This is a genomic window from Collimonas rhizosphaerae, assembly GCF_038896935.1.
In the GTDB taxonomy this organism is placed as follows: Bacteria; Pseudomonadota; Gammaproteobacteria; order Burkholderiales; family Burkholderiaceae_D; genus Collimonas; species Collimonas rhizosphaerae.
Window position 1 is genome coordinate 341,653 of record NZ_JBANDC010000001.1, and the last position, 57,671, is coordinate 399,323.

Annotated in this window: 44 protein-coding genes and 1 tRNA gene (2 of these 45 only partly in view); 28 read left to right on the forward strand and 17 right to left on the reverse strand. The window is 60.4% G+C overall.

From position 1 onward, the window contains the following. The 3 genes in view from gnd to V8G57_RS01605 are tightly spaced (at most 46 nt apart) and all read left to right on the forward strand, a layout consistent with a single transcriptional unit that may run on beyond the window. Positions 1-794, forward strand: partial view of a phosphogluconate dehydrogenase (NAD(+)-dependent, decarboxylating) gene (gene gnd, locus V8G57_RS01595; protein ID WP_342827908.1) — the 3' portion only. Its footprint begins 241 nt before the window's first position; 794 of the gene's 1,035 nt are visible here — the last part of the coding sequence; its start codon lies off the left edge, out of view; it ends in the stop codon at positions 792-794. Positions 795-840: 46 nt separating this feature from the next. Next, positions 841-2,508 (forward strand): phosphoglucomutase (alpha-D-glucose-1,6-bisphosphate-dependent), encoded by a 1,668-nt coding sequence (pgm, locus tag V8G57_RS01600; RefSeq protein ID WP_342827909.1) that lies wholly within the window; start codon positions 841-843, stop codon positions 2,506-2,508. Further along, positions 2,505-3,815, forward strand: coding sequence for a glucoamylase family protein (locus V8G57_RS01605; RefSeq protein WP_342827910.1), 1,311 nt, complete (start codon positions 2,505-2,507; stop codon positions 3,813-3,815). The genes pgm and V8G57_RS01605 overlap by 4 nt, the downstream gene beginning before the upstream one ends. On the opposite strand, the gene tkt is transcribed toward V8G57_RS01605, so the two are convergent. Further along, positions 3,801-5,876, reverse strand: coding sequence for a transketolase (tkt, locus tag V8G57_RS01610; RefSeq protein ID WP_342827912.1), 2,076 nt, complete (start codon positions 5,874-5,876; stop codon positions 3,801-3,803). The genes V8G57_RS01605 and tkt overlap by 15 nt on opposite strands. Before the next feature lie 495 nt (positions 5,877-6,371). Between tkt and V8G57_RS01615 the strand changes: the two genes are divergently transcribed. Next, on the forward strand, positions 6,372-7,982 hold the full coding sequence (locus tag V8G57_RS01615) for a gamma-glutamyltransferase family protein (protein ID WP_342827913.1): 1,611 nt from the start codon (positions 6,372-6,374) through the stop codon (positions 7,980-7,982). 9 nt (positions 7,983-7,991) lie between these two features. On the opposite strand, the gene V8G57_RS01620 is transcribed toward V8G57_RS01615, so the two are convergent. Together V8G57_RS01620 and V8G57_RS01625 are read right to left on the reverse strand one after the other, a co-directional pair. Then, the gene (locus V8G57_RS01620) at positions 7,992-9,488 is read right to left on the reverse strand and encodes a chitin-binding protein (protein WP_342827914.1); all 1,497 of its coding nucleotides are present in this window, start codon (positions 9,486-9,488) and stop codon (positions 7,992-7,994) included. 333 nt (positions 9,489-9,821) lie between these two features. After that, the gene (locus tag V8G57_RS01625; protein ID WP_342827915.1) at positions 9,822-9,974 is read right to left on the reverse strand and encodes a hypothetical protein; all 153 of its coding nucleotides are present in this window, start codon (positions 9,972-9,974) and stop codon (positions 9,822-9,824) included. Here V8G57_RS01625 and V8G57_RS01630 point away from each other — a divergent pair. Continuing rightward, the gene (locus V8G57_RS01630; protein WP_342827916.1) at positions 9,965-11,212 is read left to right on the forward strand and encodes a PQQ-dependent sugar dehydrogenase; all 1,248 of its coding nucleotides are present in this window, start codon (positions 9,965-9,967) and stop codon (positions 11,210-11,212) included. The genes V8G57_RS01625 and V8G57_RS01630 overlap by 10 nt on opposite strands. A 419-nt stretch (positions 11,213-11,631) precedes the next feature. Then, a complete protein-coding gene (locus V8G57_RS01635) occupies positions 11,632-15,450 on the forward strand; it encodes a M48 family metallopeptidase (protein WP_342827918.1) in 3,819 nt (1,272 codons plus the stop codon). A gap of 81 nt (positions 15,451-15,531) precedes the next feature. On the opposite strand, the gene V8G57_RS01640 is transcribed toward V8G57_RS01635, so the two are convergent. Together V8G57_RS01640 and V8G57_RS01645 are read right to left on the reverse strand one after the other, a co-directional pair. After that, the gene (locus V8G57_RS01640) at positions 15,532-16,365 is read right to left on the reverse strand and encodes a pirin family protein (RefSeq protein ID WP_342827920.1); all 834 of its coding nucleotides are present in this window, start codon (positions 16,363-16,365) and stop codon (positions 15,532-15,534) included. Positions 16,366-16,433: 68 nt separating this feature from the next. Next, on the reverse strand, positions 16,434-17,009 hold the full coding sequence (locus V8G57_RS01645) for an NAD(P)H-dependent oxidoreductase (RefSeq protein ID WP_144736143.1): 576 nt from the start codon (positions 17,007-17,009) through the stop codon (positions 16,434-16,436). Positions 17,010-17,196: 187 nt separating this feature from the next. Here V8G57_RS01645 and V8G57_RS01650 point away from each other — a divergent pair, with 187 nt between their 5' ends. Continuing rightward, a complete protein-coding gene (locus V8G57_RS01650; protein ID WP_342827922.1) occupies positions 17,197-17,583 on the forward strand; it encodes a winged helix-turn-helix transcriptional regulator in 387 nt (128 codons plus the stop codon). 142 nt (positions 17,584-17,725) lie between these two features. Here V8G57_RS01650 and V8G57_RS01655 read toward each other — a convergent pair whose 3' ends face one another. After that, positions 17,726-18,649, reverse strand: a complete 924-nt coding sequence (locus V8G57_RS01655; RefSeq protein ID WP_342827923.1) for an alpha/beta fold hydrolase — start codon at positions 18,647-18,649, stop codon at positions 17,726-17,728. Positions 18,650-18,834: 185 nt separating this feature from the next. Here V8G57_RS01655 and V8G57_RS01660 point away from each other — a divergent pair, with 185 nt between their 5' ends. The 3 genes from V8G57_RS01660 (at position 18,835) to V8G57_RS01670 (ending at position 23,314) form a co-directional block, all read left to right on the forward strand. Beyond that, on the forward strand, positions 18,835-19,278 hold the full coding sequence (locus V8G57_RS01660; RefSeq protein WP_144736146.1) for a winged helix-turn-helix transcriptional regulator: 444 nt from the start codon (positions 18,835-18,837) through the stop codon (positions 19,276-19,278). 762 nt (positions 19,279-20,040) lie between these two features. Beyond that, positions 20,041-21,630 carry a hypothetical protein gene (locus V8G57_RS01665; protein ID WP_342827924.1) on the forward strand — a complete coding sequence of 530 codons (1,590 nt, stop codon included), beginning with the start codon at positions 20,041-20,043 and terminating at the stop codon, positions 21,628-21,630. Between the two features lie 106 nt (positions 21,631-21,736). Continuing rightward, entirely contained in the window at positions 21,737-23,314 is a 1,578-nt protein-coding gene (locus tag V8G57_RS01670; RefSeq protein ID WP_342827925.1) for a sigma-54-dependent transcriptional regulator, read from the forward strand. Positions 23,315-23,377: 63 nt separating this feature from the next. Here V8G57_RS01670 and V8G57_RS01675 read toward each other — a convergent pair whose 3' ends face one another. The 3 genes from V8G57_RS01675 to V8G57_RS01685 form a co-directional block, all read right to left on the reverse strand. Then, entirely contained in the window at positions 23,378-23,851 is a 474-nt protein-coding gene (locus tag V8G57_RS01675; protein ID WP_342827926.1) for a hypothetical protein, read from the reverse strand. A gap of 119 nt (positions 23,852-23,970) precedes the next feature. Continuing rightward, positions 23,971-26,184, reverse strand: a complete 2,214-nt coding sequence (locus V8G57_RS01680; RefSeq protein WP_342827927.1) for a protein kinase domain-containing protein — start codon at positions 26,182-26,184, stop codon at positions 23,971-23,973. 710 nt (positions 26,185-26,894) lie between these two features. Further along, positions 26,895-26,971 (reverse strand) — tRNA-Pro (locus tag V8G57_RS01685). A gap of 170 nt (positions 26,972-27,141) precedes the next feature. Here V8G57_RS01685 and V8G57_RS01690 point away from each other — a divergent pair. Then, on the forward strand, positions 27,142-28,263 hold the full coding sequence (locus tag V8G57_RS01690) for a M14 family metallopeptidase (RefSeq protein WP_342827928.1): 1,122 nt from the start codon (positions 27,142-27,144) through the stop codon (positions 28,261-28,263). 77 nt (positions 28,264-28,340) lie between these two features. Here V8G57_RS01690 and V8G57_RS01695 read toward each other — a convergent pair whose 3' ends face one another. Beyond that, positions 28,341-29,213, reverse strand: a complete 873-nt coding sequence (locus V8G57_RS01695) for a pirin family protein (RefSeq protein ID WP_342827929.1) — start codon at positions 29,211-29,213, stop codon at positions 28,341-28,343. A 135-nt stretch (positions 29,214-29,348) separates the two neighbouring features. Here V8G57_RS01695 and V8G57_RS01700 point away from each other — a divergent pair, with 135 nt between their 5' ends. Then, positions 29,349-30,254, forward strand: a complete 906-nt coding sequence (locus V8G57_RS01700; protein ID WP_342827930.1) for a LysR family transcriptional regulator — start codon at positions 29,349-29,351, stop codon at positions 30,252-30,254. Between the two features lie 35 nt (positions 30,255-30,289). Here V8G57_RS01700 and V8G57_RS01705 read toward each other — a convergent pair whose 3' ends face one another. From V8G57_RS01705 to V8G57_RS01725, 5 genes are all read right to left on the reverse strand, one after another. Continuing rightward, positions 30,290-31,546, reverse strand: a complete 1,257-nt coding sequence (locus V8G57_RS01705; protein ID WP_144736150.1) for a DUF2863 family protein — start codon at positions 31,544-31,546, stop codon at positions 30,290-30,292. Between the two features lie 351 nt (positions 31,547-31,897). Further along, positions 31,898-34,621 carry an aconitate hydratase AcnA gene (acnA, locus tag V8G57_RS01710; protein WP_092392118.1) on the reverse strand — a complete coding sequence of 908 codons (2,724 nt, stop codon included), beginning with the start codon at positions 34,619-34,621 and terminating at the stop codon, positions 31,898-31,900. Between the two features lie 25 nt (positions 34,622-34,646). Continuing rightward, the gene (locus V8G57_RS01715) at positions 34,647-35,132 is read right to left on the reverse strand and encodes a hypothetical protein (protein WP_092392696.1); all 486 of its coding nucleotides are present in this window, start codon (positions 35,130-35,132) and stop codon (positions 34,647-34,649) included. A gap of 49 nt (positions 35,133-35,181) precedes the next feature. Beyond that, on the reverse strand, positions 35,182-36,153 hold the full coding sequence (locus V8G57_RS01720) for an HpcH/HpaI aldolase/citrate lyase family protein (protein WP_342827933.1): 972 nt from the start codon (positions 36,151-36,153) through the stop codon (positions 35,182-35,184). A gap of 113 nt (positions 36,154-36,266) precedes the next feature. Then, positions 36,267-37,256, reverse strand: coding sequence for a malate dehydrogenase (locus V8G57_RS01725; RefSeq protein WP_144736154.1), 990 nt, complete (start codon positions 37,254-37,256; stop codon positions 36,267-36,269). Between the two features lie 334 nt (positions 37,257-37,590). On the opposite strand from V8G57_RS01725, the gene V8G57_RS01730 reads away from it, so the two are divergent. The 13 genes from V8G57_RS01730 (at position 37,591) to V8G57_RS01790 (ending at position 52,481) form a co-directional block, all read left to right on the forward strand. Then, positions 37,591-38,385, forward strand: coding sequence for a GntR family transcriptional regulator (locus V8G57_RS01730; protein WP_175500836.1), 795 nt, complete (start codon positions 37,591-37,593; stop codon positions 38,383-38,385). Positions 38,386-38,575: 190 nt separating this feature from the next. Beyond that, positions 38,576-38,986 carry a succinate dehydrogenase, cytochrome b556 subunit gene (sdhC, locus tag V8G57_RS01735; RefSeq protein WP_342827936.1) on the forward strand — a complete coding sequence of 137 codons (411 nt, stop codon included), beginning with the start codon at positions 38,576-38,578 and terminating at the stop codon, positions 38,984-38,986. Next, positions 38,986-39,351: a succinate dehydrogenase, hydrophobic membrane anchor protein gene (gene sdhD / locus V8G57_RS01740; protein ID WP_092392125.1), complete on the forward strand. Its 366-nt coding sequence runs from the start codon at positions 38,986-38,988 to the stop codon at positions 39,349-39,351. The genes sdhC and sdhD overlap by 1 nt, the downstream gene beginning before the upstream one ends. Positions 39,352-39,353: 2 nt before the next feature. Then, the gene (gene sdhA / locus V8G57_RS01745; protein WP_061542296.1) at positions 39,354-41,132 is read left to right on the forward strand and encodes a succinate dehydrogenase flavoprotein subunit; all 1,779 of its coding nucleotides are present in this window, start codon (positions 39,354-39,356) and stop codon (positions 41,130-41,132) included. Positions 41,133-41,207: 75 nt separating this feature from the next. Continuing rightward, entirely contained in the window at positions 41,208-41,921 is a 714-nt protein-coding gene (locus V8G57_RS01750; RefSeq protein WP_092392127.1) for a succinate dehydrogenase iron-sulfur subunit, read from the forward strand. A gap of 117 nt (positions 41,922-42,038) precedes the next feature. Further along, complete coding sequence (locus tag V8G57_RS01755; RefSeq protein WP_061539807.1) at positions 42,039-42,308, forward strand: FAD assembly factor SdhE; 270 nt, start codon at positions 42,039-42,041, stop codon at positions 42,306-42,308. Between the two features lie 106 nt (positions 42,309-42,414). Beyond that, a complete protein-coding gene (gene gltA / locus V8G57_RS01760) occupies positions 42,415-43,719 on the forward strand; it encodes a citrate synthase (RefSeq protein ID WP_092392129.1) in 1,305 nt (434 codons plus the stop codon). Between the two features lie 347 nt (positions 43,720-44,066). After that, positions 44,067-46,922: a 2-oxoglutarate dehydrogenase E1 component gene (locus V8G57_RS01765; protein WP_092392131.1), complete on the forward strand. Its 2,856-nt coding sequence runs from the start codon at positions 44,067-44,069 to the stop codon at positions 46,920-46,922. Positions 46,923-47,032: 110 nt separating this feature from the next. After that, on the forward strand, positions 47,033-48,292 hold the full coding sequence (odhB, locus tag V8G57_RS01770; protein ID WP_014005739.1) for a 2-oxoglutarate dehydrogenase complex dihydrolipoyllysine-residue succinyltransferase: 1,260 nt from the start codon (positions 47,033-47,035) through the stop codon (positions 48,290-48,292). Between the two features lie 195 nt (positions 48,293-48,487). After that, positions 48,488-49,915, forward strand: a complete 1,428-nt coding sequence (gene lpdA / locus V8G57_RS01775) for a dihydrolipoyl dehydrogenase (protein WP_342827940.1) — start codon at positions 48,488-48,490, stop codon at positions 49,913-49,915. 11 nt (positions 49,916-49,926) lie between these two features. Beyond that, the gene (locus tag V8G57_RS01780) at positions 49,927-50,343 is read left to right on the forward strand and encodes a hypothetical protein (protein WP_092392133.1); all 417 of its coding nucleotides are present in this window, start codon (positions 49,927-49,929) and stop codon (positions 50,341-50,343) included. 147 nt (positions 50,344-50,490) lie between these two features. After that, the gene (gene zapE / locus V8G57_RS01785; protein WP_342827942.1) at positions 50,491-51,588 is read left to right on the forward strand and encodes a cell division protein ZapE; all 1,098 of its coding nucleotides are present in this window, start codon (positions 50,491-50,493) and stop codon (positions 51,586-51,588) included. 65 nt (positions 51,589-51,653) lie between these two features. Further along, positions 51,654-52,481, forward strand: coding sequence for a hypothetical protein (locus V8G57_RS01790; RefSeq protein WP_342827943.1), 828 nt, complete (start codon positions 51,654-51,656; stop codon positions 52,479-52,481). A gap of 19 nt (positions 52,482-52,500) precedes the next feature. Here the strand turns inward: V8G57_RS01790 and V8G57_RS01795 are convergent, their stop codons facing one another. Beyond that, positions 52,501-53,307 carry a PP2C family protein-serine/threonine phosphatase gene (locus V8G57_RS01795; protein WP_092392140.1) on the reverse strand — a complete coding sequence of 269 codons (807 nt, stop codon included), beginning with the start codon at positions 53,305-53,307 and terminating at the stop codon, positions 52,501-52,503. A 162-nt stretch (positions 53,308-53,469) separates the two neighbouring features. Here V8G57_RS01795 and V8G57_RS01800 point away from each other — a divergent pair, with 162 nt between their 5' ends. The 3 genes from V8G57_RS01800 (at position 53,470) to V8G57_RS01810 (ending at position 57,465) form a co-directional block, all read left to right on the forward strand. Beyond that, positions 53,470-53,676 (forward strand): YdcH family protein, encoded by a 207-nt coding sequence (locus V8G57_RS01800; protein WP_170850937.1) that lies wholly within the window; start codon positions 53,470-53,472, stop codon positions 53,674-53,676. Between the two features lie 57 nt (positions 53,677-53,733). Beyond that, positions 53,734-55,800: a DNA repair helicase YoaA gene (gene yoaA / locus V8G57_RS01805; protein WP_342827944.1), complete on the forward strand. Its 2,067-nt coding sequence runs from the start codon at positions 53,734-53,736 to the stop codon at positions 55,798-55,800. Positions 55,801-56,010: 210 nt separating this feature from the next. Beyond that, positions 56,011-57,465: a Ppx/GppA phosphatase family protein gene (locus V8G57_RS01810; protein ID WP_342827945.1), complete on the forward strand. Its 1,455-nt coding sequence runs from the start codon at positions 56,011-56,013 to the stop codon at positions 57,463-57,465. 94 nt (positions 57,466-57,559) lie between these two features. On the opposite strand, the gene V8G57_RS01815 is transcribed toward V8G57_RS01810, so the two are convergent. After that, positions 57,560-57,671, reverse strand: the 3' end of a protein-coding gene (locus tag V8G57_RS01815; protein WP_342827946.1) for an ABC transporter substrate-binding protein. It continues 1,001 nt past the right edge of the window; the window shows 112 of its 1,113 coding nt (coding positions 1,002-1,113); its start codon lies off the right edge, out of view; its stop codon occupies positions 57,560-57,562.

Here is a 57,671-nt window from a genome sequence, read left to right on the forward strand (position 1 = left end):
CTTTGCTGGAGGCCGGCGATATCGTGATCGATGGCGGCAATTCTTATTACCATGACGATATCCGGCGCGGCGCCGAACTCAAGGCGCGCGGCATCCATTACGTCGATGTCGGCACCAGCGGCGGCGTGGCTGGCTACGATCGCGGTTATTGCCTGATGATAGGCGGCGACAAGGAAGCGGTGCAGCACCTGTCGCCGATCTTCGCCACGCTGGCGCCCGGCGCCGGCGCCGCCAGCCCGACACCCGGCCGCAAGCAATCCGGCAGCAGCGCCGAGCAAGGCTACCTGCATTGCGGTCCGCAAGGGGCCGGGCACTTCGTCAAGATGGTGCACAACGGTATCGAATACGGCATCATGGGCGCTTACGCCGAGGGCTTGAACATCCTGCGCAACGCCAATGTCGGCAAGCGCAATCACGAAGCGGATGCGGAAACCACGCCGCTGCGCAATCCGGAGCACTACCAGTACGAACTGGACCTGCCCGAGATCACCGAACTGTGGCGGCGCGGCAGCGTGATCGGCTCATGGCTGCTCGACCTTACCGCCGGCGCGCTGCAGCAGGATCCTGGACTGGATAACTACGCCGGCCGCGTCTCCGATTCCGGCGAAGGACGCTGGACGATCAATGCCGCTGTCGATGAAGCGGTGCCTGTGCCGATCCTGAGCGCCGCGCTGTTCACGCGTTTCAGTTCGCGCGGCGAAGGCGATTTCGCCGACAAGGTATTGTCGGCGATGCGCCAGGGATTCGGCGGGCACCTGGAAAAACCTGCCCAGCAACAGCAGCGGGAGGATTGATGGCGGCAATGCACAAGATTACTTACTATTGCCCAGGAAATTCAAGATGAAAATAAGTCCCCTGGCCGGCAAGCCGGCCCCGTTATCGCTGCTGGTGGATGTACCGAAACTGGTCACCGCCTACTACACGAATGTTCCCGATCCGACGGTGCCCGAGCAGCGCGTAGCGTTCGGCACCTCGGGCCATCGCGGTTCTTCGTTCGACAACAGCTTCAACGAAGCCCATGTGCTGGCCATCACCCAGGCCATTTGCGCCTACCGCAGCAAGCAAGGCATCACCGGCCCGCTGTTCCTCGGCATCGATACCCATGCATTGTCGGTCCCGGCCGGCGCCAGCGCGCTGGAGGTGCTGGCCGCCAACGGTGTTGAGGTGATGTTGGCGGAGAACGACGAATACACGCCGACGCCGGCGGTGTCGCACGCCATCCTGCGCTATAACAAGGGCCGCAGCAGCGGCTTTGCCGACGGCGTCGTGGTCACGCCCTCGCACAACCCGCCGCAAGACGGCGGCTTCAAGTACAACCCGCCCAACGGCGGCGCGGCCGATACCGACGTCACCGGCTGGATCGAGGCGGCCGCCAATGAATTCCTGAAAAGCGGCGGCGTCAAAAGAATGCCGGTGGCAAAAGCGCTGCAGTTGCCCACCACCCATCGCTACGACTACCTCAATACCTATGTCAACGAGCTCGACCAGGTGATCGACATGGCTGCGATCCGCAGCGCCGGCATCCATCTCGGCGCCGATCCGCTGGGCGGGGCCGGGGTCCATTACTGGCAACGGATCGGCGAGCGCTACAAGCTGAACCTGAGCGTGGTCAGCGACGAAGTCGATCCGACTTTCCGTTTCATGACCGTGGACTGGGACGGCCGCATCCGCATGGATCCGTCGTCGTCTTACGCGATGCAGCGGCTGCTGGGAATGAAGGATCGTTACGACATTGCCTGCGCTTGCGATACCGACCATGACCGCCACGGCATCGTCACCAAAAGCGCCGGCCTGCTGCCGGCCAACCACTATCTTGCGGTCGCCATCGACTACCTGTTCCAGCATCGTCCGCTATGGTCCACGGCGCCGCGGGTCGGCAAGACCATCGTCAGCAGCCAGCTCATAGACCGCGTCTGCGCCAGGCTGGGCCGCGAGCTGTATGAAGTGCCGGCCGGCTTCAAATGGTTCGCCGCCGGCTTGAATGACGGCTCGCTCGGCTTCGGCGGCGAAGAGAGTGCGGGCGCCTCTTTCCTGCGCCTGGATGGTTCGGCCTGGACCACGGACAAGGACGGCCTGGCGCCGGCCCTGCTGGCGGCGGAGATCACGGCGCGCATCGGCAGGGATCCGGGCGAGATCTACCGCAAGCTGGCCGCCGAGCTGGGCGATCCGGTCAGCACCCGGGTCGAAGCCAAGGCCACGCCGGCGCAGAAAAAGATGCTGTCGGCCTTGTCGCCGCAACAAGTGCAGTGCGATGAACTGGCCGGCGAGAAAATCCAGCACATCCTCAGCAAGGCGCCGGGCAACCAGGCTTCGATAGGCGGACTGAAGGTGGTCACCGAAGGCGGCTGGTTCGCCGCGCGGCCGTCCGGCACGGAAGATATCTACAAGATCTACGCCGAGAGTTTCCACGGCGAAGACCACCTGCAGCGCATCGTGCAAGAGGCGCAGGCGATCGTCGATGCGACCCTGGCAGGCAGCCCGCAAGCATCGCCGACGGCAGTGACATGATACGCAAAACGCTGACAGAGACGGCCGAACTGGACCTGCTGCAGCGCGAATCATTCAGTTATTTCATGCATGAAACCAACCCTGAAAACGGGTTGGTGGTCGACAAGACAGCGCCCGGCTGGCCCGCCAGCATTGCCGCCGTCGGCCTGGCGCTGGCGGCTTATCCGGTAGCGGTGGAGCGCGGTTTCATCGGCCGGGCGGCAGCGCGCAAGCGGGTGCTGCAGACCTTGCGCTTCTTTTGGGACAGCCCGCAAGGGCCGGAACCGGATGCGACCGGCTACAAGGGTTTTTATTATCACTTCCTGCATATGCAAACCGGCCGCCGGGCCTGGCAATGCGAACTGTCCACCATCGACACCACTTTTTTCCTGGCCGGGGCGCTGGCTGCGGGCGGCTATTTTGACGACGCGGCGAATGCCGATGAAGGCGAGATCCGGCGCCTGGCCGATGCACTGTATTTGCGCGTCGACTGGCAATGGGCGCTAGCCGGCGGCGGCGCGGTGTCGATGGGCTGGAAGCCGGAATCGGGTTTCTTGCCGAATCGCTGGGACGGTTATGACGAAGCGCTGCTGCTGTATATCCTCGGGCTTGGTTCGCCGTCGCATCCGCTGCCCGCCGACAGCTATTGCGACTGGGCTTCCGCTTACCGGTGGCAGCATAGCTACGGCATCGATTATTTCTACGCCGGCTCATTGTTCACCCACCAGCTGTCGCATATCTGGGTCGACTTCCGCGGCATCCAGGACGGCGCCATGCAGGCAAAAGGCATCGATTATTTCGAGAACAGCCGCCGCGCTACCCTGGTGCAGCAGCAATATGCGATCGCCAATCCGGGCGGATTTGCCGGTTATGGCGAATTTTGCTGGGGCATCACCGCCAGCGACGGCCCCGGACCAGCGATACTCGAGGTCAACGGCGCCAAGCGCGAGTTCTATGACTATGTGGCGCGCGGCGTGCCGCACGGTCCGGACGACGGCACGATTGCCCCGTGGGTGGTGGTGGCTTCGCTGCCGTTTGCGCCGGAAATCGTGTTGCCGACCATCGATTATTTCGTGCACCAGGTCGGCCTGAAAACCGGCAATCCATACGGCTTCAAGGCCACCTTCAATCCCAGCTATCCGTGTAATTGCGCCAATCCCTACGGCTGGATATCGCCCTGGCATTTCGGCATCGACCAAGGGCCGATCATCCTGATGATAGAGAACTACCGCAGCGACATGCTGTGGCGCCTGATGCGCAATAACCCCTATATCGTGAACGGTTTGCGGCGCGCCGGATTCAGCGGCGGCTGGTTAGCTGCGCAGTAAGGCCAGCGCCCGCTGGCAGACGCTGGCTACGGTAAAGCCGTATTCGTGCATCACCAGTTCACCCGCCGCCGAGGCGCCGAAGCGGTCCACGGCGAGCACGTCGCCGCGCGCGCCGACATAACGATGCCAGCCCTGCGCCACGCCGGCTTCCACCGCCAGCCTGGCGCCGACCGCGGGCGGCAGCACCGTGTCGCGGTATGCCTGGGGCTGTTCATCGAACAGCTCCCAGCTCGGCATCGAAACGATCCGCACCTGGATGTCCTGCGCCGCCATATGCTGGGCCGCTGCCACGATCAGCGCTACTTCCGAGCCGCTGGCGATCAGGATCAGGTCGGGCTTGCCGCCGGCAGCGTCGGCCAGGATGTAGGCGCCGCGCTGCAGTTCTTCCGCCCCGGCAAATCGTGTGCGATCCAGGGTAGGGAGATTCTGCCGTGTCAGCACCAGCGCCACCGGCCGTTGATGCGACTGCACCGCTACCCGCCAGGCCGCTGCCGTTTCGTTGGCGTCGGCAGGACGCAGCACCACCAGGTTGGGCAGCGCGCGCAAGCCGGCCAGCTGTTCCACCGGCTGGTGGGTGGCGCCGTCTTCGCCCAGGGCGATGCTGTCATGGGTAAAGACATACACCACCTGCAGGCCCATCAGGGCGGCAAGGCGGATCGAAGGCCGCATGTAGTCGGAAAACACCAGGAAGGTGGCGCCGAACGGCAGTGTGCCGCCATGCGCCGCCATGCCGTTGATGATCGCGCCCATGGCATGTTCGCGCACGCCGAAGTGCAGGTTGCGGCCGCTGTAACTCCAGCCGCCGCCGTCGGAGCCCTGGCGGTCGCCGGCAATGATGTCGCCGGGCTCGAAATCTCCCAGTCCTTTCAAGGCGGTGTAAGTCGACGGATCAAGGTCTGCCGAGCCGCCGATCAGCGCTGGCAGATGCGCGGCGATGGCATTCATGACCTTGCCTGACGCGGCCCGCGTCGCCATGCCTTTGGCGTCTGCCGGAAACGTTGGGATGCCGGCGTCCCAGCCTGGCGGCAGGCCAGCCTGGCCGCCCTGCATGAGCTGCTGCAGTTCCAGCGCAAGCTGCGGGAACTGTTGCCGGTAGGCGGACAATTTCTGGTCCCAGGCTGCTTCGGTTTCCTGCCCTGAGCGGCCGCCTTCAAGAAAGTGCGCGGCGGCCGCTTCGGGAATATAGAAAGAAGGCTGTTCAGGCCAGCCCAGCTTCTGTTTGGTCAGGCGCAGTTCTTCCACGCCGAGCGGCGAGCCGTGGGCTTCGAAGCTGTCTTGCTTGTTGGGCGAACCGTAGCCGAGATGGGTGCGCACCAGTATCAGCGAGGGCCTGCCGGTTTCGCCGCGGGCGGCGTCCAGCGCCCGCGCTATGGCCGCCAGGTTATTGCCGTCCTCCACCGTTTGCGTATGCCAGCCATAGGCATCGAAGCGCTGTGCGCGATCTTCGCTGAAGGTAATGTCGGTGCCGGCGGACAGCGTCACCCGGTTGTCGTCGTACAGGTAAATCAGTTTGCCCAGCTGCAGGTGGCCGGCCAGCGAAGCGGCTTCCGAGGCAATCCCTTCCATCAGGTCGCCGTCGCTCACGATGCCGTAGGTGAAATGATTGACGATGTCGAGGTCGCCGCGGTTATAGCGTGCGGCCAGGTTGGCTTCCGCCATCGCCATGCCGACGCCGTTGGCAAAACCCTGTCCCAGCGGGCCGGTGGTAACCTCGACGCCCGGCGTCAGGCCGCGCTCAGGATGGCCTGGCGTACGGCTTCCCCATTGGCGGAACTGCTTGACTTGCTCCAGCGGCAGGTCGTAGCCGCTGAGATGCAGCAAGCTGTACAGCAAGGCCGAGCCATGGCCTGCCGACAGGATGAAACGGTCGCGGTCGAACCAGTGCGGGTGGGCGGGGTGGTGCTTGAGGAACTGCGTCCACAAGACATAGGCCATCGGCGCTGCGCCCAGCGGCAATCCTGGATGGCCGCTGTTGGCTTGCTGTACGGCGTCTACCGACAGGAAGCGCAAGGTGTTGATGCATAAATCGTCGAGTGCGGAAGCGGGAAGCGTTGAGCTCATTCGGCAACTCCTTCAGGGGGAATGTTGCAAGGGAATGGTGCAAAGGAATACTGCGCGCGCATAAAGAAAGGTAACACCCTTTGCGGCGTTCTTCACCGGTTTAATGTAACTGACAATAGCAGAGGAATTGGGCAGGGTGGTGCTGGTATGTTTCCCGACCGCCAGCCCCGGTAGTCCGATATTTACACCCACGTCCTCCAGTGAAACTGTTTGTCAGGCAGTTCCCTCTTCAAAGCGCGCAGCATACTTATCGCTAAGCTTAAACCGCCAGGCTTCGGAGGCCGGGCAGGGAAGATGGAACTACTGTAACCAGGAGTTGGGCATTTATCTGTTCGCTGACTAACATAGGAAAATTATATTTCTTGCCAAGAGCACGGGCCAGGTTGCGTTATCGTTTTCCTGTGTTACCGGTGTACAGCCAGCGGCCCAAGCCAGTGGCATGGTATGTTCACGATCTGTGCCCGGACTGCCGTTTTTATCGACAAGAGAGAATCCATGTTCGCCTTCGATCCCAATCATTATCCTTACGCTTCCCGCCGCAGCGCGGTCTACGCCAGGCGCGGCATGGTCGCCACCTCGCAGCCGCTGGCGGCGCAGGCCGGGCTGGCGGTGCTGCAGGCCGGCGGCAACGCGATCGATGCGGCAGTCGCTGCCGCCGCAGCGCTGACCGTGGTCGAGCCGACCGCCAACGGCATCGGCGGCGACGCCTTTGCGCTGATCTGGCACCAGGGCCAGCTGCACGGCCTGAACGCTAGCGGCGCGGCGCCGCAGGCGGCTACGCTAGCCAAGCTGCACGCCGCCGGCCACCGGAGCATGCCGAAATACGGCGGCTTGCCGGTCACCGTGCCCGGCGCGCCGGGCGCATGGGCCAGCATGGCCGAGCGTTTCGGCAAGCTGTCGCTGCAGCATTCCATGGCGGGCGCCATCGCGCTGGCGCAAGACGGTTATCCGGTATCGCCGATGGTGGCGTTCGCCTGGCAACAGGCTTACAAATTATTCCGGGAAGAGCTGAAGGATGGCCATTTCCAATCCTGGTTCGATACCTTCAGCATCGATGGCCGCGCGCCGCATGCCGGCGAAACATGGCGTGCGCCGGACCATGCCGGTACGCTGCGCGCGATTGCCGCCGACAACGGCGCCAGTTTCTATCGCGGCGCCCTGGCGGAACGGACCGCCGCCTGCGTGCAAGCCGCCGGCGGCTACCTCGACAGCGCCGACCTGGCGGCGTACCGGCCGCAATGGGTGACGCCGATCAGCAGCAGCTACCGCGGCTACCAGGTCTGGGAAATCCCGCCCAACGGCCACGGCCTGGTGGCTTTGCTGGCCTTGAATATCCTGAAAGGTTTTGATTTCAGCGAACGCGATACCTTGCTGACCTATCACCGCCAGATCGAAGCCATCAAGCTGGCCTATGCCGACGGCCTGGCGCACATCGCCGACAGCGGCTACATGCGGGTGGCGGTCGAGGATTTGCTGTCGGATGCTTATGCCGACGAGCGGCGCAAGCTGATAGGGGCGCGCGCGGTGCTGCCGCAGGCGGGCCAGCCGGCGCGCGGCGGCACGGTGTACCTGAGCACCGCCGACGATGAAGGCAACATGGTGTCCTTCATCCAGAGCAATTACATGGGTTTCGGTTCCGGGCTGGTGGTGCCGGGGACCGGCATCGCCCTGCATAACCGCGGCAACAATTTCACGCTCGACGCCGCCCATCCGAATTGCCTGGCGCCGGGCAAGCGGCCTTACCACACCATCATTCCCGGATTCCTGAGCAAAGACGGCCGGGCGGTCGGCCCGTTCGGCGTGATGGGCGCGTTCATGCAGCCGCAGGGACATGTGCAGATGGTCATGAATACGGTGGATTTCGCGCTAAATCCACAATCCTCGCTGGACGCTCCGCGCTGGGAATGGGAGAGCGGCAACAACGTCAGCATCGAGCATACCAATCCCGAACACCTGTTCCGCGGCTTGCGCGGCCTCGGGCACGAAGCATCGTGGTCGGCCAACCAGCTCGGTTTCGGCCGCGGCCAGATCATCTGGCGCGACCGCCACGGCGTCCTGTGCGGCGGCACCGAGCCGCGCACCGATGGTTGCGTGGCGGCCTGGTGAACCTCGGGGTTACAGCTGGACGTTGGTGGTGGCGTTGAACTTGGTGTTCAGGCTGGTTTCCAGGTTGCCGATGGCCCCTTCCAGGACGGTGAAGATTTGCGCGCGGTTGGCGGCGTTGCTCAAGTCCAGCGTCGCGCCGGCAGCGACTCCGGCCGTGGCCAGCGCGCTGTTGAACGCAGCCTGCGCCTGCGCCGCCGAAATATAGGCCGACTGGCCGGCGCTGTTCACATACGCCAGGGTCTGGAACACATTGGAGAACACGGTTCCCAGCGCCGGGATGGCGAAGGCGACGTGGTTGGCCGGCGTCGCGAAGGCGGTGGCGCTGGTGGTCGGGATCGGGTTGTCATACAGCTGGTCCAGGTAATAGCGCACCTGATACGGATACTGCTTGTAGGTGTCGGTCACGCCCCATACCGAACTGTAGGCGTTGACGCTGGCCACCGTCGCCGCCGTGGCGGTTGCCGCCAGCTTGCTGTAGCTGGTCATCAGCGTGCCGTAGAAACCTTGGTTGTAGGCGACGTTCAGCAGCACGTCCAGGAAATTGTCCGGCAGCTTGGTGAAATTGGCCAGCGCATTGTCGTAATCCGGCTGCCATGGCGTGGTCCAGCCGCCGGTGCCTTTGCCGGTAACGATCAGGGCGACAAAATCGTTGTAGTGGAAATACGCGGTCAGCATCGGCCCGTAGTACTTGTTGTTGAACGACGGCGGCGTCGGCTTGCTGTACTGCTGGGCCGCGTTGGCCATGGTGTAACCGATGTTTTTCTGGAGCGCGACGTAGTTGATCAGCGAATGGCCGGCGGGCGCGTAGGAACCGGACACCATGTCGGCAGCGTAATTGTTGATCTGGTACGGACCGCCTTGGCCGGTGCCCATCACGGCTTGCTGGTCGGGGGACGGATCGATCAGGTTGCCGCTGCTGACGTACAGGCCGGTCGCTATGTTTTCCTGCAGCAGCTGGCCCAGGATCGAGCCGTACAGGTAGTCTTTCTGGAACTGCATGCCGGGATAATATTGCTTCAGCAGATGGCCATACATGACGCCGGCGATGATGTTCGACATGATCAGGTCATTGTAGTTGCCGCCGTCCAGCAGCAGCTGGTCCTGCGCCGAGCCGGCGCCCAGCAGCAGGTGGAAATTGATGGTTCCGGTGGTGGCGCCTGGAGGAGGCGGCGTGACAGGCGGCGGCGTCACCGGCGGCACCGAGTCGCCGCAGGCGCCGGCCGAAGTCCAGGGTTTTCCGCTGCCGGCCGGGCCGCTGTCGGTGGACGGGTTATTCCCCTGTGTCCACCAGTTGGCGGTGTAATTGACGTTGCTGTAGCTGGCGCTGTTGCCGCCGGTGTAGATGGCGCTGGCGACCCACGCGACGGCGCAGGCCGGGGCGCTGGCCTTGGCTGAAACCTGTTGCAGGCTTGCGCTGGCAACGCCGGGCGAACCGCCGTCGCTGCAGGCGGCCAGCATGGCGCCGGCCAGGCTCAGCAGCAAGGTGTTGGATAGCGTTGTTCTCATGTCTCTCTCCTCGATCAATGGATGATGCAAGAGGAGCGAGCCAAAGTTCAGCGTCCGCGCACTCCCTAAGCTGTGGCTGAGGATGCGGCTGCGAAAAATGAGCGTCAAGTGGTTTAAAAATTCTCGTTGCGGCACCATACCACTTCAAGATCTGTGCGATTCCAGCCGGGCAAGCGCTTTGGTTTCACATCGCTGGCAAAATCTCCTTGCATCCATATATTTCCACGAGGAAACAATATTCGGGAAAAATGGGCCGGAGCTAAACGGCGGCATTCGCGGCCTGTCCGGCCCGGGCGCAGTACAGACGGGGACATACCACTTGCGCTGACGGCATCATGTGGTCTTAGCCGGCATGACGGTTCTTTCATCTTTTTTGCCGGCCCGGCCGTGGGCAGGCAAAGCAATGATCGACGCCGGAATGTGGCAATATCGCGGATATTTATCCGTGACGTGATCAATTACTGAAAGCCACAGCCATGCGACCATTACCTTTCCTGCGCAAGGTGTCTTGCGCGGTGTTCATGCTTGTGTGCGGGACCGTTAGCGGGACCGCAAGCGGGAGCACTTCCGCACAAAGCACTTACCAGGCCTCGGGCGACTGCGCCGGTCTCCCGCGCCTCGACCTCAAGGTCGCCAAGGGCATGTGCATGGGGCTGGTTGCCGAACACCTTGGTTTCGTGCGCGGCGTGGCTGCCATCGGCCAGGATATCTATGTGCTGGACATGGGCGGCTGGGCCAGCAACCGCGGCCGCCTGCTGCGCCTGAACCTGAAGCAGGGCGGCAAGCCGGAAGTGTTGCTGAGCAAGCTCAACATGCCCAACGCGATCATCGCGACGCCGGACAAACGGCTGCTGGTCAGCATGCTCGGCCGCATCGTGCGCATCGATCCCGCGGCCAAGGATATTGCCGCCAGCATGCAAGATGTCGTGACCAACCTGCCTGGCACCGGCCGCCATCCGCTGACAGCGATGGTGCTGGGCGCCGACGGTTCGCTGTACATCAATGTCGGCTCGGCTACCGACAATTGCGAGATCAAGCCAGACCAGCCCGGCAAGGCGGCTTTCCCTTGTCCCGAGATAGGCGAGACGCCGCCGCGCGCCAGCGTGCTGCACGCCAGGCTGCCGGCGACCGGGGCGGCGCTCGACGCCCGCACCATACCGGTCCATGCGCGCGGCTTGCGCAACAGCATGGCGCTGGCGCTCAGCCCGGACGGCACGCTGATCGCCGCCACCAATTCGCGCGACAACATCACCGTCGCCGATGCCAGCTTGCCTGACGCCGAACTGCCGCACGACACCTTGAGCTGGCTGGCCGCAGGCGCCGATTACGGTTGGCCGTATTGCTTCGACCAGCTCAGGGCCAGCCCCGAATATCCGAAGTTCGACTGCAGCAAGAAGACCGCCCCCAGCCGCCTGTTGCCGCCGCATGCGGCGCCGCTCGGCATGCTGGTCTACAGCGGCAAGACCATGCCGGCGCTGGCCGGCCGCCTGGTCATCGGCTATCACGGCTATCGCGCCGCCGGCCACAGGCTGGTCAGCCTGGCTCTGGATTCATCATATAAGTCGGTGGGTGAGCCGAAGGAGCTGGTGTCGGGCTGGAATTTCCTGGCCGGTAAACATCCGATGGGCGCGCCGGTGGGACTGGCGACGCTGGATGACGGCAGCGTGGTGATTACGGAAGACAGGAACGGCACGCTGGTGCGGCTGGCTGCCGATACACGCTAGTTTGCGCAGGCGGCGTGAATTTGATCCGGCTGAGGCCGCCGGCTTTATCGCGCCGGGTTTACCGCGCTGGGTTACCGATATGTGAGGAGATTCTAGCCATCCCATGCTATCTGCATGGTGACAAAGCTATTGACGAATCTACTCACATATCGATACAGCCGCATGTGAGCCTGGAACAGAGCTTAACGGAACAATATGACAGGCGTTTGACATGGCGATCCGGTCCCCCTGATTTGCCGGAGCCGCGACCTTGGAATCGCCCTGAAAATGATGTTGCCACAGTGCAAAGTCATGATAATATTTCAACGAGCGAGCCGGCCGTTTTTTAATCACTTGTTCGGTCTTCGTGAATCTTATCGACAGGGTGGACTGACAGGCGCCGCTATCAGAGCGCTACGTCCGCAAAACAAGGGGAGCGGATGGAAAACATATATCCGGCAGGTCCGGCGAGCGTACCGGGCGATCTTGCCAAACCAACCAAGGCATACAAGAATCGGGCATGGCTAGCGGTCGGCTGCCTTGCGTTGTTCATTGCGCTGTATTTTTTCCTCGCCGGCTGGTTCGGGCTTACCGCCTACCGGCTTATCGGAAATGCGGTGACGAATGGCAGGAATGCGTTCTGGAGTTTCGTCGCCGGGGCATGCGCTGCGTTCCTCGCCATCTTCATGCTCAAGGCGCTTTTCTTTACCAGGCAGATCGTCAAGACTGACGATCCCGAAGTCACGCCTGAGCAGCAGCCTCGCCTGTTCGAATTCCTCTACCGGCTTGCCGACGAAGCAGGCGCGCCGCGCCCGCACCGGGTGTTCTTGTCGGCGCGCGTGAATGCCGCCGTCTTCTACGATCTGTCTATCCTTAACCTGATTTTTCCCTCGAAGAAAAACCTCGAAATCGGGCTGGCGCTGGTGAATGTGCTGTCGCTGGGCGAACTCAAGGCGGTATGCGCCCACGAATTCGGCCACTTTGCCCAGCGCTCGATGGCGGTGGGGCGATGGGTATACACGGCGCAGCAGATCGCCGCGCACATCGTTGCCAGGCGCGACGCCCTCGACAGTTTCCTGGCAGGTTTGTCGCGCGTCGATTTCCGCATTGCGTGGATCGGCTGGGTGCTGGGAGTGATCGTGTGGTCGATCCGCTCGGTGATCGACGTCGGATTTCGCGGCGTGGTCCTGGCGCAGCGCGCGCTCGCGCGTGAAATGGAAATGCAAGCCGACCTGGTGGCCGTTTCACTGACCGGCAGCGACACCCTGATACATGCCCTGCATCGCCTGGGAGCGGCCGACGACGCCTGGGACCGGGCCGTCCGGTTCGCGCATTCCGAGGCGGCCGGCAAGCGCGTCGTCAAGGATGTGTTTGCGATCCAGTCGAACATCATCGAACAGTTCGCCCGAGTGCTGGACGATCCGTTTTATGGAAAATATCCACCGCTGCCGGCCGATAACGCGCCGGCGCATCGTGTGTTCAAGGCCGACTTCGCGCTGCCTCCAAGCATGTGGGCGACCCATCCGCTGAACTACGAGCGGGAAGAAAACGCCAAGCGCAATTACGTGCCTGCCGCGTCCGACGACCGCAGCGCGTGGACCATCTTCGAGGATGCGCAATCCTTGCGCGAACAAGCCTCGGCGCGTATGGCAGGTGCGCAAGAGGATGAGCCCGCGCCGATCGAGGCATCCCTGGCCAGGTTGGGCGAGCAGTATTCCCGCGAATATTTCAACCGCGCTTACCGTGGCGTCTATCTTGGACGTTCGGTCACGCGCGAAGCCAGGCACGCGAGCGACCTGTTCGATTTGCAGCGTGAGGCAGATGCGAGCGAGCTGCAATCGCTCTATCCTGAATCGCTGGGGCAAGACCTGGAGCAGTTGCGCAACCTTGAAAAGGAAGTGCTGCTGCTGGAATCTTTGCAAAGCAAGGCGTTCGTGCCGGCCGACGGTGTGATTCGTTATCGCGGACGGCAACTGCGCCGCAGCGAGCTGCCGCAAGCCATAGAAGAATCGCGGCGGGAAGCGACCCAGGCGCGGGACAAGATCTGCGCCCATGACCGCCTGTGCCGCACCCTGCACCTTGCCGCAGCCCGCAAACTCGGGCACGGCTGGGAGGAGTACCTCACAGGATTGATCACCTTGCTGCACTACGCCGACCACACCGATGCCTGCCTGCGCGACGCCCAGGCGGCATTGCGGCAAGTCATCTCGGTCGAGACTTCAGGCGGCGTGCGCCAGGTGGGCAACGATGGCGCCGACCGCATCGTGCGGGTGGCGAGCGAACTGTACCAGCTCGTCGCGCGAGTATATGAAGATGCGGCTGCCGTCGTGTTCGACGCCTCGTTCGCGCCGCGCCTTGGCGCAGAATCGTTTGCAGGCGCGCTTGGCGAACTTGGGCTGAGGCCGCCGCATCGGGAGAATATCAATGACTGGCTGCGGGTTGTAGACGGCTGGCTGAACCAGACGCTGGGGGCGTTGGTTGCCTTGTCCTCGTGCACGCTGGAGAGGCTGCTGCAGAGCGAAGCGGCGGTTGCCGGATGGGCGCGGACAAATGCCGAGCCTGAGGAAGCGCCGGCGCCTGCCCAGGCGCCCAAGGATTGCGCCACGCTGATTCCCGGCAATGAACGGGCGCGGACAATCAAGGCCGGATGGTGGCAGCGTTTTCAATCGGCGCAGGGGTGGGGGCATGGGCTGGCGCGCTTTGCCGTTGCCGGCGGGATCATCGGCGCCGTGCTGCTGACGGGCTCATCGCTGACCTTGCCCGACATTGCGATCTACAACGGGCTCGGGCGTTCCGTGCGAGTCAGCATCGGCGGCCACTCTGTCAGCGTTCCTGCTTTTGCATCGAGCAAGATAGAGGCTTCCCATGCCCGCAGCTACCATGTTGAAGCACACGATGAGCAGGGCCGCCTGGTCGAGAGTTTCGAGGGCGATATTAACGATGGCCAGGCTGGCACGTTCTACAATATTGCGGCGGCCAGCCCGCTGATCCAGTGGACTGCGGCGTACGGCGCCTTTCAAGCGCCGCCGCCAGAGAGCATAGGGGTCACGCGCTGGGGACATTCGACGGCAGACGTATTGTTCGAAGAGCCGCCGAGTTCGATCAAGAGCACGGGCGGCGGCATGCGCACCGTGCTGAGCGGCGCCGGCGACATGGCGCCGGCGCAAACCCTGAGCTGGGTGCCGCGCGCAGATATTCCAAAAACAATCGCAACCCGCGCGCGCTGGAGCAGTCCTCACGATCCCTATCTCATGCATTGGCTGAGCCTTGCAGCAGAGCAGCCTGGTTTTGACGGCATCTTGCGGCAGCGCATGGCGGATGATCCTCACGATATCGTTGCCTTGCGCACGCTGCAGGACAGTATCGCACCGGCCGCGCGTGCAAGCTTCTGCGCGCAGCAGGCCTCGCTCTCCGCCGCTGCGCCTGACAACCCGGACCTGCGTTACATCGCCCTGCGGTGCATGCCGGATTCCGACGCCAAGAACGCTGGATTCGACGAAGGCCATCGGCGCTGGCCCGGCCATGGCTGGTTCGCCTACGCAGTGGGCTATACCGCCGAGGAGAAAGGCAACTGGGCGGACGCCAGCAAAGCAAAGATGCTGGCGGCAAAAAACGAGCCGGCGCTGAGAGACGTCATCAGCGTTGATATTGCACGCCTGAGGCGCATGCAATCGGGCAATCCGCGGGCCGATATAGCCGACCTGGCGCGCAGTTCGACGAGCGTGCGCACCATGCTGGCGCTGGAAACCGGCGAGGGCATCAGCGGCAATGTGATGGCTGCGTATCACGAACTGGCGCTTGGGCACATGGAAAGCGCGGTATCGAAAGCCAAGGGCAGCGAACATGAAGCACGCGTGCTGCGTCTTGCTGCCGCCAGCAGCGGCGCGCCTCGAGCGTTGGTGGCGCAGGCGCTTGCCTTGCCTCTGCTTGATACTGATACCGATGAGGCCAGCATATTCTCGGCGATGGCGCTGGCAATCCGCGCAGGGAAAGATGTCAGCCAATATCACGGCGCACTCAGCCGCCTGGAGCAGAGCCGCAAGAATGCCGGCCTTGAGGAGCGCATGCTGCGTTTTGCGGATGCGCTGCGCGACGCCAATGTCGCACAAGCCCAAGGGCAGCTGGACGGCTTGCCGATGGAACTGCGCGCGACGGCTTATGCCATGGGCGTCACGGTCCTCGGAGAGCGCGCCCCCGCTGACTGGAAGCTGGGAGCGCGCTGCATGCTGTTTGCCTCCGAGCGTCCTTATTTCGGATGAAGGCAATACGCTAGCCGAAGATTTGCCGGAGTCGGCAAAATGAACTTGCCGGCTCCCGCTCCCGCTACGGCCGCCTGGCTTTTAACCCTGCCTGGCGCGGATTTCCTCTATATACGCCTCGCCGTTGTTTAGCGCGGCTGGCGTCGTATGCACCGAGTAGTAGCCGAGAACAAGATCGTGCCGGTGCGGCGCCGCCGAGCCGACGACGAATTCGGTATCGGTCAGGGCCTCGAAGTCCACCGCTTGATCCGACGTTTCGAATGCTGCGAAATCGCCATGCCGCAGTTCGTCGGGAACCGCTACGGCGCCCGCTGCGACAGCGGTCCACAGGACCGTGTGGCCGGCCGGCGGCTGGTAGCGCCAGCGTTCGCCGGCTTTCAGGCGCATCGCCAGGTAGTTGATCGGCGACGGCGCGGGAATCGCGCTCGATGCGGCGCCATGGCTGCCGAGCAGCACGCGCGCAGGGCCATGCGCCGGCACGTCTGCGGCTGCCTGGTAGATGCTTATGGTGGGCCCCAGTTCCAGCTCCGGCGGCAGCGCTATCCACAGCTGGAAGCCGCGCGTCCGGCCCGGCTCGTCGAGCCCGCCGCCGTGCCACATGCCGCGCCCGGCCTGCATCCATTCGACGCCGCCGGCGGCCAGCACGCCGCTGGAGCCGTCCGGGTCTATATAGCTGACTGCGCCTTCCGCGATGTAAGTCAGGGTAGCGATGCCGGAATGGGGATGCAAGCCGAGCTTGAAAGGCGGGCCTTCGTAGTCGAACAGGTCGAGGAACACGAACGGCTTGATGAGCTGGCCCAGGTCGGACGGGCTGACCAGGCGTGTGATGGGGCCGTGCGCCCGTCCCCGGGTACGTTTTGCAATCTGGCGCACAGCGACAGGTGCGGTTTCGGGGTAAGTAGCAGAGAGAGACATTTTCTATCCTCGCAATTGTGGGTTATGTGCTGGCGGGCGCAGCAGCGTTGCCGCGCGCGTTCTCGCGATCAGCCGCGCGCAGTCTTCAGGGCGGCGGTCCACCACAGCAGGTCGTCGATCATTTTGCCGGCGGGTTCCGCCAGTCCGGCCAGTCCGGCGTCGACATCGCCGCCCTGGAAATGCGCCCAAAGGACTGCGGCAGGGATGTGCACCGAAGTGCGGACCGGGGCCAGCTGCAATTCAACCGCGGTCTCGCGCAACTGCTGGACGCTGCGTATGCCGGCGGTGCCGCCGTAGCTTACGAATGCCGCCGCTTTGCGGTTCCACTCCGGATAAACCCAGTCGATGGCGTTCTTGAGCACGGCTGAAGTGCCGTAGTTGTATTCAGGCGTGACGAACACGAAACCGTCGGACTGCGCGATGGCGGCGGTCCATTTCTGGACCACTGCGTCCGGATACGGCGCGCGGCCCGGCATGGCCGGCGGCGCCGGCTGGTCGAAGAAAGGCATCGGGAAGTCGCGCAGGTCCAGCAGCCGTGCTTCGACGCCGTCGCGCTGCCTGAGGTGGTCTGCAATCCAGTGTGCAGGTTTTTCGGAAAAGCGGCCTTCGCGGGTGCTGCCGATGATGACGGAAATGATAGTCATGTGATGCTCCTTGCTGATAGTTGGGAAAGACAGCCTGCCTGCACCTTCAGGCGCTGGCGCGGGCCGTTCCTAGTCCATTGCCTCATGCTTGGTAAAGAAGCTAGACTTGGTATAAAACTGTTACCTGGACTATTGTAGGTACTGGTGATACGCTTCACAAGAAGGCACATGACTGATACCGGAGCACATGCAAGTGACTGTCAAACTACCCGATCACAAGAGCGAAGATTGCCGCGCCATCAGTTCCGTACTGGCGCGCGTCGGCGATAAATGGAGCGTGCTGATCATCGTCCTGCTCGGCGACGGGCCAAAACGTTTCAATGAAATCAAGCGTGCCGTGGGCGGCATTTCGCAAAGGATGCTCACGCTTACGCTGCGCGGACTGGAACGGGACGGACTGGTGACGCGGACGCAGTTCCCGACGATCCCGCCGCGCGTCGACTACGAGCTGACCGATCTCGGACGTTCCCTATGGAGCGCGGTCGAGCCGCTTGGCGTGTGGGCGCGAAGCCATGTGGGGCACATCACCAAGGCGCGTGCCGGGTTTGATGAAAAGGCCGATTTGCAGGAATAGCTTGAGGCTGGCCGGGCCGCCTGCCGCAGGCCCATGCTCGCATATATATGCCCGTACAAACGCAAAAGCGCAAACAAGGACTGCGGCCGCCAGCGCCGCAGTGAACCAGCCCGGCCAGCCTATGCCAGCCTATGCCAGGGAATCAGCCGGTTTGCCGGAGGAACTGCAGGATTAGTGCGGCAATCTCGTCCGGCGCATCCTCCAGGCAGTAATGGCCGACGCCAGTCAGCCGATGGATTGGGGCCGCCGGAAACAGTTCGCTGAATAACGGGAGGAAATGCTCCGCTTGGAGCGTGCGGTCCGCGGTTCCCCAGATGGCGAGCGCCGGTTTGGCGCGGATGGCAAGGCCGGCAGCTGCGCCTGGCGTTTCGAAGCGGTGCATGCCGGTGGCGAAACCTTTGGCCCAGCCGATCACGCCGAGGCAGTCGGCCGGATTGGCGAAGCGTGATCCGTAGGCGGAGAGCCAGGTGTCGGTGATCAGCGCGTGGTTCTCGAAGCCGTTCAGCTTCAGCGTGCTCAAGATGTTGAAGCCGAGCTGGCCCAATACCGGTTCCAGGCTGCCGTCCTGTCCGGCTTTCGCGATCCACTGGAACCAGGGCGAGGCGCCGGCGTTCGCGGTCAGCCGCTCGAAAAGATCGGCCTGGCCGAACGGGACCGGGCCATTGGCCGAGACCACGCGCAGGATGCGGCCTGGATGCCTGGCAGCCAGGCCCATGCCGACCGGGCCGCCGAAATCGTGCATTACGAGGGTGATATTGCGCAAGTCGAGCGCGAGGACCAGACGTTCCAGGTTGTCGATGTGATCCTGCAGCCAGTAGCTGCGGTGCTGCGGCGTCGCGCTCTTGCCGAAACCCATGTGGTCGGGGACGATCACGCGGTGGGCGCCGCTCAGCACTGGAACCAGGTGGCGGAACAGGTAACCCCAGGTCGGTTCGCCGTGAAGGCAGAGCACCACGTCAGCTTCGCGCGGGCCCTCGTCGACATAGTGCATCTGGAAACCGGGTGCATCGGTGAAGTGTGGTGCGAACGGGAAGCTGCCGTTGAAAGTGTCGTCGGGACGGGTCATGGGGAATTTCTTTCAAAGTCGTTGGCGAGAGGAGTTCAACAAGCTGTTTCAAATGAGACCATTGGAATCTCCGCAGGCATTGGTTTCATATTGAAACCATTTGATTTATATCAGACATGGTTTTATTATGCAACCATAAAATTCGCGCATGTTTATGCGTTACTGCCTACCGAGAGGGATACACAATGGTCAAGCGGACCAGCCACAAAGAGGCCAGCTGCCCGGTCGCGAGGCCGCTGGATGCGATCGGCGACTGGTGGTCGCTGCTCATCGTCCGCGATGCTTTCGACGGCTTGCGCCGCTTTGGCGAATTCCAGAAAAACCTGGGCCTGGCAAAGAACATCCTGTCTGCCCGGCTGCGTAACCTGGTGGAGCACGGCATTCTGGAAACCGTGCCGGCGTCCGACGGCAGCGCTTACCAGGAGTACGTGCTGACTGAGAAAGGGCGGGGACTTTTTCCGCTGCTGGTGGCCTTGCGGCAATGGGGGGAGGATTATTTCTTCGATCCTGGCGAAGCCCATGTGAGCCTGGTCGATGTCAAGCGCGGGCAGCCGGTCCGCAGGCTGGAGCTGCGGTCGCATGATGGGCGGCTATTGGGACCGGAGGATACGGTGGTGAAAATCTCCTGAACGAGAGAGTTGTTGGATTGCGCTGAATCCTGACCCTCATTTTGTATCGAATACTGACCCATTCCTAATGACGACTTCTGCGTCATATGGAGATTGATTGGGTCTTGCCCGGTTCCATTGCTTGCGAAGTTGACCCTATCCAGTTGATCCGGTCGCCATTGCCGCGCAAATGCAGCAGCGCGATCGTGCGATCCCTCAAAGCCCAGCGCACATAGGTCCGCATGGATCTGTTTTAAGCCGCGGCGCTGCTTCCGATATTTGGCCGCTTCAGTTCTAAGCCGGGATGAAAGTTTGAAGGCGTACTGATCAAGAGCGCCGGGAGTGCGTCGATCCGGATAAGCGGACTCTATGACCTCAGGGCGTAGATAGCGATAACAAGACAAGAGCGAGCTTGCGATTTGATTGCCACCGGCGCCTCGCTGTCACCGAGCTTGCGCCAGCTGTCGCATGGTCTCTTTTTATTGTCACGGAAAGGTGTGTAAAGAAGCTGTGTAAAGCAGTCGTGTAAAGAAAATGGTGATGTGTAAAATTATCGATGGCTTTACACAGATGTGATGGAAATTCAGCTAAATCAGTAGCTTTTTTGCTTGGCATGATGCTTGCGAATAAGGCTATCAGTGGAGGAAGAATCGATCGTCGATATGCAGCAATGACGACCGGCACTTTCACCCTGCATCAGGTGCGGCGCGTGTGACGGATTTAGAAAATCGCTTACGGCCGACATCTATTTGAACCATCACTTTATCTGGAGCCAATACCATCATGCCTACGTATCGCGTCAACATTGCTCGCCCAAGCACCAAGCCTCCCTTTTACGACTGGCCTCAAACAGTTGTTGCACCGTCTCCTGATGTAGCAAAAGGATATGCTTACGCCAATTGGGTGAACAGCCATCCAAACCCGGCGGCGCCGCCACTATCGCAGTGCCGCGTTTCGGTTACCCTGAGTAACGCCATGCTCCTGGCGGATGTATCGTCCGTGTCACCGATGCAGCAAGCATTTATCGACGGCATCGAGTCGCAGGTCACCAAGTTCTTGTCGACTCAGCTCGACGGTACATTCAGCATGATTAACTATCCGTCGGGTTTCAACTACGGCATTACTTACGGTAGCAACGCTTACTATAACCGGGCCACGCTGCAAGACATCGACACCCTGCTGGGTGTGGCAAGCAATGGTCAGCCAGAGCTCACCGGTGCTGGTTTTTCCAATCTGTACGCGCAGATCATGGGTGCCGTCACGTTCTCATTCTGCCAGCAAGACCTTGCTACGATGGGAAAACAGGATACCGCTGCGAGCGGACAGATAGCGTCCATCCTGACCGAGTTTGAAAATCTTCAAGGCGTATATACCAGCCCATTGCCTTTTGGCGGCAAACTGCAGGATATATTTAACCAGATGAATAAGGCGTATGGCAGCATCGCCAACATACCAGACTCGCTAAATGCCTTGCGCAATGCGATCGCTGCATACAAGAGCCTCGCCGGTGACAGCTATGCCATGCACAATCGTTACTATGCCGCCACCGCGCGCATTGCTGCCGTTGTTGCCAACGTCACTACGCCATCTCAGGCTAACGGCGGCATGCAGGTTAACAGTTCTAGCTATTACGTTGGCTTCACGCCGAATAAATTGCCTACTGCGAATCAATTGATTGCGGGTTTGAATACAGCTGGCAATGCGGTTAGTGTGGCAATCAGCATAAGTGATTTCAGTTCCGACAGCTCGCAGTTGAGCATTTCGGGTGGCACCAGCTTCACTATTCCTATCGCCGATATTCTGGATATTGCGGTCAGTGGCAGCGCCGCATACGATATGTCGCGTTACACCTCGTCGTCGTCCACCGTCACCATGAATATCACCTATCCGGGCGTGACTTTGTTTGCGTCGATTCCGAGTGTACTGTCGACCGACAACACCACAGGTTGGTATGCGGACGACATCTTGCAGGAAGTGGCAACCAAGACTGGGCAAGAAGCGACGGGCTACCAGTTGCAAGGTAGCGAGTTCGATGTGACCCAATTATTTGGACAGGGGAAAACCTTCTCGCGCCTCAAAACCTTCGTCATTAGCCAGCAACCGACCATCAGCATGACGTTTACCGGCGCCAAGGCCAGTGTGATCACCAGCGATTTGCAGGTGAATGCTTCAGTACAACTTAAATTGTTCGGCATGTTCGATCTCGGCGGTGCCTCCGGCTCTTATTCGGTACAAAAAGTCGATTCGAGCTCGTCGTCAGGATCGGTCACTGTCACGTTTGGACCGCCGGTGATCAGCGGCACGACTCCGATCCAGCAGCAACTGGCTTATGTCCTGGGCGGAGTAGCTTCTTATCCGCCGTCGAACGTGTAATTGCTATCGATACTGCTCAGCAGGGCGGCACCTCGCAGCCCTGCTGAGCAGTATTTACCGGGATCTGACTTTGAATCGGCAATGCACTTGCCGGTGGCGGGGCGAGTTGACACTCGCCCCGCACTCATTTACATTCGCCCATTCAGGCTATTTCTGGATGGCAATGATCAATTCAGACTTTACAATCCCATCGCCTTCCTTATCCACTGGCACGCAGACGGATGCACCTCTGCTGGCTCTCAGTGTCGCCTGGCATCCAGACGCGATGCGCATAGGCGAGCAATTCCTGTGGGCCGATCCATCCGCGCCGTTGGAATTGTCACGTTTTATGCCTCTGTTTCGCCGGGCTGGGGGTGAGGGCGGCGGCCTGGCTTATGGCGGGATTTCACGGACACCGCTTCGGATCACGCAGGGGCATGGCGGCATTATCATCGAACCATCGGGTAACACCCACATGGTGCTCGAAATCAATGGTGCCGACATCAGCGAGACCACTTTTCTGTCGCACGAACAGATTGCCGCCGGCGCGGTTTTGAGCCTGGGTCGGACGGTTCTGTTATGTCTGCACTGGATGCGCTGTCTTCCCAAAGATAATCCGGTCGACGGCTGGCTGGGAATAGGCAGCGCGGCAATCGCCACGCGCGACCAGATTCGGCAAGTAGCTGGAACCGATGTTTCCGTCCTGCTGTTGGGGGAAACCGGTACTGGGAAGGAGGTCGCGGCGCGGGGTATTCATGGATTGAGCCGGCGTGCCGAAGCGCGCCTGGTGAGCGTCAATATGGCGGCACTAAATGAGTCGCTGGCGGCGGCGGACTTGTTCGGAGCCAGCCGGGGCGCCTATACCGGAGCGCAAACGGCCCGCAGCGGACTGTTCGCCGAAGCGCAGGACGCCACGCTGTTCCTCGATGAAGTAGGCAACACGCCGATGGCAGTGCAGCCCATGCTGCTGCGCGTGCTGGAAACGGGGGATTACCGCCCGCTGGGCGCATCTCGCGACGTACGATCAAGCGCGCGGCTGATCGCAGCTACCGATCAGAATTTATATGCCGCAGGGTTTAATCAAGCGTTATTGCGCCGTCTGGGGAGTTTTACTATCCATTTGCCGCCGCTGCGTACACGGCGTGAAGACATCGGCATGCTGATCGCTCATTTGCTGGCGTCGTCGAAGTTGTCAACGGGGGGCGAATTGCAGTTGCCGGCGTCGCTGATCGTGCAATTTATACTCTACGACTGGCCGGGAAATGTGCGTCAGCTGGCGCATGCAACCAATCGTTTGTTGCTGACGCCGCCGGGCGAACAGCTGCCGGATTTTTACTCGCTGGTGGACGCTAGGCCTGACGCTACCCGGTTCAGCGCCTCCGGCAGTGCTCCTTCGAGCGTTGCCGGGGCCAACGCCAGTGCTGCATCGGGCCGACGGCGGTTGGCTGATCTGACAGAGGCGGAGATATTGGCGGCAATGGAAAAGAGCGATTGGTACATCCAGGGCGCAGCACTGGCGCTGGGGATATCGCGACCGTCGATGTACAAATTATTGGAAGCGCATCCACAGATTCGTAATTTGGACTGCATTTCGCAGGAAGAAATTCGTCTGGCGATGGTCGATTGCGGCGGAGACGTCGAGCGCTGCGCGTCGCGCTTGAAGACACCAGCGGAACCATTGAGGCGTCATCTGCGGCTATTGTAATTGGCGAGCCGACCAGGAGTCTTTCCGGATGGCCCGTCATTGCATGGCGAGTGTTACAGCTGTTTAGCTTTCATCGTCGCCACAGTGATGAACTCCGGTACCAACTCGCAGTTCTGGATCCAGCTCCAGCACGGGGTGATTGCCATCTCCAGCATCATGCTCCAAGTTAAAATTCCACTCTGCTTCTTGCCCATCGATATTATCAAACTCGAGTACTTCACCCAGTTTGTAATGATACGGTGAATGTGGATGTTTTTCCTTGTTGTACTGCTTGAATGGCGTCGGCAGACCGGATTCCATCGGTGGGAGTTTGATGAAAGTAAGTGTGCTTTTACCGGAGCCTGGCTTGATGCCTTGGATGTTAAAAGTCATCGTGTCGCCCGCTCTGAGCCACGGCATTCCGCCGAGTGAGCCTGGCCCCCCAGTGCGGTCTGGCGTCGGCGTAATTACCCATGGTACGTATTGAGCCGAAGGGATGCTTTGGTCCAACGGAACCAGAATGCTCGTGTAGTTGATAGGTTTCTTCATTTGAGTCATATAAATTCTCCAAGTATTAAATTGACGGCTGAAATTGGAATGGCGTCCGAGCTATTTGGTTAACATGAGAGTGACGCGGATAGGGGCTAATGCATACGCCGTGCCAGGTTCGTTTCTGCTCACGGACTTGCCGCTGTTTTCAAATACCTGGGGTCTCTGCGCAGCGCAACCAGCTCGGGTGTGGTCTCGATAAATTTTGCCGGGTACCCCAATTGCCTTGCGCGCGCGATGGCCTCCAGCGCACTGCTCCGGTTGCCCGTCAATTCGTAAGCGAGGCCAGCGCGAAACTGGACAGAGGCGCTGTCGGGAGCCAGTTTTAGTACCTGCCGCAGCAGGGTTTCACACTCGCTTCGATTGCCAATTCTGGCAAGGTACAATGCCATTTGCGATAGCATTTCTTTATTGTTTGGCATGCGTACGAGGCGTGGCGACAGCAGGTTGATCGCGTGCTGATAACTCGCGCGCGCTTCCGCTTCGCGACCCGGTATCCATAGCAAGGAATCACCAAGGTCGGCCCAGCCAAGGTAGTCGCTGGGATTGCCTTTGGCTGCGGAGACTGCTGCCTCGAAGGCGGTGACGGCGCCGACATAATCTTCACGCATGAACAAGGCATTGCCCAGGTTGCTGTACAGCCAGGCGCTAGGCCTGATCTGCAAACCTTGCTGCAGCACTTGCATGGCCTCGTCCGAGCGACCCTGGCTGAGCAGCGCAGCACTCAGATTCGCGTATGCAAATACCGCGTCCGGTTGAATCTTGATACTTTGGCGGAATGCCTGTTCTGCCGCCTTGAAATTTGCCTGCTCATAAAATATCGTCCCGATCAGGTCGGCGAATACTCGCTCATGCGGATAATCCTGTAGGTCCTTTTGCGCTGCAAGCAGCGCTTCATCGGAGCGATGCAATTTGCGTAGCGAATGTGCCTTGCCAGCTAATCCAAACAGGTTCGTCGGGTCCAGATTTAGCGCGCGTTCGTAAGCCGCCGCCGCCGCCTCGATTTTGCCTTCATCGAACAGCACGTTGCCATAGGCAACATGGCTCAGCGCCAATTGGTCATTCAGCTTGAGCGCTTGCTGGGCCGCCGCCGCAGCTTTCTGTCGCCAGGTCTCGTCCAGATTGTCGTTCAAGTAGCGCAGGCTGTAGACCTGGGATAATCCTGCCACGGCCGCAGCGTTGGCCGAATTGTGATGGAGTATGGTCGTGAATCTGGTTTCCGCTTCGTCCAGTTGGCCCGGCCGGTCCCACGATTGAAGCGCTGCCAGCCCTTGTTTCATTTCCAGCGCTTCACTGAACGGTGTTCTCGGAGTGACCAGCGCTGACAAATACGATGCATACGGTGACACCAGCCACGCACCACCGGCGAGCGCAATTGTCAGTGCAAGTGCCAGCGTGAGCCGCCGCCCTTGTCGGGAGAGCGGTGTAGTCTTGCTTATTGATGGCAATGGTGCAGAAACAGTCGATATCAACCCGGTCGGCACGGTGGCGGCGTGCGAATCTGATTGCATTGCCTTCGCAACCTCGGTGATTTGCCAATGCGTCTGGCGCATGGACTGAACCCGTTGCTCTCTCGAATAGGCGGTCATTCTGCGTATCAAGCAGATTAATTCAGCATCCATTGCTGCCGGATAATGCCATTGTTCGGATGAAGATTGCAGGTGGGCAGCGGCCAGTGCCAGCCCGGATAAATGAGGAAATGGTCGCATTGCCGTGGTCAATTCGTACAAAACCACGCCGAGCGCGTAAATGTCGCATTGCGGGCTAAGTGCGGCGCCTCGAAGGCGCTCCGGCGCCATGTAAGCGATTGTGCCCTGAAGATCGGTTTGCTGTAGCGAGATTGTGACTTGCGAATCGCTGTGCACCGCCAGGCCGAAGTCGAGTATGCGCAATGCTCCCGAAGGCTCGATCATAAGGTTCGAGAGTTTCAGATCGCCGTGAGTCAGGCCTGAGTCATGTGCTTCGCACATAGCCTCGGCAATGGCCTGGACAATCAGCAGCGCTTGCAGTTCCGAAAGAGGCGCTTCGACCAGTAACTGCTTCAAGCTACGGCCTGGCACCAATTCCATGACGATGGATGGCACATCGCCGTCGTCTTCTTCTAAGGCGTGAATTTTGACAAAGGCGGGGTGCTTGAGCGATGAAGACAAACGTGCTTCCCGCAGAATGTCTTTTGCATTGGTTGCGCCATCGATATTTTTAAGGCGCTTGATTGCGACACTTCGACACAGCTTGCTATCCCAGGCTTCATAAACGTGGGCAAAACCACCTTCACCCAAACGACGATGAATCTGATAGTGCTTCACAGCGATCGGATTATCTGACGATTGTGCTTCGGCCATTCGAAATTCCCGTCTTCAAGGCACAAACCAATGATATTGCCGTAAATAAATTGACGGCAACGCATATTAGCTCAAATAAAGTCGAAAACCAGTCGTCATGCGAACGTATTTACTCCCTGATTAATTCTGAAGCTCATTAGTTCAGTCCGGTGCTGTTGCTCACATAAAAAAGGCTGGCGGTAATTTTCCCATGCCCTCACGAACTTAGGACATGCGAATGGAGTCAGGCGCTCCAATCACGTACAACGATTGAGGTTAAGGAAGATTAAATTTCAGGGGAAAGCTCAAACAGATAACTAAGCGCGACCACCAAGCGTGGAATGTGCGTCGAAATTTACCCGTGCGGATACTCCAGTAACGGCCGTAGTCCCCGTCTGGTGTTTTTACTGTTTGCGCTCAAATGCGCACATCAGTATTTTTGACTTTGATGTTTTGTTTTCGACGTTAATGACACAGGGTACGACTTGTGAACCTCATTTCTTCGCTTGTCCCATCTCTTTTTCTTTTATTTTCATGTTGAAACAAAAAAAGTATCACAATGGCAAGAATAAAATAATAGTGCGATTGTTATTCCTGTATTTGTCTAAGGGAAGGGGCGAGCCGTAATCGGAAAGCAGGTAGTAGCATTTTTTTCTTACCGATTGTCTTACCAGTTACAGCTGAAAAGAAAAAGGGCTACAAGTCAAAAACTTGTAACCCTTTGAATTTATTGGTCGGGGCGAGAGGATTCGAACCTCCGACCCCATGCACCCCATGCATGTACGCTACCAGGCTGCGCTACGCCCCGACAAGCCTGATATTATATCAGGGCTAGTTGCTTTGTTACTCACCGAGAACAGAGAAATTTTATAAAATTTTCCCACCGATTGTCAGGCGGATTGCGCAGCCCCTTGCCGAAACTCGCGTTTCCGGCGGGCGCTGTGTCGGTCCGGGCGACGATCTTCACCAAAAAATCCTATGTCGATAAAAATCAGCCAGCAGTTTGACGCCGCCGCCATTGAAGTGGTGCGCGCGGATAGTCCTCAGCAAATCGAATTGAAAATCCGCAAGGATTCGCACGCGGATTTCACCCAATGGTTTTATTTCCGCCTGCAGGGCGCGCGCGATGAAGACTGCACCATCCGCTTCCTCAACGCCGGCGCCACGACCTATCCCAAGGGCTGGGAAAATTACCAGGCGGTGGCCAGCTACGACCGTGAAAACTGGTTCCGCGTGCCGACCAGCTTTGACGGCCAGGTCATGACCATCAGCCACACGCCGGACTACGACAGTGTCTATTACGCCTACTTTGAACCGTACTCCTGGGAGCGCCACCTGGCGCTGCTGGGGCAGGCCGAGCAATCGCCGCTGGCGCGCGTGCTGGATATCGGCAGCACGGTCGACGGCCGCGACATGAATGTGCTGGTGATCGGCAATCCTGACGCTGCCAAGAAAGTCTGGGTCATCGCTCGCCAGCATCCGGGCGAGACCATGGCGGAATGGTTTGTCGAAGGCATGGTCGACGCCTTGCTGGACAGCGCCAATCCGCTGGCGACCAAGGTATTGCAGCATGCGGTGTTCTACATCGTGCCGAACATGAACCCGGACGGCTCGGTGCGCGGCAACCTGCGCACCAACGCTGCCGGCGCCAACCTGAACCGCGAGTGGATGACGCCGTCGCTGGAACGCAGCCCCGAAGTGTATGCGGTCAAGAACAAGATCCATGAAACCGGCTGCGACCTGTTCCTCGACGTGCACGGCGACGAGGCGTTGCCGTACGTGTTTGTGGCGGGATCGGAGATGCTGGAAGACTTCAGTCCGCAGCAGGGCGTGGAGCAGCAGAAATTCATCGACGATTTCCTGCGCGCCAGCCCGGATTTCCAGACTGAATACGGTTATGCGGCGAGCAAGTACAGCAGCGACGTGCTGACCCTGGCGTCCAAATATATCGGCCACACCTTCAAGTGTGTGTCCCTGACCCTGGAGCTGCCGTTCAAGGATAACGTCAACCTGCCGGATGCGCAGGTCGGCTGGGATGGCGCGCGCAGCGCCCGCCTGGGCGAGGTGGTGCTGCAGCCGATCTTGCGGGCGTTTGAATAAGCCGCAATCTTGTTTTCCGTTGTAAAGAAGCCGGGCATGTCAGACATGCCCGGCTTTTTTCATGCAACAGCCGGCTGTCAGGCCGGTTCGGCTATCCGCGCAAAGCGCCCGCTATTGAAGTCGGCGATCGCGTGGGCGATTTCTTCCTGGCTGTTCATGACGAACGGGCCATGGCCGACGATCGCTTCATCGATCGGCTCGCCGCTCAGCACCAGCACCACGGCGTCGTTGTTGGCTTCGATATCGACGCTGTTGCCATCGTTGTCGAGCAACACCATTTGCGCTTCACGCGCCACGGTTTCGCCGTTGACCAGCACGGTTCCGCGCAGCACCACCAGGGCCGAATGCCAGCCGGCGGGCAGCGACAGCCTGGCGTTGCCGCCCTGGTTCAGGCGCATGTCCCACACGTTCATCGGCGTGAAGGTATGGGCCGGACCTGCCTGGCCGTCGAACTCGCCGGCGATCACGCGCACGCTGCCGGCGCCGCCGGGCAGGGCCACGGCCGGGATGTCGCGATCGGCGATGGCTTGGTAGCCGGGCGCCGTCATCTTGTCCTTGGCCGGCAGGTTCACCCACAGCTGCACCATTTCCAGCGTGCCGCCGGAACGGGTGAAAGCTTCCGAGTGAAACTCCTGGTGCAGGATGCCGCTGCCCGCGGTCATCCATTGCACGTCGCCGGGACCGATCACGCCGCCGTGGCCGGTCGAGTCGCGGTGCTCCACTTCGCCCTTGTAGACGATGGTCACGGTTTCGAAGCCGCGATGCGGATGCGAACCGACGCCGCGTGGGCGGGTGGCCGGGCTGAACTCGGCAGGGCCGGCGTAATCGAGCAGCAGGAACGGGCTCAGCTGCTTGCCGTGGCTGGTGTAAGAGAACATCGAGCGAGCAGGAAAACCGTCGCCGACCCAATGTTGGCGAGGTGCGCTGTAGACGCCGAGGACTTTTTTCATGAACGACTCCTTGTGTAGGCAACAAAATTTGTTGCTGGTAATAGATTAATCCAAGGACAATGCGAGCGGTAGCCTGTAAGATCGGCCATCAGTGTCCTATTTGGTGAACGATGAGGTATTTATGCAAGGCTTGCCATGCAGGATTTGAACGATCTCTACTATTACGTCCAGGTGGTCGACCACGGCGGTTTTGCGCCGGCGGGGCGGGCCCTGGGCATGCCGAAATCCAAGCTGAGCCGGCGCCTGCTGCTGCTCGAGGAGCGGCTGGGCGTGCGGCTGGTCCAGCGCACCACCCGGCAGTTTTCCGTGACTGAAGTCGGGCAGTCTTATTACGAACATTGCAAGGCGATGCTGGTGGAAGCCGACGCCGCCCAGGACGCCATCGAGCTGACCCGCGGCGAGCCGCGCGGCGTCGTTCGGCTGACTTGCCCGGTGGCGTTGCTGCATGCGCATGTGGATGTGATGCTGGCCGATTTCATGGCAGCCAATCCGCGCGTGACGGTATTGCTGGAAGCGACCAACCGCCGGGTCGATGTCGTCGCCGAAGCGGTGGATATCGCGATCCGGGTGCGGCCGCCGCCGATTCCCGACAGCGAACTGGTGCTGCGGGTACTGGCTGACCGCAGCCAGTGCCTGGTCGCCAGCCCGCTATTGCTGCAGAGCCGGCAGCTGCCGATGTCACCTGCCGACCTGAACAGCTGGCCGAGCCTGGGGCTGGGGACGGCGCAGCAAAACCATGTCTGGAACCTGTTCGGGCCGGACGGCGCCAAGGCCGCGATCCATCACACGCCGCGTTTTGTCACCGGCGACATGGTGGCCTTGCTGCGGGCGGCGGTGGCTGGCGTCGGCATCGTGCAGCTGCCGACCATGATGATCCGCGAGCAGGTGGCGCAGGGCACGCTGGTGCATGTGCTGGACGACTGGCGGCCGCGGCCCGAGATCATCCATGTGGTGTTCCCGTCGCGGCGCGGCCTGCTGCCGCTGGTGCGGACTTTGATCGATTACCTGGTGCAGCGTTTCCAGGCTTTGAAAGAAGACTAAGCCGGCCTGGACGAGCGTTGCGGATTGCTTCCGGTTTAGTGGAAGTGCGCCGAGCCGCCGGGCGGCGTGTCGTCAGGCATTTCCGGATGCACCAGGTCGCCTTCGCGGTCCGGGTAGAGCGGAGTGCCGCAATCATCGCAAAATTCCATCGCAAACAGTTCGGCATGGCGCTGGATGTCATCGATGCCGCATTCGCGCAGCAGGCTCAGGATCTGTTCCAGCGGCGTTTCCGGCTCGGCGCTGGCGGCGTCGCTGTCGCTGGCGCGGCTGACGATTTCTTCGTTGGCTTCTTCCGGGCCGTACAGCGGCCACACCACGCCGTAGATCACTTCGTTGGTCTGGCCCAGCGAGAAGCCGATGCGGTACTCGTCAACCCGGCCGCTTTCCGGCTGTTCGCTGAAACGGCCGATGCTGGCGTGCAGGTCTTTGGAGGCGATGTCGAGCGTATGCGACAGGTAGTAGCTGGCGGCGCGCAGGGAAGCAGGGCGGATCTGCAGGTCGGCTTCGCGGCAAGCGGCGAAGTACGCTTCCGGCAGCAACAGCTGGATGCCGCAGCCCGGCAGCAGGCGCGTCATGTTGGGCGTGACCTGGTTGCGCCATTGCTCCAGCGCCTGTTCCTTGTCGGCGGCGATGTGGCCGACCTGGCCATGCATCATTTGCCAGCGGAACAGCGGCATGCCGCTGGGCGCCACCAGCGCCGCCAGCAGGTAGCGGGTGTCTGCCAGGAACGGCGCGGTCTGCGGCTGGTCGGCGGGGCTGCGCACCGGCGCCGCGGTCAGCGCCGCGTGCGACAGCTGCTGCAGCAGGGCGAAGGTTTCGCTGTGGCTGCGCGGCAGCTGGTCGATCGCATACAGCGACGGCACGATGGCGGTCATGACTTCCGGCGCCAGGATATGGGCGTGCAGGTGGGCGCCGAGGGTCAGCATGACGTCGCTTGGAATCGGTCCTGAACCGATCGAAAAGCGGGTCCATGCCAGCAGCGGGATGCCGACCAGCAGGCAGTCGTACTGCTGGCCCTGGTAGTCGATGGTGCTCGATTCGCTGCAGGCTTCGACCACGTCCATCAAGGCATCGTAGGCGTCGGGCTGGGCCGGGAACAGCTGTTCCAGCGCACCGTCGATGGGTTCCTGGTGGCGCGCCTTGAAATGCTTGTTGAGCAAGGCTTCAATCTCGCGTTCCCATGCGCGCTCCTCAAGACGGCTGGAGGCTTGTATCAATGCTTGCGCCAGCTCGGCCAGGCGATGGCTGTCGGCGGAAGATTTACGGGAAGGTTTTTTTGACGGACGGCGCATAGTGGATAGAGTAAGGGCTGACAACACAAAGTCAATGTCTTACTGCGCGACCGTAGCGGATGCTCGCATCCAATGCCCGGCAACCGAGATGCTCACATATCCTCGCTGGATATGCTCCGCTGTTCTGCGCTGCCTTCTGGCCTACGACCGCTTGCTGTGAGTTTTTCTGGGACTCAAAGGCAGGAAGACTGCTAGCTTCTATTGTAGTGGATTTAACGCCATGTGGAATAACTACCTTGGATAACCCTGCATCCGCTCCAGAAATGAAAAAACGCCGGTCTGGCCGGCGTTTTGAGGTACTTCCGACTGCCTGTCCGCCGCCGGTACAGATGGCGGCGGGCAGGGCGGTTGTTATGCTGCCAGCAACTGGCGCAGCACGAACGGCAGGATGCCGCCGTGTTTGTAGTAGTCGACTTCGATCGGCGTATCGATACGCAGCAGGACCTTGACTTCCTTGGTTTCGCCATCGGCGCGATGGATCACCAGGGTAGCGTCTTGCTGCGGCTTGATTTCGCCGTCGATGCCCTTCAGGTCGAACGTCTCGTTGCCGGTGATGCCGAGGGTCTGGACGCTGTCCGTGCCGAGGAACTGCAAAGGCAAGACGCCCATGCCGACCAGGTTGGAGCGGTGGATACGCTCGAACGAACGCGCAAACACGGCCTTCACGCCCAGCAGCTGGGTACCCTTGGCTGCCCAGTCGCGCGAGGAGCCTGTGCCGTACTCTTCGCCGGCAAACACCATGGTCGGCACGCCGTCGCTGACGTACTGCATGGCGGCGTCATAGATCGAGGTCTGTTCGCCGCTTGGCTGTTGCAGCGTGATGCCGCCTTCAACCCGGGAACCGTCCGGTGTCGCAGGAATCATCAGGTTCTTGATGCGGACGTTGGCGAAGGTGCCGCGCATCATGATTTCGTGGTTGCCGCGGCGCGAGCCGTAGGAGTTGAAGTCAGCCTTCAGCACGCCGTTGGCGATCAGCCACTTGCCGGCCGGGCTCGATTCCTTGATGGAACCGGCTGGCGAGATGTGGTCGGTGGTGATCGAATCGCCGAACACGCCCAGCGCGCGGGCGCCGGTGATGCCGGTCGCTGCTGCCTTCGGCACCATGGTGAAATCCTGGAAGAACGGTGGTTCAGCGATGTAGGTCGATTTCGGCCAGTTGTAGACTTCGCCGCCGGCGACGCCCTTGATGGCTTCCCACAGCTTGCCTGGTGCGCCCTTGACGTCAGCGTAGTTGGCCTTGAAGGTCTTGGCGTTCATCGCGAACTTCATCAGCTTGGCGACTTCTTGCGAGGTCGGCCAGATGTCGCCCAGGTAAATGTCCCGAACTTTTCCATCCTTGCCCTTGCCCTTGCCGACAGGCTCGGTCATCAGGTCGCGCGTCATGTTGCCGGCGATCGCGTAAGCGACGACCAGCGGTGGCGAGGCCAGGAAATTGGAACGGATGTTCGGATGGATCCGTGCTTCGAAGTTGCGGTTGCCCGACAACACGGCCGATGCCACCACGTCGTTCTTGACGATGGCTTCGTTCATGGCTGGCGTCAGGTCGCCGGCGTTGCCGATACAGGTGGTGCAGCCGTAGGCAGTGACGCCGAAGCCGAGTTTTTCCAGGTACGGCAGCAGGCCGGCCGCTTCCAGGTATTCGGTGACGACGCGCGAGCCAGGGGCCAGCGAAGTCTTGATGTGGGCAGGAACCTTGAGGCCGGCCTCGACTGCTTTCTTGGCCAGCAAACCAGCCGCCAGCATGACGCTAGGGTTGGACGTGTTGGTGCAGGAAGTGATGGCGGCAATCAGCACATCGCCGTTTTGCAGCTTGACGCCGTCGGCGTTGGTGTAGGTTGCATCCAGGTCTTCCACTTTCTTGTTGAAGCCGTTTTCTGCGATAGGCTTGCTGAACAGTTCTGCGAAGTTGGCTTTGACGTTGCCGATTTCGATACGGTCTTGCGGACGCTTAGGGCCAGCCAGCGAAGGTGCGACGGTAGCCAGGTCGAGTTCGACCACGGTGGTGTAGTCGATATCGCCGGCCTTTGGAATGCCGTACAGGTTTTGGGCCTTGAAATAGCCAGCAAACGCGTCGATTTCGGCTTTGCTGCGGCCGGTGCCTTCGAAGTATTCGATAGTCGCATCGTCAACCGGGAAGAAGCCCATGGTGGCGCCGTATTCAGGCGCCATGTTGGCGATCGTGGCGCGGTCGGTCAGGCTCAGCGAGGCGGTGCCTTCGCCGAAGAATTCGACAAACTTGCCGACAACCTTGGCTTTGCGCAGCAGTTCGGTGATGGTCAGCACCAGGTCGGTGGCGGTGACGCCTTCGCGCAGCTGGCCGGTGAGGTTGACGCCGACGACGTCAGGTGTCAGGAAGTAGACCGGCTGGCCCAGCATGCCGGCTTCCGCCTCGATGCCGCCGACGCCCCAGCCGACTACGCCGATGCCGTTGATCATGGTGGTGTGCGAGTCAGTGCCGACCAGGGTGTCCGGGTAATACACCGAATCCTTCTGGTGGACGCCGCGCGCCAGGTATTCCAGGTTGACCTGGTGGACGATGCCGAAGCCGGGAGGCACGACGCCGAAGGTGTCGAATGCCTGCATGCCCCATTTCATGAACTGGTAGCGCTCGTTGTTGCGCTGGAATTCCAGTTTCATGTTGAGGTCGAGCGCTTTCTTTTCACGGAAATGGTCGATCTGCACCGAGTGGTCGACCACCAGGTCGACCGGCACCAGCGGCTCGATGTTCTTGGCGTTCTTGCCGAGCGAGGCGGCAACGTTGCGCATCGCGGCCAGGTCGGCCAGCAGCGGCACGCCGGTAAAGTCTTGCAGCACCACGCGCGCCACCACGAACGGGATTTCGTCGGTGCGGGCAGCAGTCGCGCCCCAGCTAGCCAGCTGCTTGACGTGTTCTTCGGTAACCTTCTTGCCGTCGCAGTTGCGCAGTACGGATTCCAGCACGATACGGATCGACACCGGCAGGCGCGAGATGTTGACGCCGAGTTTTTTCTCCAGCGCAGGCAAGGAATAGAACTTGCCTTTCTTGGAGGCGGAAATCTTGAATTCCTTGAGTGTGTTCAACGTGTTGCGGGACATGATTTCTCCTGGGTTTTCAGTTTAATTACAAGCTATGTGCCGGATCAACAGGTGCGGCAGCCGGCATGGATTCTTGCGCTGCCGATTTGCATTCGTTCGCCAGTTGATGTCCTGTTTTTGAATCAAGCAAAATGCCCTTGGCCGGGATGCCGATCCAGAGCAGGCCGTATTTGCGGTTTTCAAAGCGGTTGGCGCCGGTGGTGGTCGGCACGCGCGACAGGCGGTGCAGGGTTTTGCCCCAGCGCAGTGCGATGTGCTTGTCGTCTTCAGCGTTGGTGAAAATTGTCAGGCTGTTGCCGAGCTCGCATTTGTAATCGACCGAAACTGCAGTCTTGACGTCCGGCGTGCCTTCATCTTCGCCGTCGTCGGCTTCTGCCGGCGCTGCTTTTGCCGCCGGCTTCTTGGCGGATTTCTTGACGGTTTTCTTGGCGCTGGTCTGGGCTTGCACCTGCGGTGCTGCAACTGCCAGGCTGGCGCACAGCAAAACTAAAATAGACAGACTCTTTTTCATTTCCATTGCTCCATGATGCATCCCGCTGTCTTGGCAACGCGGGGCGCGGTTATAACAAAGTTATTGCATTTTCAGGTAGTGCGACGCCGTTGTTTTTTGCCCTCTGCAGAACACTCCAGTAATAACGGTAACTGGCGCGGTCGTGCAGCGTGCCCTCGTGTTGTATCGGTCCCCAGTCCGCCTGCCGGGCGGCAAGCAGGATCTGTGCCGCGGCGGCTATTTCCGACTGCGGCGGGGTGAATGCGTTCAAGATCGGCCTGATCTGCTGCGGATGGATGCTCCACATGCGGGTATAGCCGAATTCGCCGGCGGCGCGGCCGGCATCGGCAGCGGCGCTGGCGCTGTCCTTGATGTCTGTGGTGACGTTATGTGAAGGCACCTTGCCGTGCGCATGGCAGGCCGCGGCGATTTCCAGCTTGGCGCGGGTGACCAGCGGATGGCTGAACTGCGCCGGCGAGCGCATCGCTGCGCTGGGAATGGCGCCGTAATGCGCCGAAACGAAATCCATGATGCCGAACGACAGCGACTGCACTTGGGGCAGGGCGGCGATGGCGAACACATCGGCCAGGGCGCCGTGGGTTTCAATCAAGACATGGACCGGCAACGCCTGCCGTCCGGCCTGGCTGCTGTGGTGCTCTATCAGGGCGATGGCGGCGCTGACTTCGGCCAGGCTCTCGGCCTTGGGCAGCATCAGGTAAGCCAGCCGGCGCGCTGCGCCCTTGCAGATGATCTCTACGTCTTGTTCGAAAAAAGCGCTGCCGCTGTCGTGCACGCGCGCGCCGATGCGCTCGAAGCGGTTGTCGGCGCCGGCGATGACGGCGGCCACCAGTTGTGCGTGCGCTGCTTCGTTGCCGGCGCTGGCGCCGTCTTCGCAGTCGAGTGTGATGTCGAATACCGGACCCAGCTCCTGCTGCAGGGCGACCGACTTACGCATGAGCTTTTCAGCGCCGGCGTAATGATCGCAGACCGGTAGCGAGACCGGCTGCTGCTTGCCTAGGAATAAGACCTGGGTAGGATGCATTGCGACTTTTTGTTGGGTGTGGCGGTAAAGAATTCTAAATTCTGTATTCAAGCGCTGCATGGCAATGGCAGTGTTGCCATGCAGGTGCTGCGGGTGTGCGTGCCTGAGGGGGATTAGCCGACCAGGTGTTTCACGCCGTCACGTTCTTCTTGCAGTTCTTTCAGCGTGATGTTGATGCGCTCTTGCGAGAAGGCGTCGATTTCCAGGCCCTGGACGATTTTGTATTCGCCGTTTTCAGTGGTGACTGGGAAACCGAACATGGTGCCTTCAGGAATGCCGTAAGAACCGTCCGACGGCACGCCCATGGTAGTCCACTTGCCGTTGGTGCCGAGCACCCAGTCGCGGACGTGGTCGATCGCAGCGTTGGCGGCCGATGCCGCCGACGACAGGCCGCGCGCTTCGATGATCGCCGCGCCGCGCTTGCCGACGGTCGGCAGGAACACGTCCTTGTTCCAGACCTGGTCGTTGATCAGGTCTTTGACCGATGCGCCGTCGGCTGTCGCGTAGCGGTAGTCGGCGTACATGGTTGGCGAGTGGTTGCCCCAGACGAACAGTTTTTCGATGCTGGCGACCGGCTTGCCGATCTTGGCGGCGACTTGCGACAGGGCGCGGTTGTGGTCCAGGCGCAGCATCGCGGTGAAGTTCTTGGCCGGCAGGCCAGGCGCCGATTTCATGGCGATGTAGGCATTGGTGTTGGCCGGATTGCCGACCACCAGCACCTTGACATTGCGCGAAGCAACGGCGTCCAGCGCCTTGCCTTGCACCGTGAAGATCTGGGCGTTGGCTTCCAGCAGGTCCTTGCGTTCCATGCCTGGGCCGCGTGGGCGGGCGCCGACCAGCAGGGCGACGTCGACATCCTTGAATGCGGTCAGCGGATCGCTGTGGGCGGTGATGCCGGCGAGCAGCGGGAAAGCGCAATCGTCGACTTCCATGATCACGCCCTTCAGCGCTTTTTGTGCTTTTTCGTCAGGGATTTCCAGCAGTTGCAGGATGACCGGCTGGTCTTTGCCGAGCAGGTCGCCGTTGGCGATGCGGAACAGCAGGGAATAACCGATTTGACCAGCGGCGCCTGTAACGGCAACGCGCATTGGGGACTTAGCCATGTTGAATCTCCAGAGAGGTGGTAGAAAAGCGATGTCTGTTGGTACGTTTGCGTAATATGTCTATTGCAGCGATGCTGCGCAGCCCCTAATGATACCGGCGAAAGCCGCGTGCGTCAGTTTGTTTTGCTTGGACAGGGAGCCGGCAATTTGCAGCTTGCATCTCTGGCATCTAGCTTGGCATCAACGCGACGGCAGTCGTCAAGTAGTGCTTATGCCCGCGAGTTTAGGCTTGGCAACATGGTATGTCAATCAATATCTTATGTCTTATATAAGACATATCATTGCGTATTTTTTGCTGGACGACAATGGGTGTTTTATGGTGAAATCTGAGCTTATGAGTTCCATCCCGCCCAATGTGAGCAGTGACCCCGCCAGCCAGAGCGCTGCTGTTCCTGCATCTCCCTCAGCATCGTCCCCGACCTTCAGTCCCCTCTACCAGCAGATCAAGGCGCTGATCATGCAGCGCCTGCAATCGGGCGAGTGGAAACCGGGCGAACTGATCCCCAGCGAAGTCGAGCTCGGCAACCGTTTCAAGGTCAGCCAGGGTACGGTGCGCAAGGCGATCGACGAACTGGCCGCGGAAAACCTGCTGGTGCGGCGCCAAGGCAAGGGCACGTTTGTCGCCACCCATCACGAAGCGCGCTCGCAGTTCCGCTTCCTGCGCCTGATGCCGGACAGCGACCAGCCGCAAGTTACCGATAAAAAAGTCATCGAGCTGAAGCGCCTGCGCGCGCCGGCGGAAATCGCGCGCCTGCTCGGCATGAAGTCGGGCGATTCGGTGGTGTATGTCAAGCGCGTCATGGCGTTCGACGGCGTGCCGACCATACTCGAAGAGCTGTGGCTGCCGGGCGCGCTGTTCAAGGCCCTGACGCTGGAGCGCCTGGTGGAATACAAGGGCCCGATGTACGGCCTGTTTGAAACCGAATTCGGCACGCGCATGATCCGCGCCACCGAGCAGATCCGCGCCGCCAGCGCCGACGCCGATGCGGCGCAGTTGCTGGCGGTGGAAAAATCATCGCCTTTGTTGTGCGTGGAGCGCGTGTCTTTCACTTATGGCGACAAGCCGGTGGAAGTGCGGCGCGGCTTGTATGTAACCAATCGCCATCACTACCAGAACGAGCTGAGTTGATCTGGGCAGGGTTAGCGCGCCTGCTGCCTGTCGATACCGACGACTGGTAGCAAAATGGCAAAGCACCAGGGTGAGCGCCGGTGATTATTCGCAATATTGAATAATAACTATTGGTGTGCTGCACAAAAATCGGCGAAAATTGCGGGATTGCGCTTTTGTCGCAAATTTTTAAACTGAGGAGAACCCTGTCATGTCTGAAGCCGCGAAACCCAATCGGCCACAGTTTCGTAATATAAACATTACTCAAATTGTCGGTTACCGCTTGCCGCTGGCAGGCATTATTTCGATTTTGCATCGCATTAGTGGCTTGTTGATGTTTTTGCTGTTGCCTTTTATCTTGTTCATGCTGGATAAAAGCCTGATATCTGAAAGTTCTTTCGAATACTTCAAAGGCTTTACGTCGAACTGGTTCGTAAAGCTTGTCATCCTGGCCCTGTCCTGGGCTTACCTGCACCACTTCTGCGCTGGCATCCGCCACCTCGTCATGGATAACCACATCGGCCTGGACAAGGACAGCGCACGCAAGTCGGCTGCCGGCGTCCTGATCGTCAGCGTGCCGCTGGCGCTGATCGTTGCATTGAAACTGTTTGGAGCATTCTGATGGCTGATAACAATATTGGCGGCAAGCGTCTGGTAGTAGGCGCGCATTATGGTTTGCGCGACTGGCTGGCGCAGCGCGTCACCGCCATCGTCATGGCGGTTTATACCGTCATCCTGCTGATTTCTTTCCTGACCGCCAGCAACTTCAGCTATGAAGGCTGGGCCGGTCTGTTTTCGCACCAGTGGTTCAAGCTCGCTACCTTCGTGACGCTGATGGCGCTGTTTTTCCATGCATGGATCGGCGTGCGTGATGTCTGGATGGATTACGTCAAGCCGGTCGCCGTGCGCCTGGTCTTGCAAGTTGCCACAATCCTGTGGTTGGTCGGTTGTGCCGGATGGGCGGCGCAGATTTTGTGGAGAGTGTAATCGTGGCAGCTATTAAATCCACAATTCCTACACGCCGCTTTGATGCGGTAATCGTTGGGGCCGGTGGTTCCGGTATGCGTGCTTCGCTGCAGTTGGCGGAAGCTGGTTTGAATGTTGCAGTCTTGTCGAAAGTATTTCCTACCCGTTCGCACACGGTTGCGGCGCAGGGCGGCATCGGCGCCTCGCTCGGCAACATGTCCGAGGACAGCTGGTACTGGCACATGTTTGACACCGTCAAGGGCTCCGATTACCTGGGCGACCAGGATGCGATCGAGTTCATGTGCCGGGAAGCGCCAAAGGCCGTGTATGAGCTGGAGCACTTCGGCATGCCGTTCGACCGCAACGCCGACGGCACCATTTACCAGCGTCCGTTCGGCGGCCACTCGGCCAACTTCGGCGAAAAGCCGGTAGCGCGCGCCTGCGCCGCTGCCGACCGCACCGGCCATGCGCTGCTGCACACACTGTACCAGCGCAATGTGCGCGCCAAGACCCACTTCTTCGTTGAGTGGATGGCGATCGACCTGGTGCGCGATGCGGAAGGCGACGTCATCGGCGTCGTGGCGCTTGAAATGGAAACCGGCGATGTCATGATCCTGGAAGCCAAGACCACGGTCATGGCTACCGGTGGTGCAGGGCGCATCTGGGCCGCTTCCACCAATGCCTTCATCAATACCGGCGACGGCATGGGCATGGCTGCACGGGCCGGCCTGCCGCTGGAAGACATGGAGTTCTGGCAGTTCCACCCGACCGGCGTGGCCGGCGCGGGCGTGCTGATCACTGAAGGCGTGCGCGGCGAAGGCGGTATCCTGATCAATGCCAACGGCGAGCGTTTCATGGAGCGTTATGCGCCAACCCTGAAAGACCTGGCGCCGCGCGACTTCGTGTCGCGTTCGATGGACCAGGAAATCAAGGAAGGCCGCGGCTGCGGTCCGCACAAGGATCACGTGATGCTGGACCTGCGCCACATCGGCGCCGAAACCATCATGAAGCGCCTGCCGTCGATCCTGGAAATCGGCCACAAGTTCGCCAACGTCGATGCCTTGAAAGAACCGATCCCGGTCGTGCCTACCATCCACTATCAAATGGGCGGTATCCCGACCAATGTGTATGGCCAGGTAGTGGTGCCGAAGAACGGCATCCCGAACGCGGTAGTCAACGGCTTGTACGCCATCGGCGAGTGCGCCTGCGTCTCGGTGCACGGCGCCAACCGTCTGGGCACCAACTCGCTGCTGGACCTGGTGGTGTTCGGTCGCGCGGCCGGCAATCACATTGTCGACAGCAAGCTCAAGGAGCGCAGCAACAAGCCGTTGCCGGCGGATGCAGCCGACGTCGCCCTGGCGCGCCTGGCCAAGCTGGAAACCAGCACCGGTTCCGAGCGCGTGCAAGATGTGGCCGGCGATATCCGCAAGACCATGCAGCACTATTGCGGCGTGTTCCGTACGGATGAACTGCTGCAGCAGGGCTACAAGGAAATCATGGTGCTCGACGAGCGGCGCAAGCATGTTTCGTTCAAGGACAAGTCCAAGGTCTTCAACACCGCGCGTGTCGAAGCGCTGGAACTGGACAACCTGATCGAAACCGCCAAGGCCACCATTACTTCCGCTGCAGCCCGCAAGGAATCGCGCGGCGCTCACGCGCATCGCGATTATGAAAAGCGTGATGACGAAAACTGGATGAAGCATACCTTGTGGTATTCCGAAGGTAATCGTCTCGACTACAAGCCAGTGATCACCAAACCGCTGACAGTTGATACGTTCAAGCCAAAGCCACGCACATTCTGATTTGTCGCGGCAGGGCGGTGCGCCACCTCGCGGTGGCCCGCAACTCTGCCGCACAATTAATAAAAAGGTATAGCCATGTCATCACGTACTTTGAAATTTAAAATCTACCGTTACGATCCTGATAAGGATGCCAAGCCTTACATGCAGGACCTGACGGTAGAGCTGCTGCCAACCGACAAGATGCTGCTGGATGCTTTGCAGCGCATCAAGGCCGACGTCGACGATTCGCTGGCGCTGCGCCGCTCCTGCCGCGAAGGCGTGTGCGGTTCCGACGCCATGAACATCAACGGCAAGAACGGCCTGGCCTGCACCACCAACCTGAACGAACTGACCGAGCCCATCATCCTCAAGCCGCTGCCGGGCCTGCCGGTGATCCGCGACCTGATCGTCGACATGACGCAGTTCTTCAAGCAATACGAATCGATCAAGCCGTTCCTGATCAACGACAACATCCCGCCGGAAAAAGAGCGCCTGCAATCACCGGAACAGCGCGAAGAGCTGGATGGCCTGTACGAGTGCATCCTGTGCGCATGCTGTTCGACTTCCTGCCCGTCGTTCTGGTGGAACCCGGACAAGTTCGTCGGCCCGGCCGGCTTGCTGCAAGCCTACCGCTTCATCGCCGACAGCCGCGACGAAGCCACCGGCGCGCGCCTGGACAACCTGGAAGATCCGTATCGCCTGTTCCGCTGCCGTTCGATCATGAACTGCGTGGATGTCTGTCCGAAGGGCTTGAACCCTAACGCAGCGATCGGCAAGATCAAAGAGCTGATGGTGCGTCGAGCGGTATAAAAGAGAGTAAGCAGGGCGGGACGGCTCCCGAGTCTTCCCGCCCTTGTCGTCGCGGCAGTTTTAGAACTGTTCGTCGAAAGCGCCGAATGGCGATATCAAATAGAATAAGTGGGTTCCATGTCTATCATCCATCAAGCCGATCCTGCCAACCGAGCCCGCCTGCGCTGGCGTGCGCGACGCGGCCTGCTTGAAAACGACCTGATACTCACGCGTTTCCTGGACGCAAACGAAGCCAGCATGACGGACGACGATGTCGATGCTTTTTCGCGCCTGATGGAGTTGTCCGACAACGAACTAATGGATTTGCTGCTGGTCCGTAAAGAACCGGACGGCTTGCTGGATTTGCCGCAAGTGCATGCCCTGTTAGCCAGAATACGCACTGCTTAAGCCTGTATCTTCGCTGGCGGCGACGGCCGCGGAAGAAATGGACCAGCTTGCAGGCGCGTCTTTTGTTTTTTTGATTTAGAGTCACCTTTTGATTGAGGGAAGAGCCATGACCACCGCTGATACAAAAGCCACGCTATCGTTTTCCGATGGCAGTCCATCCGTAGAATTTCCTATTTACAAGGGCACCGTCGGCCCCGAAGTCATCGATATCCGCAAGCTGTACGGCGCTACCGGCAAGTTCACTTACGACCCCGGTTTCATGTCGACCGCGGCGTGCAATTCATCGATCACCTACATCGACGGCGACAAGGGCGAGCTGCTGTACCGCGGTTACCCGATCGAGCAGCTGGCGGTCAATTGCGACTTCCTGGAAACCTGCTACCTGCTGCTGAACGGCGAATTGCCGACTGCCGCTGAAAAGGCGAAATTCGACGCTACCGTGACCCAGCACACCATGGTGCACGAGCAGATGCAATTCTTCTTCCGCGGTTTCCGCCGCGATGCGCATCCGATGGCCGTGCTGGTCGGCACCGTCGGCGCCTTGTCGTCGTTCTACCATGACTCGCTGGACATCACCGATCCGCGCCACCGCGAAGTGTCGGCCATCCGCCTGATCGCCAAGCTGCCGACCCTGGTCGCCATGGCCTACAAGTACAACGTCGGCCAGCCTTTCGTCTACCCGCGCAACGAACTGTCGTACAGCGCCAACTTCATGCACATGATGTTCTCGACTCCGTGCGAAGAGTACAAGGTCAACGACGTGCTGGTGCGCGCGCTGGACCGTATCCTGACCTTGCACGCCGACCACGAGCAGAATGCATCGACCTCGACCGTGCGCCTGGCCGGTTCCAGCGGCGCCAATCCGTTCGCCTGTATCGCTGCCGGCATCGCTTGCCTGTGGGGTCCTGCCCACGGCGGCGCCAATGAAGCGGCGCTCAACATGCTGAAGGAAATCGGTTCGGTCGACAAGATTCCTGAATTCATCGCCAAGGTGAAAGACAAGAATTCCGGCGTCAAGCTGATGGGTTTCGGTCACCGCGTCTACAAGAATTTCGACCCGCGCGCCAAGCTGATGCGTGAAACCTGCTACGAAGTGCTGAACGAACTTGGCCTGCATGACGACCCGCTGTTCAAGCTGGCGATGGCTTTGGAAAAAGTCGCGCTGGAAGACGAATACTTCGTTTCCCGCAAGCTGTATCCGAACGTCGACTTCTACTCCGGCATCGTGCAGTCGGCGCTGGGCATCCCGACCTCGCTGTTCACCGGTATCTTCGCCATGGCGCGCACCGTAGGCTGGATCGCGCAATGGAATGAAATGATTTCCGATCCGGAACAGAAAATCGGCCGTCCGCGCCAGCTGTTCGTCGGTTCGCAGACCCGTGACGTGCCGCCAATCGAAAAACGCGGCTAAGCCGGGCGTGAACGGGCAATAGCAACACAAAAACAGCGAATCCCCGGATTCGCTGTTTGCGTTTGTGCAGGTTATGCTATGCTCTTGTCCTGTGCCGTGTCATGCGGCCGGAAGCAGTGAGAAATGGTGGTAGAAACGGGTAGTAAAAGGTAGCAAAAAACACGTGGTAAACGTGTTTTGAAGGGCAGGCAGCACCCGAATTTAGAAAAAAAGCAGTTGGCAGCAAAGAACACAGCAATAGAGCCCTTCCCCACAACTTGATGTGCAATCCGCTAACCGGTCAGGCCGTGTCGCGGAAGGTTATGTTAACCCGCTAATCTCGCGAAACGCGAAGAAAGGTGAGCAAGATGATGCAACAATACCGCTCTAATTCTTATCTCTTCGGAGGTAATGCACCGTACATTGAAGAGCTGTACGAGTCATACCTCGACAATCCCGGTTCAGTTGCCGACAACTGGCGTGCTTATTTCGACGCCATGCAGCACGTGCCAGCCGTCGACGGCACCGACAAACCTGACGTAGGCCACGCTTCCGTCATCGCCTCGTTTGCCGAGCGCGCCAAACACGGTCCTATCCGCACCATCTCCGCTTCGGCCGACGCTGAAATGGGCCGCAAGCGTGTTGCCGCAACCCAATTGATCGCCGCCTACCGCTACCTCGGTTCACGCTGGGCCAACCTGGATCCGCTGCAACGCCAGGAACGCTCCGTGCTGCCTGAACTGGAGCCAAGTTTCTACGGTTTCACCGATGCCGACATGGACATCGTGTTCAACATCAGCAACACCTACTTCGGCACCGAAACCGCTACGCTGCGCGACCTGCTCAATTCGCTGCGCGACACGTACTGCCGTTCGATCGGTACCGAATACATGTACATCAGCGATCCGACTGAAAAGCGCTGGATGCAAGAGCGCCTGGAGTCGACCCGCTCGGCGCCGGTATTCACCGCCGAGAAGAAAAAGCACATCCTCGACCGCCTGACCGCGGCCGAAGGCCTGGAGCGCTACCTGCACACCCGTTATGTCGGCCAGAAGCGTTTCTCGCTGGAGGGCGGCGAAAGCTTCATCGTGTCGCTGGATGAAACCATCCAGCGCGCCGGCGAAAAGGGTATCCAGGAAATCGTGATCGGCATGGCCCACCGCGGCCGCCTGAACGTGCTGGTCAACACCCTGGGCAAGATGCCGCAGGAACTGTTCGCCGAATTCGAAGGCAAGCACGCCGACGACCTGCCGGCCGGCGACGTCAAGTATCACCAAGGTTTCTCGTCCGATATCACCAGCCCAGGCGGCCCGGTGCATCTGTCGCTGGCGTTCAACCCGTCGCACCTGGAAATCGTCAACCCGGTGGTTGAAGGTTCGGTCAAGGCCCGCATGGAACGCCGCGGCGATGCCGACGGTTCGCAAGTGCTGCCGATCCTGGTGCACGGCGACGCTGCATTTGCCGGCCAGGGCGTCGTGATGGAAACCCTGAACCTGGCGCAGACACGCGGCTACGGCACGGGCGGCACGGTGCATATCGTGATCAACAACCAGATCGGCTTTACTACTTCCGATCCGCGCGATTCGCGTTCGACACTGTACTGCTCGGACGTGGTCAAGATGATCGAAGCGCCGGTGCTGCACGTCAACGGCGACGATCCAGAAGCGGTGGTGTACGCGACCCAGATCGCGCTCGACTACCGTATCGAGTTCAAGAAAGATATCGTTGTCGATATCATCTGCTTCCGCAAACTGGGCCACAACGAGCAAGATACGCCGGCGCTGACCCAGCCGCTGATGTACAAGAAGATCGGCCAGCATCCAGGCACCCGCAAGCTGTATGCGGACAAGCTGGTGGCGCAAGGCACGATCGGCGCCGACGACGGCGACGCCATGGTCAAGGCATTCCGCGATGCAATGGACGCCGGCAAGCACACCATCGATCCGGTCATCACCAACTTCAAGAGCAAATACGCGGTCGACTGGCTGCCGTTCCTGAACCGCAAGTGGACCGACGCTGCCGACACGTCGGTGCCGGTGACCGAACTGAAGCGCCTGGCTGCGCGCATCACTACCGTGCCGGAAAACTTCAAGGTCCACGCGCTGGTCGAAAAAGTACTGAACGACCGCGCTGCCATGGGCCGCGGCGAACTCAACCTCGACTGGGGCATGGGCGAACACCTGGCCTACGCATCGCTGGTGTCGTCGGGTTATGCGATCCGCCTGACCGGCCAGGATGCCGGCCGCGGCACGTTTGTCCACCGCCACGCCGTGCTGCATGACCAGAACCGCGAACGCTGGGATGCCGGCAGCTATATTCCGCTGCAAAACATCTCCGACCAGCAGGCGCCGTTCAAGGTGATCGACTCGGTCCTGTCGGAAGAAGCGGTGCTCGGTTTCGAATACGGTTATTCCACCGCGGAGCCAAACACGCTGACGATCTGGGAAGCGCAGTTCGGCGACTTCGCCAACGGCGCGCAAGTCGTGATCGACCAGTTCATCAGCTCCGGCGAAGTGAAGTGGGGCCGTGCTTCGGGCCTGGTCATGATGCTGCCGCACGGTTACGAAGGCCAGGGTCCGGAACACTCGTCGGCACGCCTGGAACGTTACCTGCAGCTGTGCGCTGACAACAACATGCAAGTGGTGCAGCCGACTACCGCCGCGCAGATTTTCCATCTGCTGCGCCGCCAGATGATCCGCCTGTTCCGCAAGCCGCTGGTGATCATGACGCCGAAGTCGCTGTTGCGTAACAAGGATGCCGGTTCGCCGTTGTCCGACTTCACCAAGGGCAGTTTCCAGACCGTGATCGGCGAAGTCGACGACAAGATCGATCCTAAAAAGGTCAAGCGCGTCATCGCCTGTTCCGGCAAGGTGTATTACGACCTGGTCAACGCACGCAAGGAACGCGGCCAGACCGACGTCGCAATCATCCGCCTGGAACAGCTGTATCCATTCCCGCACAAGGCGTTTGCCGCCGAGTTGAAGCAGTTCCCGAACTTCAACGAGCTGGTATGGACCCAGGACGAGCCGCAGAACCAAGGCGCATGGCTGCAGATCCAGCACAATATTTTTGAAAACCTGGACGAAGGCCAGAAGCTTGCCTATGCAGGCCGTCCAGCCAGCGCATCGCCAGCGGTCGGTTACTACGACAAGCACTATGCGCAGCAAAAAGCGTTGCTGGACACAGCATTTTCCAAGCTCAAAGGCTTTGTTCTGACGAAATAATCGGCGTCTTATCTAATTAGTTGGGGACAGAGCCGCACGGGGAGTGGAATTCGCCGCGCTACGGCGGCTCTTAAACTCTGTCCCGCAATACACATGAATCGGAGAATTAAATGGCTCTTCTAGAAGTAAAAGTTCCGCAGCTGTCGGAATCGGTCGCTGAAGCGACTTTGTTGACATGGCATAAAAAAATCGGCGACGCTGTCAAGCGCGACGAAAACCTGATCGATATCGAGACCGACAAGGTTGTACTGGAACTGCCGGCGCCAGCCGACGGCGTGATCGTCCAGCTGATCAAGGGCGACGGCAGCACCGTGGTTGCGGATGAAATCATCGCCGTGATCGACACCGACGCTTCAGCCAAGGTCAGCCCGATGGAAGTGGCAGCCGTGCCTGTGCCGCAAAGCGGCAACGCGCCGACGCCGGTGGCCGCGCCTGAACTGCAATCGAAATCGGCAGCCGGCATCGCCATGCCTGCGGCAGCCAAACTGCTGGCTGAAAACAACCTGTCGGCGGCGCAAGTCGACGGCAGCGGCAAGGACGGCCGTGTCACCAAGGGCGACGCCCTGGGCGCCATCGCCAACAAGCCGGCAGCGCCAGCACCGCTGGCAGCCGCTCCAGCCAAGCCGGCCCTGCAGCAAGTCGCAGCGCCAACCAAGGCCAACCTGGACGATCGTCCAGAAGAGCGCGTGCCGATGAGCCGCCTGCGCGCACGTATCGCCGAGCGCCTGGTGCAATCGCAATCGACCAACGCCATCCTGACGACATTCAATGAAGTCAACATGCAGCCGGTCATGGACCTGCGCACCAAATACAAGGACAAGTTCGAAAAGGAACACGGCGTCAAGCTGGGTTTCATGTCGTTCTTCGTCAAGGCTGCGGTTGCGGCGCTGAAGAAATACCCGATCGTCAATGCATCGGTGGACGGCAACGACATCGTCTACCACGGCTATTTCGATATCGGCATCGCAGTCGGTTCGCCGCGCGGCCTGGTGGTGCCGGTGTTGCGTGACGCGGACCAGATGTCGATCGCCGACATCGAAAAGAAAATCGGCGAATTCGGCGCCAAGGCCAAGGACGGCAAGCTGACGCTGGACGACCTGACCGGCGGCACTTTCTCGATCTCGAACGGCGGCACTTTCGGTTCGATGCTGTCGACGCCGATCATCAACCCGCCGCAATCGGCAATCCTGGGCGTGCATGCGACCAAGGACCGCGCGGTGGTTGAAAACGGCCAGATCGTGATCCGTCCGATGAACTACCTGGCAATGTCTTATGATCACCGTATCATCGATGGTCGTGAAGCTGTGCTGGCCCTGGTCGCGATGAAGGAAGCGCTGGAAGATCCAGCCCGCCTGTTGCTGGACCTGTAAGCGTCAAGTCTCGCCAGGCGAGAGCGCCCTGACTCTTGTTTCCCGAGGGGAAAATGGAGCAGGGCGCATCGTTTAGGTGGCTTAGTAAATGATGAGCGCCTTGCCACTGTGATTTTTACCCGAGCCGCAAGCCGGCTGCCTGAGTTGACGGCATATGGGGCATGAGTTGGCAAGGCAATAATTCGAAGGATGGAAATGAGCAAACAATTTGATGTCGTTGTGATCGGTGGCGGTCCCGGCGGCTATATCGCAGCAATCCGCGCCGCGCAGCTGGGCTTCAATACTGCCTGTATCGATGAATGGAAAAACGCCAAGAACGGCCCTGCGCCGGGCGGCACCTGCACCAACGTAGGCTGCATTCCATCCAAGGCATTGCTGCAATCGTCCGAACACTACGAACACGCCGGCCATGCGTTCGCCGACCATGGTATTGAAGTCAAGGGCCTGGGACTGAACCTGGGGCAGATGCTGGCGCGCAAGGATAGCGTCGTCAAGCAGAACAACGAAGGCATCTTGTACCTGTTCAAGAAAAACAAGGTCACCTTTTTCCATGGCCGCGGCTCTTTCGTCAAGGGCGATGCCAACGCTTACGAAATCAAGGTCGCCGGCGCTGCCGAAGAAACCATTACCGCCAAGCACATCATCCTGGCTACCGGCTCCAATCCGCGCGCCTTGCCCGGCACGCCGTTTGACGAAAAACTGATCCTGTCCAATACCGGTGCACTGGCAATTGACGCGGTTCCGGCTAAACTGGGTGTTATCGGCGCCGGTGTGATCGGCCTCGAAATGGGTAGCGTCTGGCGTCGTCTCGGCTCGGATGTCAGCGTGCTGGAAGCATTGCCGACTTTCCTCGGCGCGGTCGACGAGCAGATCGCCAAGGAAGCCGGCAAGCTGTTCACCAAGCAAGGCTTGAAGGTCAGCCTGGGCGTCAAGATCGGCGCCATCACGGCCGGCAAGAATGATGTCACAGTGGAATATGTCGACGCCACCGGCGCGGCGCAAAAAGCGGTGTACGACAAGCTGATCGTGTCGATCGGCCGTATCCCTAACACCATCGGCCTGAACGCCGAAGGCGTTGGCCTGCAGCTGGACGAGCGCGGTTTCATCGCCGTCGACGGCGATTGCAAGACCAACCTGCCGAACGTCTGGGCGGTAGGCGACGTGGTGCGCGGCCCGATGCTGGCGCACAAGGCTGAGGAAGAAGGCGTGGCGGTTGCCGAGCGTATTGCCGGACAGCACGGCCATGTGAACTTCAATACAATTCCTTGGGTGATCTACACTTCGCCGGAAATCGCGTGGGTCGGCAAGACAGAACAACAACTGAAGGCAGATGGAGTAGCATACAAGGCGGGTACTTTCCCGTTCCTGGCCAATGGCCGGGCACGCGCCTTGGGTGATACCTCGGGCATGGTCAAGTTCCTGGCGGACGCCAAGACTGACGAAATCCTGGGCGTCCACATTGTTGGTCCAATGGCATCGGAATTGATTTCAGAAGCCGTGGTGGCGATGGAATTCCGCGCATCTGCGGAAGACATCGCCCGTATCTGCCACGCGCACCCGTCCTTGTCGGAAGCGACCAAGGAAGCGGCGCTGGCGGTCGACAAACGGTCCCTGAATTTCTAAGGGAGAAGTGCATGCGTTATCTGATACTGTCGTTAGGCGTTGCATTGTCCGGCTGCGCGACTACAGCGTCGGATAACGGCCGCGTGCAGATTGAGGCCACATCCGACAGCCAGCAGCTGGCTGGCGCGCGCTGCGTGGTGAAAACCGACAGCAGCCGCTGGAATGTGGTCACACCTGGCAATGTCCTGATTGTCGAAGCCGACGGCGACCTGCATGTGGTCTGCAACAAGCCCGGCTACCGTACTTCTGAAGTGGTGTATCGCGCTCCGCCCGGGCTGAATTCGCCGAGCATCGGCATCGGCGCCACCGGCGGCAGCGGCGGCATAGGTGCGGTCGGCCTTGGCTTGGGGGCAAACCTGCCGCTCAGTTTCGGCGGCAAGGAAAAAGCCTACCCTAGCCGGGTACTGGTAGAGATGGGGCGGTCATAGTTGCTGGATGTACTGCCTGGTTTGATGTGGGTGAGCGAAAGCTCGCCCATTTTTATTTTTAGCGGCTTGAAAAAACATGGTTGGTTTTTTGCCAATCTGTGAAGCCGGCAAACCGGTTTTGGTTTTTCGTCAAGAATTGAAAACACAATGAACGTCTTAGAGTTTTACGAACAGGCACTGACGCAACGAGGTTTCCAGGCGGACGATGCGCAACGGCGCGCGGTCGATCGCCTGCAGCAGGCTTACGATGAATGGGTCGAGTACAAGGCGCAGCGTTCCAATTCCTTCAAGCGCCTGATCCTGCGGCCGGATGTGCCGCGCGGCGTGTACATGTGGGGCGGGGTGGGGCGCGGCAAGTCGTTCCTGATGGACAGCTTTTATTCGGTGGTGCCGGTGGTGCGCAAGACGCGCCTGCATTTCCATGAATTCATGCGCGCCGTGCACCGCCAGCTGGACGAGCTCAAGGGCGTCGCCGATCCGCTCGATGAAGTGGCGAAACGGGTCGCCAGGAAATACCGGTTGATCTGTTTTGACGAATTCCACGTGTCCGACATCGCCGACGCAATGATTCTCTACAACCTGCTGAAAGCCTTGTTCGACAACGGCGTGTCATTCATGATGACCTCGAACTACGAGCCGAGCACGCTGTATCCCGACGGTTTGCACCGCGATCGCATGCTGCCCACCATCAAGCTGTTGCAAGACAACCTGGACGTGATGAATATCGATGCCGGCATCGATTACCGCAAGCGCGCCCTGGAACAGGTCGAGAGCTACCATGCGCCGCTCAACGCCGATACCGACCGCGCCTTGCGCCATGCGTTTGCCGGCGTTGCCGATACTGCCGACGAAGATCCGATAGTCGATATCGAAGCGCGTAAAATCAAGGCCCTGCGCCGGGCCGGCGGCGTCATCTGGTTCGATTTCAGCACCTTGTGCGGCGGCCCGCGTTCGCAAAACGATTATCTCGAAATTGCCAGCCGCTTCCATACGGTGATATTGTCCGGTATTCCGCAGATGTCGGCGGCGATGTCGTCCGAGGCGCGCCGGTTTACCTGGCTGATCGATGTGTTCTATGATCACAAGATCAAGTTGATCATGTCGGCCGCGGTAGAGCCGGACCAGCTGTACACGCAAGGCATGCTGGCCAACGAGTTCCACCGTACCGTGTCGCGTATCATGGAGATGCAGTCGCGCGAGTACATGGATAGCGAGCGGCGTTCCGAGGCCGACTCTATTGTATAAGTCGTGTAAGTAAGGCTGTAAATACGGCTGTAAAGAAAATAACGTATAGAAATGGATAGGTTTACGTGGAATTTGCCTCTTTGATCCTGGCCCCTTTGTCATCGCCGCTGACGCCCGCGCGTCGCCGGCGCCCGCTCTTGCCGGGCATGGCTGCGCTGCTGCTGGCGCTGTGCGCCGGCCCTGCTGTCCTGGCCGCCGACATCGAACTCAAGCCGGTAGACCAGCCGGCCGCCGAGCTGAGCGCGCGCTACCCGCTGGAAACGCTGACTTCGGTGGAGACCGCGAACCGGGCGCTGGCCGATGTCGCCGACGCCAAGGCTGAAGTCGAGGCGCGCGACCTGGAACAGCGCCGGGCCTGCTATCAGAAATTCTTCGTCAACCACTGCCTCGACATCGCCAAGGAACAGCGGCGCCTGGCGATGAAGACCATCCGTCCGATCGACATCACCGCCAACGCTTTCTTGCGCAAGGACCGGGCCGACGAGCGCGACAAGGCGCTGGAAGTGCACGATGCCGGGCAACCGGCCGAAGCAGCGCAGAAAGCCCAGGATCAGCAGGCGAAAGAAGTGAGCAACGCGGAAAAGGTCAAGCAAGGCGCGGCAAAGGATAAGGAAGTCACCGCCAATACCCGCAAGCATATGGGCGAGGCCGACAAGCGGGTGGCCGAGCATAACGCCAAACTGCAAAAAGCGCGGCAGGATGAGGCCGCGAAGGCATCGGAGCGGGCAGCGAATGCCGCCGCTTTCGAGAAAAAGGCAAAGGACTCGGCAGCACGCCAGAAGGAAGTTGCCGACAACAAGGTCGCCAAGGCCAAGGACCTGGCCGCGAAGAAGGCTGCCGCCGCACCAGCGGCGCCGGCAGCAGCAACGCCGCCGCCGGCTTCCGCTCCGTAGCCCGGGCCAGCCGTGCGGCTTACACCGCGCGGCGCATTTTCTTGACGGTGTAGTTCTGCGCTTCCTTGGGCAGCGCCACCAGCTTGACGATCGCAAAAGTGCAATTGTCGGCAGCGTGGCCTTCGGCGCGCTTGCGGGTCTTGGTGATCAGCATTTCAGCCGCATCGCGCGGCTTGTTCATGGCGATGGCCGCACCCAGTTCATCTTCCGTAAAGTAATGCCATAGCCCGTCCGAGCACAGCAGGAAAGCATCGCCAGCCTTAAGGCCGGTGTAGCGGCTGATGCTGACCGTGGGCGTATCGGTGCTCGACCCCAGCGCGTTGAGCAGGATGTTGGAGAGGTTGTGCGATTTCGCCTCGCTGCGCGACAGCTTGCCTTCGCTCACCAGTTTCTCGACGTAGGAATGATCGATGGTGTGCTCGGCGAAATTAGGGCCCTCGAAGCGGTACAGGCGTGAATCGCCGACATGGCCCCAGGTAGCCGTGCCGTCCGGCGACAGCACCAGGATCACCATGGTGGTGTGCGGATCCTTGTCGTTGGAGAAGCCGCTCAGCTTGATGACGGTGTGCGTCTCCAGCGCGATGTTCTGCAGCATGGTTTCGACATTGTCGATCAGCGGCGAGAAACCTTCGAAGATCTGCTTGGCGGTGCAGATCACCTGCTCGGCAGCCAGTGCGCCGCCGCTGCGGCCGCCCATGCCGTCGGCGAGTACTGCCATCATGTAACCCGGTGCTTTTGGGGCAGTGAATAATGCAGTCCGGTCCTGTTGTTCCTGGCGGTCACCGATGTGTTGGCCGGTGCCGGCTTCGATCTTGTATTGGCTCATTCGTCTGGGTAGATTAAACTGCATCCTGTTCTAGGTAATTCTGGATCCGGCGTCAAATCGCCATTCATTCACAGTAATACAGTATGAAGTTGATGGGAAATATTATACGCAGGAATGATTTTCAACGTGTTTCCATATGTTAACATTTTCCAACGCTAGAATATGACCATGATCGATCGAGAAGAAATCCTGCGCCGCATTATAGAACTTGAAGTCGAACATCGCGACCTGGATGCGGCCATTCATACCATGACAAATCAGGTCTTGCACGAAGAATTGCAGTTGCGCCGCCTGAAAAAGCGCAAATTGCAACTGAAAGACCAGATCACGCTGTTAAGAATGCAATTAATTCCCGACATCCCTGCCTGATAGCCCACCCCGTGGCTGGTAGGATAACCATCCAGCCTCAGCTTTAAGTAAGTTACCTTGACCGAAGATACATCCCCCCTTGCCGCTGAAAGCGTCGCCGCTGTAGCCGCCGCCGCGCCAGCCGGCACGCACGACGCCGACATCGATCGCCTGTTCGCCAGCACCGGTCCGCTTGGACAGGCGGTCGGCGGCTTCCGGCCGCGCCAGGCGCAGACCGAAATGGCGAAAGCCATCGCCGACGCCATCGCCCAGCAGCGCACGCTGATCGCCGAGGCCGGCACCGGCACCGGCAAGACCTTCGCCTACCTGGTGCCGGCCTTGCTGTGGGGCGGCAAGGTGATTGTCTCGACCGGCACCAAGAACTTGCAGGACCAGCTGTTCTTGCGCGACATCCCGACCGTGCGCAGGGCGCTCAGCGCGCCGGTCTCGGTGGCGCTGCTGAAAGGGCGCGCCAACTACGTCTGCCATTTCCACCTGGAGCGCACGCTGCAGAACGGCCGCATGACGTCGCGCGAGGATGTCGGCTACCTGCGCGAAATTTCCCGTTTCATGAAAACCACTTCGTCCGGCGACAAGGCGGAGTTGTCCAATGTGCCGGAAACCGCGCCGATCTGGAACCTGGTGACCTCGACCCGCGATACCTGCATGGGCGCCGAGTGCCAGTATTACCAGGATTGCTTCGTGATGAAGGCGCGCAAGGAAGCGCAGCAGGCTGACGTGGTGGTGGTCAACCACCACCTGTTCTTTGCCGACGTCGCCCTGAAGGATACCGGCGTCGCCGAGCTGCTGCCGTCGGCCAACACCATCATCTTCGATGAAGCGCACCAGCTGCCCGAGGTCGCCACTTTATTTTTCGGCAATACCGTCTCCACTTCGCAGATCCTGGAACTGTGCCGCGACGTGCTGGCGGAAGGCTTGTCGCATGCGCGCGACGGCGCCGACTGGGGGCAAGTGGTGCTGCCGGTGGAAAAGGCCGCGCGCGACATGCGCCTGGCTTTTCCGCAGGACGTGGTGCGGCTGGCGGTCAACCAGATTGCTGCCTCGAGCATATTTTTCCCGGCGCTGGAAACCATGCGGGCACAGCTGCACGGCATGATCGCCGTCCTGGAAAAACAGGCGGAGCGGGCCGAAACCATCGAGCAGTGCCGCACCCGCGCGGTCGAGCTGGGCTACAAGCTGGACGGCTGGAACAGCGCGCCTGCCGCGGCTGGCGGCAAGCCGCCGAAGAAAGCCAAGGCCGCCGACGCAGAGGACGACGAAGGCAGCGTGCTGTGGGTGGAAGCCTTTTCTTCTTCCCTGCAGCTGCACCAGACGCCCTTGTCGATAGCGCCGATTTTCAACAAGCAGCGCGAAGGCGTGGCGCGTTCCTGGATCTTCACTTCGGCCACGCTAGCGGTGAAGAACGATTTCCAGCACTACGCCTCGCAAATGGGCCTGTGGGACGAGCCGGCGCAGTCCTGGCCCAGTCCCTTCGACTATGGCGAACAAGGCTTGCTATACGTGCCGCAGAACCTGCCGCAGCCCAATTCGCCGGACTATACCGACGCCGTCATCGACGCTGCGCTGCCGGTGATCGAAGCCTCCGGCGGCCGCGCATTCCTGCTGTGCACCACAATACGCGCAGTGAACCGTGCAGCCGAGCGGCTGCGGGCCGAATTCGAAGCGCGCCACCTGGATTTTCCCTTGATGGTGCAGGGCGAGGCCGGGCGCACCGAGCTGCTGGACCGCTTCCGCGCCGCCGGCAACGCCGTGCTGGTCGGCAGCCAGAGCTTCTGGGAGGGCGTCGACGTGCGCGGCGAGGCGCTGTCGCTGGTGATCATCGACAAGCTGCCGTTCTCGCCGCCGGACGATCCGGTGCTGGCGGCGCGCATAGACGCGCTGGAATCGAAGGGCATGAACGGTTTCATGCATCACCAGTTGCCGGCGGCCATCATTAACCTGAAGCAGGGCGCCGGCCGCCTGATCCGCGACGAAACCGACCGCGGCGTCCTGATGATCTGCGATCCGCGCCTGATTTCCAAGGGCTACGGCCGCCGCATCTGGCAGAGCCTGCCGCCGTTCAGGCGGACCCGGGAACTGAGCGCGGTGCAGGCATTCTGGAGCGGCGAGACGGTCGGCAGCTAACTGTCCGCGCTTGTGAGAGGATGTGGTCTGCCGCATCGCCGCCGCGCTGTCGTTTTGGCCTGGTGCGATCGGTTGCGATCGGCTAAGCTGCCCTGACGGTTTGTCATCAGCATGTAATAATCCGGCTCTATTGTCGCAGTTCGTCACAGTGTCTAATCCCGGCCGGCCAGGCCGGTTTTTCTCGAACGCTCGTTTGGATAAAGGTAAGCAATGTTTGCAGCAGTGGATTTGGGGTCGAACAGTTTCCGTTTGCATATAGGCAAATACAATGGTGATGCGATCCGCGTCATCAAGAGTGCGCGCGACCCGATCCGACTGGCTGCCGGCCTTGACGCCAAAGGTTACCTGACCGAACAGGCGATGCAGGTTGCGCTGGATTCGCTGTCGCGCTTCCGCAGCATCCTGGCCGACTACCAGCTGGAAGCGGTGCGGGTGGTGGCCACCAACACCTTGCGCGTGGCCAAGAATGCGGCGGAATTCCTGCCGATCGCCGAACAGGTCATCGGCTATCCGATTGAAATCATTTCGGGCGAAGAGGAAGGCCGGCTGATCTATATGGGCGTCGCCAGCATGCTGCGCCTGCCGAATGAAAAAAGGCTGGTGCTGGATATCGGCGGCGGCTCCACCGAGCTGATCCTGGGACGCGGCCAGCAGATCGAACGGGTCGAATCGTTCGGCATCGGCACGGTCAACCAGAGCCTGGCGTTTTTCGCCGACGGCCAGATCACGGCCGAGGCTTACGACGCTGCGGTGCTGTCCGCTCGCAGCCATTTCGAAGACGCGGCGCCGCCGTACCGGCCGCAAAACTGGAGCCATGCGTATGGCTCTTCCGGCACGATCCGGGCGATTGCCGAGACTATCGAGAAAAACGGCCTGGGCGACCATCGCCTGTCGTACACCAGCCTGGAGGCCCTGCGCGCCTGTTTCGTCGAGTTCGGCCACGTCAGCCGGATCGACCTGCTGGGCATGAAGCCGGAGCGCGCCGCGGTCATGGTCGGCGGCCTGGCGGTGCTGATCGGCCTGATGCAGGAACTCGGCATCGAGGTGATCCAGCCGATCGAAGCCGGCCTGCGCATGGGCGTGATGTGGGACCTGCAGTTGCGCGGCACGCGGCTGGACCGGCGCGACCAGTCGGTGCACGATTTTTCCCAGCGTTTCCATGTCGACCAGCTACGCGCCAGCCGGGTCGCCGAAACAGCAACCTCGCTGTTCGAAATGCTCAAGCCCAGCAGCGACGGCCTCAGCCAGTACCTGCACTGGAGCGCCTTGCTGCATGAAGTCGGGCTGGTGGTGTCGCAGAGCGGTTATCACAAGCATGCCGCCTACCTGATCGAGAACGCCGACCTGTCCGGTTTCACTACCCGCGAACAGCGCGCCATGAGCATGCTGATCCTTGGCCAGAAGGGCAACCTGCGCAAGATCAGCGATGCGCTGCTGGATCCGGATTTTTCCAAGGCGGTGCTGGCTTTGCGCCTGGCGGTGATGTTCCTGCATTCGCGGATCGAGATCGACCTCGACGAATTGCGCCTGAAGATGAAGAGCAAGATCGAACTCGACATCAAGCGCGACTGGATTGAAGACCATCCCACCGCGACTTACTGGATGACCAAGGAACAGGACTGGTGGCGCGAGATCGGCGTCGATTTTTCCATCCGCCGGACCTGATTGCCTGCAGCAGCCGGCGCGGCATCAAGCCGGCCGGTTTTTTGATTTGCTCCCTGATTTGTCATGTTTGCCGCTGAAGTGCGGCTGGGCTGCTTCAGTAAGTCAGTCCGCTGGATTTGTTGAACAGCGCCATGTCGACATAGCTGGAGAGGTGGTTGCTGTCGGCGACGTCGCCCACCATGTAACCGCCAATGTCGAAACCGCCG

Bases quoted from the DNA above. Each gene is read 5' to 3' on its own strand.
- V8G57_RS01715 (WP_092392696.1), bottom strand. From the start codon at position 35,132: ATGAAAAAGAGTCTGTCTATTTTAGTTTTGCTGTGCGCCAGCCTGGCA.
- tkt (WP_342827912.1), bottom strand. From the start codon at position 5,876: ATGAGCTCAACGCTTCCCGCTTCCGCACTCGACGATTTATGCATCAAC.
- V8G57_RS01640 (WP_342827920.1), bottom strand. From the start codon at position 16,365: ATGTCTCTCTCTGCTACTTACCCCGAAACCGCACCTGTCGCTGTGCGC.
- gltA (WP_092392129.1), top strand. From the start codon at position 42,415: ATGACCACCGCTGATACAAAAGCCACGCTATCGTTTTCCGATGGCAGT.
- V8G57_RS01655 (WP_342827923.1), bottom strand. From the start codon at position 18,649: ATGACCCGTCCCGACGACACTTTCAACGGCAGCTTCCCGTTCGCACCA.
- V8G57_RS01630 (WP_342827916.1), top strand. From the start codon at position 9,965: ATGCGACCATTACCTTTCCTGCGCAAGGTGTCTTGCGCGGTGTTCATG.
- V8G57_RS01650 (WP_342827922.1), top strand. From the start codon at position 17,197: ATGCAAGTGACTGTCAAACTACCCGATCACAAGAGCGAAGATTGCCGC.
- V8G57_RS01690 (WP_342827928.1), top strand. From the start codon at position 27,142: ATGTCGATAAAAATCAGCCAGCAGTTTGACGCCGCCGCCATTGAAGTG.
- sdhC (WP_342827936.1), top strand. From the start codon at position 38,576: ATGTCTGAAGCCGCGAAACCCAATCGGCCACAGTTTCGTAATATAAAC.
- V8G57_RS01620 (WP_342827914.1), bottom strand. From the start codon at position 9,488: ATGAGAACAACGCTATCCAACACCTTGCTGCTGAGCCTGGCCGGCGCC.
- V8G57_RS01720 (WP_342827933.1), bottom strand. From the start codon at position 36,153: ATGCATCCTACCCAGGTCTTATTCCTAGGCAAGCAGCAGCCGGTCTCG.
- V8G57_RS01635 (WP_342827918.1), top strand. From the start codon at position 11,632: ATGGAAAACATATATCCGGCAGGTCCGGCGAGCGTACCGGGCGATCTT.
- V8G57_RS01605 (WP_342827910.1), top strand. From the start codon at position 2,505: ATGATACGCAAAACGCTGACAGAGACGGCCGAACTGGACCTGCTGCAG.
- V8G57_RS01615 (WP_342827913.1), top strand. From the start codon at position 6,372: ATGTTCGCCTTCGATCCCAATCATTATCCTTACGCTTCCCGCCGCAGC.
- V8G57_RS01750 (WP_092392127.1), top strand. From the start codon at position 41,208: ATGTCATCACGTACTTTGAAATTTAAAATCTACCGTTACGATCCTGAT.
- V8G57_RS01705 (WP_144736150.1), bottom strand. From the start codon at position 31,546: ATGCGCCGTCCGTCAAAAAAACCTTCCCGTAAATCTTCCGCCGACAGC.
- V8G57_RS01700 (WP_342827930.1), top strand. From the start codon at position 29,349: ATGCAGGATTTGAACGATCTCTACTATTACGTCCAGGTGGTCGACCAC.
- V8G57_RS01675 (WP_342827926.1), bottom strand. From the start codon at position 23,851: ATGACTCAAATGAAGAAACCTATCAACTACACGAGCATTCTGGTTCCG.
- acnA (WP_092392118.1), bottom strand. From the start codon at position 34,621: ATGTCCCGCAACACGTTGAACACACTCAAGGAATTCAAGATTTCCGCC.
- V8G57_RS01695 (WP_342827929.1), bottom strand. From the start codon at position 29,213: ATGAAAAAAGTCCTCGGCGTCTACAGCGCACCTCGCCAACATTGGGTC.
- V8G57_RS01800 (WP_170850937.1), top strand. From the start codon at position 53,470: ATGACCATGATCGATCGAGAAGAAATCCTGCGCCGCATTATAGAACTT.
- V8G57_RS01765 (WP_092392131.1), top strand. From the start codon at position 44,067: ATGATGCAACAATACCGCTCTAATTCTTATCTCTTCGGAGGTAATGCA.
- V8G57_RS01780 (WP_092392133.1), top strand. From the start codon at position 49,927: ATGCGTTATCTGATACTGTCGTTAGGCGTTGCATTGTCCGGCTGCGCG.
- V8G57_RS01660 (WP_144736146.1), top strand. From the start codon at position 18,835: ATGGTCAAGCGGACCAGCCACAAAGAGGCCAGCTGCCCGGTCGCGAGG.
- odhB (WP_014005739.1), top strand. From the start codon at position 47,033: ATGGCTCTTCTAGAAGTAAAAGTTCCGCAGCTGTCGGAATCGGTCGCT.
- V8G57_RS01625 (WP_342827915.1), bottom strand. From the start codon at position 9,974: ATGGTCGCATGGCTGTGGCTTTCAGTAATTGATCACGTCACGGATAAA.
- sdhD (WP_092392125.1), top strand. From the start codon at position 38,986: ATGGCTGATAACAATATTGGCGGCAAGCGTCTGGTAGTAGGCGCGCAT.
- V8G57_RS01665 (WP_342827924.1), top strand. From the start codon at position 20,041: ATGCCTACGTATCGCGTCAACATTGCTCGCCCAAGCACCAAGCCTCCC.
- V8G57_RS01645 (WP_144736143.1), bottom strand. From the start codon at position 17,009: ATGACTATCATTTCCGTCATCATCGGCAGCACCCGCGAAGGCCGCTTT.
- zapE (WP_342827942.1), top strand. From the start codon at position 50,491: ATGAACGTCTTAGAGTTTTACGAACAGGCACTGACGCAACGAGGTTTC.
- lpdA (WP_342827940.1), top strand. From the start codon at position 48,488: ATGAGCAAACAATTTGATGTCGTTGTGATCGGTGGCGGTCCCGGCGGC.
- V8G57_RS01680 (WP_342827927.1), bottom strand. From the start codon at position 26,184: ATGGCCGAAGCACAATCGTCAGATAATCCGATCGCTGTGAAGCACTAT.
- pgm (WP_342827909.1), top strand. From the start codon at position 841: ATGAAAATAAGTCCCCTGGCCGGCAAGCCGGCCCCGTTATCGCTGCTG.
- V8G57_RS01795 (WP_092392140.1), bottom strand. From the start codon at position 53,307: ATGAGCCAATACAAGATCGAAGCCGGCACCGGCCAACACATCGGTGAC.
- V8G57_RS01725 (WP_144736154.1), bottom strand. From the start codon at position 37,256: ATGGCTAAGTCCCCAATGCGCGTTGCCGTTACAGGCGCCGCTGGTCAA.
- V8G57_RS01810 (WP_342827945.1), top strand. From the start codon at position 56,011: ATGTTTGCAGCAGTGGATTTGGGGTCGAACAGTTTCCGTTTGCATATA.
- V8G57_RS01730 (WP_175500836.1), top strand. From the start codon at position 37,591: ATGAGTTCCATCCCGCCCAATGTGAGCAGTGACCCCGCCAGCCAGAGC.
- V8G57_RS01755 (WP_061539807.1), top strand. From the start codon at position 42,039: ATGTCTATCATCCATCAAGCCGATCCTGCCAACCGAGCCCGCCTGCGC.